The sequence below is a fragment of the Methylobacter sp. genome, assembly GCF_023227905.1.
Taxonomy (GTDB): Bacteria; Pseudomonadota; Gammaproteobacteria; order Methylococcales; family Methylomonadaceae; genus Methylobacter_A.
This window is the reverse complement of record NZ_JALOCF010000014.1, coordinates 1-57,671: the sequence shown is the minus strand read 5'-3', so window position 1 is coordinate 57,671 and position 57,671 is coordinate 1. Positions and strand designations below refer to the sequence as shown.

Sequence of the window (57,671 nt, the reverse complement as noted above, 5' to 3'; positions counted from 1 at the left end):
GAATGGTGCGGAAATATTGGAGCGTATCATGGGAATAATCCTCGCTACACTGTCAGTTGATTTAATTGTCGATGCGTTTGCCAGCATTGCTCAATGGACTATTCCGAAGCCATAACAGCAAGAAAATAAAACATATCAGCAAGAGGGACAATCCGAAAGAACCGTAGCCCTACCTTAACTTAAGCGGAGGATATGACGATGTCTATTAGTGAATTTTGCAATCGCGAAGTGGTGTTCGCGACCAGAGAAATGAGTCTACCGGAGGCGGCACAACTCATGCGCGAGTATCATGTGGGCGCTCTGGTGGTGGTCGACGAAGGTAAGGGAAAGCGGGTGCCGATCGGCATTGTTACAGACCGCGATATTGTCATAAAAGTTATTTCCCAATCCCTAGATCTCGATGATTTTAGTGTAGGCGACATCATGGGGCCGCAGCTGATCAGCGTGCAGGAAAAAGACGGCGTGTTTGAGACGATTCGACTGATGCGCACCAAGGGCATTCGTCGCATTCCGGTGATTAATCAGGAAGGGGGGCTGGTGGGCATCATCTCGGCGGACGACATACTGGATCTTCTGGCCGATGAGATGGCAGAGTTGGCCAAAGTCGCGCCTCGCGAACAGGAGCGAGAGGCTAAAACAAGGGTTTGTTAACATGACGAAAATGCAGGGCGGTTGCCATTCCTCCGCCGGTGCCGGATTAATGAAATTGTATGGCTTAAAAAAAACCTTCATCGCTGATAAACGATGAAGGTCAACCCCTAAACTAGCGATGCTTGGGCGTATCAACTGCCTATCAATGTTCAGCCTAAGCTTTTGAGTGAGCTTTAATTCCGTAAATTGAATAAACAACGATGATGATTAAATAGACGCAAAGAGCAGTTTTAAATTCACTGGGTTTTTCGGCTAAAGCTCGAGGAATCGCATGGCTGTTAACGATATGACTAGCCGATAGCGTGTCCGGTGAATTTGCCTGACTTAGCGATATCCTGTTCGAAGTAATAATCTTCGGCTCTTCCTGAACTTCAATAGCGGAAACATCGAATGACAAGGTTAATACTGCAAGGCAAGTTAATAAGCTTTTCATAATCATTGCTGCCCGCTCATGGAAAGAGAGTTTACTGAAAAAGATAGCGATACGAAACTATTATTGATTTATTTCACTATGAAGGCAACATTTTTATAGGGGACGGGTACGACTGCATCAACGGCTGATATTGTCCGCAACATTCAGCACCTCTTAAAGATTCTCCGTATTCAACAATATCACTTCAATTTCTTCGGTAATTTCTTCCTGGCGGTAAATCTGGGATTTTTTTTGCAGCCGTATGGTTTCGTCATCAAGATGATTGACTGCGCCTTCCAGATGTTGCTGGCGGCTATTGTTTTCGGCCAACAGCGAGATATAAAAAATCTCATGCAGTACCGCAAATAAATAATGGTCGATCAAGTCTGCAAAAAATTCGCCGGGTTCCAGGTTGAGCACAGGCGGGTGGCCGTAATGAAAGGTTATCTGATTGGGCTGGGCAAAAGGGGGGAACACCTGCCGCCGGCGGATTTGGCCAGATGAGTTATCGTGATAAGCAACAGTCAGTTGTAATGCAGGGGCGGATTTGCCGTGCAATGCGCTGATGGTGTCAATCAGGCGATTAATAACCGTAGGCACTTCTTCGGCGACATTGGCGCCTTCAAGTCTCGCGATGACCTCCTTATCTGCGCCTTCCAAGCGGTTGCAAAGCCGGCTGCCGATCGCAATAATGCCGGTATAAGCCTGGCTTGCGATAGCGTTGATCAGGCTTTCGTTAAAATCGCCGCAAAACCCGCGTTCCGAGCCCACCAAGATGCAAACATGCGCAACGTTGCCCTCTGCGGCGGCCAGGCCGGGATAAAAATCCAGAAAATCCAGTGCCGCGCGTTCGATATTAGCCACGGCCTGACCCTGCATGGTTTTAAAACGCTGCAACTTATGAGTTTCCATGAAAGCCAGGATCTTCATTGAATTTAAAATGCTGCGTATCTCCTTTAGCTGGGTAATATGCAGTTGCAGTTCGCGGCTCAGGCTCATGACGATTTAAGCCACTCACTAAGCGTTTGCCGCCACTGCTCAGGACTGCTTTCCATGGTCAGCGCTGTAGTTTTAATGCCCTGCTCGATGCGAACCAAAAGCCCGGCAATGTCTTCAGGAGCCGCCTGGTTAAACAGCCCGGCATTAAACGCGGTCAGCCAACCCAGCTGGAAAAGGTTGCTGTGCGGAACCTGCCGATCCTGTTTTAATAGCTCGCGCAGCAGTCGGCCCCGTTTGATCCGCGCTTCCATTGACGCTTCCAGACGCTGACCGAAACGGGTGAAGGCTTCCAGCTCCAGAAATTGCAGATAATCCAGCTTCATTTGTCCTGCTTGGTCGCGAATACTCATGTCCTGGGCCTTACCGCCTATCCGCGATACCGAGCGGGTAATATCAATGGCCGGGCGAAATCCTGACACAAACAGGTCATTGTCCAGATAGATTTGCCCGTCGGTAATGGAAATCAGGTTGGTCGGAATGTAGGCGGCAATTTCCCCCTGCTTGGTTTCGATAATCGGCAAGGCGGTCATACTGCCGCCGCCGTTTTCGGCATTCAGGCAGGTCGAGCGTTCCAATAAGCGGGAATGGACAAAGAAGATATCGCCCGGATAGGCTTCGCGCCCTGGCGGTCTGCGCAGCAATAAAGACAACTCCCTGTAAGTCCTGGCATGAGTAGATAAATCGTCATAGATAATCAGCGTATCCCGGCCTTGCGCCATCCAGTATTCGGCCAACGCGCAACCGGCGAACGGGGCGATATATTGCAAGCCGGGCAGGGCGCTGGCTTCGGCGACCACGCACACCGTATAGTCCAGCGCGCCATGGCTTTTTAAGGTTTCGAGGGTGCTGACCACCGCAGAGCGCTTCTGGCCGATCAGCACGTAGATGCACAGCACATTTTTATCTTTTTGATTAATAACGGTATCGATGGCGATTGACGTTCTGCCCAAGCCTTCATCGCCGACGATCAATTGCCGCTGGCCTTTGCCTATCGGAATCAGGGTGTCGATAATTTTAATGCCGGTGTACAGCGGTTTATGGACAAAATCGCGGGCGATAATCGCGGGCGAGGCTTTTTCCAGGTTTTCACGCCCTGTATGGGGCGGCGGAAGCAGTCCGTCCAACGGCGCACCTAGCGGATCGACAACCCGGCCGATAAATTCGTTGCCGACCGGTATGCTCAGCGAGTGCTTGGAAAGGCGAACCGTAGTGCCGGCGGTCAGCGCTTCGGTTTCATACAGCAAAATTGCGCCGATGCGGTCGCGGTTAAGGTCGAAGACCATGCCCCGGCTGCCATCGGCAAAAACCAGGATGTCTTCGATAGCCGCCGACGGCAGGCCTTTGATCCAGCTGATGCCGTCGCCGATTGAAACCACCGTGCCCTGTTCGATAATACGCAGCCCCGGCTGATAGTTAGCCAGCCACTCGGCTTGTTTATCCAGCAGACTGCCCTGTGACCCAGGCTCGACAGCGGTTGCAATCTCACCCTCGAACGCGGGGAATACAAGCGCAGTATCATTCGGGCTCATTGGCAATCTCGGCAAAACCGGTCAGTTCATGTTGCAGGTTGGCATTAAGCACCCAGGCCCCGATGTCCATGCGCAGGCCGGAGATCAGCGCTTGATCCTGACGGTATTGAAAATTGAGTTGACTGTTGATTAATGTTCCCAGCTTTTGTTCCAGTTGCCGGCGCATTTCAACAGGCAGCGGATAGGCGCTGGTTATCTTGATAGGCACCGATTTTTTGGTGCCCATCATGGTCAGGCACAGCTTGCAGGCTTCCGGCAAGGTGACCAGGTTGTCCATCAGCAGCGTAAATAAGCGGGCTTCCAGTTCGGGGCCAGCGGAGTGATGCAACAGCATTCCGGCAAATTTTGCGCCGTTGCGCAAGGCCTGTTTTTCGAGCTGCTGCTGTATCTCCCGCCGCTGTTTCGACAGCAACACACGGGCTTTTTGCCGCTCCTGCTCAAGATCGGCATTCAGCTTGTCCAGGTGCGCTTTTCTTTCGGCTTCCAGCTGCCGGTGCAGGGCGCTGATAGCCGTTTGTTTTTCCTGATCCCATAATTTTTGCCGGTTTTCATAAAGGCTGCATTGTTGTTCCGCCTGTATTTTCAGGTTTTTAGCTTCGCTAAGCGATTGGTCGATAAACTGCTTACGCTTGGCGATGACTTCCAGCACGGGCTTGTAAAAAATCCGCTGTAAAATCCAGATCAGGATCAGGAAATTGATGATTTCAAAAATTAAAGTGGATAGGTTGAATTCCATATGCTTTATTGCCGGTTTGGGTGTTCGGTAAAAAACTATTCACCACGAAGACACGAAGGGCACGAAGTCTTAGATAACAAAACGTTTAATGCCATTTTTCAAGAGTGTCTCATTAAAGTTAATTAGTAATCCTACGTTTAAGCCAGTCAATTTCATGTAGGTGAGTATCTGCGCCTCATGAATTTTTTGTAATTTTTCAACGCTTTTCAATTCAATAATCAGCTTATTTTCTACCACAAGATCAATCCTATACCCACAGTCCAGTTCAATGCCCTTATAGGTAACAGGCAATAGTTGTTGTACTGCATAAGAAAGTCCTGCAAGGTGAAGCTCATGCTCTAAACACTTTTCGTAAGTGGATTCCAACAATCCGGCTCCTAAAGTTTTATGGACTTCAATCGCACAGCCGATCACTTGTCTTGATAAATCGTCAAATTCCATATCTTCGTGTCCTTCGTGTCTTCGTGGTGAATTCTTTTTCAATCATTTAAGAACGTATTCAAGCAGCGGATTCCGAAACAGCACAATCAAAATAATAACCAGACAATAGATAGCCAACGATTCGATCATCGCCAAGCCGATAAACAAGGTGCGCATAATCGACCGCTCCGACTCCGGCTGCCGTGATAAGGCATCCAAGGCGCTGCTGATGGCTTTGCCCATAGCCAAGGCAGGGAGCATCACTCCCAGCGCGATACCGATAATAGCGGCGATGCTGGATCCAAGGACAATCGAGGCGATGTCTGACATAAATTACTCCGGTGAATCATGTTGTTGGGATTGTATGGCCCCGGCCACATAGACCAGTGCCAGCATACCGAAGATATAGGCCTGTACCAGCGCTTCAATGATATGCAGCATTAAAATAGGAATTGGCACGAGAAACCCTGCCACCAGCAGTACCAGCAAGGCCGCCATTTCCAGGCTCATGATATTGCCGAATAAACGGACAGCCAATGCCAAGGTACGGGTCAATTCGCTGATAATATGGAAAGGCAGCAAAATCGGGCTGGGGCTCAAGTAATGGCGCAGGTAGTTTTTCAGACCCTGGGTTTTTATGCCAAACCAGTGCACTGAGAAGAACACCAGTATTGCCAGTGCCGAGGTCACTGAAAGATCGCGGGTTGGCGAATGCAAGCCGGGTATCAAACCGATCAGGTTGGCAATGATCAGGAACAGCCAAAGGGTCGCAATAAAAGGCAGGATTAGCCGTCCGTGTTCGGGTGCGACAGCGACGATAGCCTTGTCGATAGCCACTACAATGCTTTCAACGGTAGTTTGTAATTTACCCGGCAGCATTTCCAAACGCCGCGTTGAAAGCCAGGCTAACGCGGTAATGACCAGCATGATGCCCCACGTGGTAATGACGGATGTGGCTATTACCACCGGGCCGAGAGCAAAAGCAAATTCGTTTTCCATGATTTAGCCTGATGTATCGTAAAAAAGCCCTCTCCAGAGGGAGAGGGTTGGGTGAGGGGAATAAAAAAGCTTATTTTATTAATCCCTTTCATCTCTACGTTTCAGAATTGTTAAACGGATACTTTCCATAACGCCTTCAGTATTTTTAAAGACATCATTATTCCAAAAACGACATACTTCAAATCCTCGTTCTTTAAGAAAATCAGTTCTTTCTTTATCATACGCAATTTGGTCAAAATGTTGAGAACCATCCAATTCAATAATTAACTTTAGCTCCAAGCAAACAAAATCAGCAATATAAGGTTCAATAGGGAATTGTCTACGAAATTTCATGTTTAACAATTGTCGGTTCCTTAGCTTTTGCCATAACAAGCGTTCCGCATCAGTTTGGTTTTTTCTTAAAGAACGTGCGTTGTCAGTTAAAGTCAATTAAATTCCCCTCACCCAACCCTCTCCCTCTGGAGAGGGCTTTTTAATCCTTAATCAGAAAGTACACGTTAAAAACTCCGATCACTATGCCTAAGAACAATAAACTGAGCGTCCAGTGCGTCGAGTAACCCTCCACCATGTCGTCCAGCCAGTGGCCTAAATAAACGCCGCCGATAATAGGCAATATCATGACCAGACCCAATGTGCCAAGCGAGGGCAGGTTCGGCCCCTGATCATGTTGTTCCGCTTTTTTGATGCGCTTGACCTGATTTTCAATTTTGTCTTTAAGTTGTTTTTGATTACTCATGGCTACCAACCGGGTTTACGTTTAAGCGACATCATGCGCTTTAGCATGGCCTGTTCCATTTGATGCAGGCTATCCTTGGTTACGCGCAGGTTTTCTTCTTCGGCGATCAATTGCTGCTCCAATAAGGCACTGATCCGCTCAAGATCGGTGTCGATCAGGAAATGCCGGGTGCTGATCGATAGTTCGTTATTGTTGAAATACACAACCGCGCCCGGCAGGGCCAGATATTGCCACTCTTCTGTCTCCAGACGAAAACGCGCCAGACCGAAAACCAAGGTAGTCATAAACCGCGCATGATTAGCTTGAATTCCAAAGCTGCCCGAAGCGTCCTCGCCGACAAACGAGGTAACGCCTTCGATGCGCTGTTCATGGCTTGCATCGAACAGGTTTAGTGCGAATTGGCTCATCCTGGAAAACCCTTTTGCCCACGAAAACCAAAAGTAGGCGCCTTAGGCGACACAAAAAGCACGAAAAATACCATAACGTAGGTTCTTATCTAAAGTCTGGATAATTGGAGCTGTGCCATTTTGTGTCTTTCGTGCTTTTCGTGGATAAACCGCTGTTTTTAGGTTCATAGACTTTCCTGCATCGATCCGCGCATATAACATTGATCTTCGGTTAGCTCGTCATAGCGCCCTGCCAAAAAGGCTTCGCAATCGGTCAGGGTTTGCTCCAGTGGCACCGAAACCCCGGTTTGCTTAGTAGGCTCGGCCAAAACCGCAAACGGCTGGGTCAGATAGCGTTGCAATTTACGGGCGCGCAGAACTATTTTCCGGTCGGCCTCGCCTAATTCTTCGATGCCCAGCATCGCGATAATATCCTCCAGTTCGTGATAGCGCGCCAGATGCTCGCGCACCCCCTTGGCAACTTCATAATGGCGATCTCCCAGGGTATGCCTGTCCATCAGTTTGCTGCTGGAGCGCAATGGATCGACGGCGGGATAAATGCCTTTGCTGGCCTGGTCCCGGGACAGGATAACCGTGGTATCCAAATGACTGAGGATGGCGCTGACCGCAGGATCGGTCATATCGTCGGCCGGAACATAGACCGCCTGCACCGAAGTGATGGCGCCCTGCCGTGTGGACAAGATGCGATCCTGCAACTCGGCGACTTCCGTGGTCAAGGTCGGCTGATAACCCACGGTAGCGGGCATGCGGCCCAGCAGGCTGGAGATTTCGCTGCCGGCCTGAACAAAACGGAAGACATTGTCGACCACAAACAGCACTTCCTTATGCAGCGTATCGCGGAAATATTCGGCATAGGTCAGGGCAGACAACGCGATGCGAAAGCGCACGCCGGGCGATTCATCCATTTGCCCGAACACCAGCAGAGTATCGTCCATGACCCCCGCCTGCTGCATTTCCCGCCATAACTCGTGGGCCTCACGGATGCGTTCGCCGACACCGGCAAAGACCGACACGCCCTTGTGGATCGCGGAAACGGCATGGATGAATTCCATAACCAGCACGGTCTTGCCGACCCCCGCGCCACCGAACAGGCCGGTTTTGCCGCCTTTAACAAAAGGACATAATAAATCGATGACTTTAATGCCGGTTTCCAGAATGCCGCTGATGCCGATGGCTTCGGATAACGGCAGCGGTTTTGCGTGAATATTGCGGAATTCGGTTTCAGGTAATGGCGACAGCCCATCCAGCGGTTCGCCAAAAATATTCAGCAACCGTCCCAAACATTGCTCGGATACAGGGACATGCAATGGCGCGCCGGTGTCGTATACGGTCATGCCTCGGCTTAATCCGGCCGTGCCGTGCAGGGTAATAGCCCGGATATGCCGCTCATCAAGATGCTGGTGAACTTCGAAAAGATAGGTGGAATGATCGAAACAGGTACACAAGGCTTGGCGCAAAGGCGGCAGCTGGATGCAGTCGATAATCACCACCGGGCCATGCACCTCATCAATAGTGCCTATGATTTGGCCGTGTTCCTGTTGTACCTGCAAACTGTCCAATAGCGCCTACTCCAAAGTTGACGAAACAAGTCTTGATAGGAATCTACTTAAAATACACGTGTATGGCAAGCAATTCGCATGGCTCAGCGATAGCGGCAGCACCAAAACAGGCGAGATGGGATTACCCATTCAACGCCTCGCGGAACGGTATGATAGATACTGGTTCGGCGCACGTTGCAGCGTTACAAGTATCCGCCGGACAAGGCGGCGGAAGCGATTGAGCTGGTTATGAAGCAGGCGGAATCGCTGGCGGACTCATGGACATCTTAAATACGGGGATATAAATTTTCCGCTAAGGTTCAAAGCCGGAGTGCAGGCTCTGCCTGCTTTGCAAGCACCAAAAGTAGGCGCTTTACGACTGCAAGGACAGCACCGTAGGGTACGCATCGCGTACCATTTTCAATATTTTTCGCTGGATTAAATTCCTGGATCAAATCCCAAAAAGGTACGCGATGCGTACCCTACTGGGCTAAGTACCTACATCCATGTAGGCAATGCAGGGGCAATTGCCGAGGCAGAGCTTGCACTCCAAGATACCGAAGAACTTTTGCCCGGTTACTTAAAAAGTCTCTTGTAAAGAAATGATGGCCGGATTCAGGGCGCATTGCAGCTCGTCAAAATTAACCGGTTTAACCAGATAATCGTTGAATCCGGCTGTTTTCGCCAGTTCACGATCCTCCGGTCGTCCGTAACCGCTCAGGGCGATCAGGATAGTCGTTTTAAGGTCGGGATGTTGTCTTAGCGCCCGCGCAACCGCGTAGCCGTCCATTCCGGGCAGGCCGATGTCGAGCAGTATGACCTGTGGCCGTTGGGCTTGCGCGACTTCCAAGGCTTCATAACCGTCATGGGCTAACCATACGGTATGACCTTTGCTGACCAGCAACAGGGAAAGGCTCTGGGCTGCATCATAGTTATCGTCGACCACGAGGATGCGGAGCGAACCTTCAACCGGTTTGGAGCTTGGTTGGCAAAGAGCCGGAACAGTCGATGGTAACGGCAGGCCGGGAAGGCGAATAACGAATTCGCTGCCTTTGCCGCGGCCCTCGCTTTGCGCCCATACCTCGCCGCCATGCATCGCCACCAGGCTTTTAACCAGCGCCAGACCAATGCCCAAACCGCCTTCCGCGCGGTCAATGGTGCGGTCCACCTGATAGAACAACTGAAACAGGCCGGACAGCGCCGAAGGAGCGAGGCCGCGGCCGTTGTCGCGGACCCGGAACAAGATATCATTGCCCGCCGGCTCAACGGTCAGCACGATGCTGCCGCCTTCGTCGGTATACTTGGCGGCGTTGTTGAGCAGGTTAGACACGGCCTGCGACAGCCGGACCGGATCGCCTTTGACGTATAACGGCTCAGGCGGCAGGTGTACGGAAAATTCATGGCGGTGAGCATCAATCAGCGGTTGGCTGGTTTCGACCGCCCGCCGCACGATAGCCGACACTTCGAGCGGCTCTTTCTTCAGTTCGATCTTGCCTCGGCTGATGCGCGAGACATCCAGCAGGTCGTCGACCAGCCGGACCATGTGTTCGACCTGGCGGCCAATGACATCGCGGCACCAGGTAAGTTGCGCCTCGTCCAGGCTGGGCAATTTCAGGATATTCACGGCGTTGCTGATCGGCGCCAGGGGATTGCGCAGTTCATGGGCGAGCATGGCAAGGAATTCATCCTTGCGCCGGTCCGCTTCGAGCAAGTCTTTTTCGGTTTGTTTGCGGTCAGTAATATCCTCTACGATGACGCCGAATCCGATGACCTCACCGTTATTATTATGCAAAGGATACCAACTTTCGTTCCAGTAACGTATTACGCCGGGTGCCGATGGGGTTTCTCCGCTGAGCTCATGATTATTTACCGGCGCTCCTGTCGATAGAATCTGATTGACAATCTCTTCGGCAGCAGGCGCCAACATCGGCACGATATCATGGATGCGTTTGCCGATATGTGCGACAGCAGGAAGGCCGTTAATTTCCGCGAGCCTGTCATTGATGAGGCGGTAGCGCAACTCGCGGTCGAGGTAGGCGAAGCCGACCGGCGCTTGGGCTAGCATTCCGTCGAGGATTGCATGAGCTTTGACCAGATCCTCCTCAGCCTTTTTACGCTCGCTGATGTCGAGTACATGCACCACAAATCCGCGCACCTGTCCCTTGGCGTCGAAGTCCGGGGAATACGTCGCGTGAACCCAGCGCGGGCCGCCCTTGAGATACGGTACCTGGAGCTCGAATTCGACCTGTGCACCGGCCAAGACTCGCTGGACGTGATCCTTGACGGTTTGCCAAGCCACCTCGCCGATGACGTCCCGCATGTGGCGGCCCAGTACCCGTTCACCGCTATGGCCGAACCACTGCTCGTAGTTTCGGTTGATGTGACGGTATCGGCAATCTTGGCCAATATAAGACATTAGCGCCGGCGCATTGTCCATGGTCACCCGCAGCAGATCGCGAGCCTGCTCGGCCTCTTGCCGCGCCATTTCCAGTTCGGCCGTGCGCTCGGCCACGCGCTGCTCCAGTGAGGCATTGGCTTCGCGTAGCGCTTTCTTGGCCCGATTCATTTCGGTGATGTCAATGCCGACTTCCATGATCATCGGCGAGCCGTCGGAGTCCGTGAACGGAAAGTCGTGAATCTCGTAATCGTGATCATCCGGACCGGTCCATTTCCAGTTCAGCGGTGCGTTGGTTTTCAGCACCTTGAAAGTTTCGCAGACCTCGCAGGACTCACTACGGCTAAACAGGTAATTATAGCAAGGCCGCCCTTGGGCTTTGCCGTAGCGCTGTTCAAAAAAACGGTTGGCAAAGGTCACGTGGTAATCCTGCGTCAGCAGAATGACATAAGCCGGCAGCGACTGTAGCACGTCATGCAGTCGCTGCCGTTCGGAGTGTACGGCGGTGTAGGCCTGAGCCAGCTCGGCCGTGCGCAGTGCAACCTGACGGCGCAGCTGCCAGGTCCACAGCCCCATCAGCGCCAACAAGCCGGTAGCAGCCAGCGCTGCCCAAATGACATATCTAAGCGGAAAAACCGACGACTCGTCGTAGGGGCCCAGCCGTTTTTTGTAAAGCCTGTCATACTCGCCGTTGGCCTTGACGATAGCCAGGCCCTGATCGAGTCGATCGCGCAACTCGGTGTTGCCTTTGCGTACGGCAAAACAGAATTCCCGCCGGTATTCCTTGAGCAGCGGACCGGGTACGACGATCTTATCCAATCCGAGGTTATATACCAATGCATTACCGGGGCGCATCGGCGCCAGCAATGCGTCATGCTGCCCTGAGGCCAGCAGGCGAAAGCCGTCAGCCAGGTCATCGACAATTACCAGTTGAGTGTTGAAGCCGCGGCTGGCAAGAGCTTCATGAGCGGCATCCGAGCGCAGCACAATGATGCTCATGGCGCGGGCCTGTTCGATGAAATAAAGGTCCGGGCTACCTTTGCGAACGAAGAAGCTATCATAGCCGATGGTGTGAGGCTGGGTAAATTCCGCCTGTTTTTCACGTTCCGGCGTGCGCGCCACTAGCGGCAGGGCGGCGATTTTACCCGTCTTCAGGTTTTGCCAGACGGTATCCCATTCACCGGGATGGAAGGTAACAGGAATATCCATTACTGCGGCAACCGCAGCCAACAGTTCGACGGAGAAACCGGTCGGTTGGCCCTGAGTATCGACATCGGCATAAGGCGGAAAGCCGATTTCAGAACCGACGCGCAAGGGCTGCTGCGCGCTCGCAAAGCCGGAAGAGGCCCAAATGGCTCCAACCAACAGCAGTGCAAATAATCCGCTACGCTTCATAGGGAACAACGCTCTCTGTCATGCCGGAGTGCTGACAGGGTGTACGGTGGGTTGGAAGGTGGATTTGCGGCTGCCTCTGCCGGAAGGCGGGATAATGTTTTCAAAGTCGGGGGTCTCATGGTCGGCTCAGAATTAACGGGCCGTAAGAAATATATCCAGGGTTACAGTAGCAGCTACATTGAACCAAAATCATGCTTGTGCCTGCTTGGTAAAGTGCTTGTTGGCGGCAATCCGCACCGCGCCAGTTTAACCGGGTTGTTCTTAACCTACTGTTTTAATCAAGATATTTAATTGCTTATTCATTAGCAAGCTATTTTTAAGTTTATAGGATATTTATCCGAGAGGAAAGGGGGCTGTAAGAGCTCAATTGGATGGTCGTCAGGCGAAAATGCAGCTTTCAGAGGATCAGAAAAGCTTTATCCTGATTTTGATACGGATCGCTACCTTTGGATGCTGCGACAGCTTACCCGGCTATTTTGTAAATACTCCTGATTTTAGAGGGTGGCGCTATTGCTATTAAAAATAGGCGCATGGTCTTTTCTATGACAATGTTTTGAGCCGTTTAAATCCAGTCCTTTTTCTTGAAAAACCTGAGCAACAATACCGACACGCCGATAAATACCGCCCACAATGCCGGGTAGCCCCATCTCCATTTCAGTTCCGGCATGTATTCGAAATTCATGCCGTAGACGCCGGCGATAAAGGTTAACGGGATAAAAATGGACGCAAACACGGTCAGTATTTTCATGGTTTCGTTCATTTTGTTGCTGACGCTGGACAAATAAATGTCCAGCATGCCGGCGATCAAGTCCCGGTACGATTCCATCGCTTCACTGACGCGTATGACGTGATCGTAAACATCGCCGAAGTAGCGCTTGGTTTTGTCATTGAGCAGCGGGGATTCGCTGCGTTGAATGGAGGCCAGCAGTTCCCGCAACGGCGATACGCTCCGGCGTAAAAAAATCAATTCACGCTTGATTTTTTGGATGGTGTTCAGGGTTTGCGCCGATGGGTTGCTCAGTAATTCGTCTTCGACGGTTTCAATCAGTTCGTCGAAGTTGTCTTGCAGGGCAAAATACTCGTCGACGATGGTATCCATGATGATATAGGTCAGGTAATCGGTGCCAAGGTTCCTGATTTGGCTTTTATCGTTGTTAAGCCGGCTGAACAGGGGATCAAATATCTCATCCGGCTTTTCCTTAAAGGTGAAAACAAACTTATTTAACAGCAATAAGCTGACCTGTTCGTATTCGACATTAAATTCATCCGCCAGCGACAGCGCTTTTAAAACAATATACAAATAATCATCAAATTCCTCGAATTTCGGGCGCTGATGCGTGTTAAGAATATCCTCAAGGATCAGCGCATGAATGCCAAAATGCCAGCCGATCGCGTCGATAACCGAGACGTCTCTAAGGCCGTCGATAATGACCCAAGTGACGGTATCGGTGCTTTGGTAGGGCAGCAGTTCGTCAATGTTCTTGATGGTGTGCCGGGTTAGCGTTGCTTTGTTGTAATCAATGACGGTAATTTTATGTTCGTGTTCATGCACTTCGCCAACATGAACCAATGAGCCGGGCGGTAAACCCGATTTGTCGGAAGCGGAACTCAGTGATTCGGGCATGGCTTATCCTTATTTAATAAATATTTTTATCCGCTTGCTGTATTCAAGCATAATGGCGCACATTTTACAGGTGTTCGGGCAGTTGTTGGGTCAAAGTATAACTTTAGGGTAAGGCTTTACACAGATGATACATAAACCAATGTTGGGCTGGCGCGAATGGGTGGCTCTGCCGGAACTGAATCTGCCGGAGATTAAGGCAAAAATCGATACCGGGGCCCGATCATCGGCGCTGCATGCGTTCGCTATCGAGCCTTATCGAAAAGGCGGGGAACATTGGGTGATGTTTGCCATCCATCCCATGCAAAAACGCTCCGATGTGGCGGTTGAATGCCATGCGCCGGTTAAAGATCGCAGGCTGGTCATGGATTCCGGCGGACATACGCAACGGCGCTATGTGATAGAAACCCAGATGATTTTGGGACAATCGCTCATAAAAGCCGAAGTGACGCTGACCAATCGCGACACCATGAGTTTTCGTATGTTGCTGGGGCGCACGGCGATGGATGCGCGTTTTACGGTTGATCCCGGCGCATCGTATTTACAGGGGCGGCCGGATGCGGCTGAATGTCAGCGATTGCTGACAGCAAAGGGTGTATAGTTCCCGGTAATTTAACCGCTGTTGATGATATTTTTTAGAGTGTTATGAGTAAGAAAATTAAAACCGCATTTGTCTGCGACCAGTGCGGAGCCGATTATCCTCGCTGGGGCGGTCAATGCACTAGCTGCGGCGAATGGAATACCATCAAGGAAGTCAGGCTGGGCGGGTCGGAACGTAATAAAAGCTCGGCCGGTTATGCCGGAAGCCGATCCGAGGTTAAATTATTATCGGATGTTAATCTTTCCCAGGCGGAAAGAATTTTTAGCGGAATTTCCGAATTCGACCGCGTTCTGGGCGGCGGGATTGTCTGCGGCAGCGTGGTGTTGATCGGCGGCGCGCCTGGGGCGGGCAAGAGTACGCTACTGTTGCAAACCATTGCCAATATTGCCGCGCGCGGCGTCAGCGTGCTGTATGTTTCCGGCGAAGAATCGCTGCAACAGATTGCCGAACGGGCGCACCGGCTCAAGCTGCCTGCGGACAAGATCATGATGCTGGCCGAAACTTCGGTGCAGCGTATCTGCGATGTGTTGGATGAAGTCAAGCCGCAAATCCTGGTCATCGACTCGATTCAGGTGATGCATACCCAAGATACCGAATCGGCGCCGGGGTCGGTTTCGCAAGTCAGGGAATCGGCCAGCTACTTGACCCAATACGCTAAAAAGCATGGCGTATCGATTTTTATGGTGGGGCACGTCACCAAAGATCAATCGCTAGCGGGGCCTATGACTTTGAGCCATATTGTCGATACCCAGGTGATGTTGGGATCAACCGATGATGCCCGGTTCCGGGTGTTAAGGGCAGACAAGAACCGATTCGGCAGCGTCGGCGAATTGGGTTTTTTCGCGATGGACAGCACCGGACTCAAAGAAGTTAAAAATCCCTCGGCGATGTTTTTAAACCGGCCCGACAAGCCGTCTTCCGGCAGCGTGGTGACCGTGCTGTGGGAGGGGACGCGGCCGCTGTTGGTGGAAATTCAGGCGCTGGTGACCGAATGCCAGTACGGCAATCCGCGGCGTTTGGCGGTGGGCTTTGATCAAAATCGTCTGGCAATGCTGCTGGCAGTGCTGTCGCGGCATGGCGGCATTTTTACCGCCAATGATGAAATTTATGCCAACGTGGTCGGCGGCATAAAAGTCACGGAAACCAGTTCCGATTTAGCCATCGTGGTCGGCGTTGTGTCCAGCCTGAAGGATAAAATCATTCCGCATGATGCGTTCTTTTTTGGGGAAATCGGCCTGAGCGGCGAAATCAGGCCGGTAGCCAATGGCCATGCGCGGCTTAACGATGCGGCAAAACACGGCTTCAAGAAAGCGGTTATTCCCAAGGCAAACGTGCCTAAAAAAACTATCGAGGGTTTAGAGATTCATGGCGTTTCCATGCTTTCCGAGGCGTTGGACGTTATTTCAGAGATGTAAGGCCCTGATCCGGCTGTTTCTTGTTGGACGAAAGCCGTATCCTCTTAAATGTGTTGCGTCTATGAATTCAAACCGTTAAAAGCCGGTAAGGTCTTCAATAATCAGTATCAGTGAAATTTAGTTCTTTCATAAGTTTCTGTTTTCAATTGAAGACAGCCCAAGTTATTTAATTAAGCTTTGCGAGTGCAAGGCGTGAGAAGTGAATATGCACAAAAAGAAATACCAGTTAAGGCCGGGTAATCCCTATCCTTCCGGTGCCAGAGCTAAAACGAAAGGCATTAATTTTTCCATTTTCAGCCGCTATGCGACGCATGTCGAACTGTTGCTTTTCGACACGTCAGACTGCGATGAACCCTTCCAAACCATCGTGTTGCAGGAAGATATCAACCGAACTTTTTTTTCCTGGCACGTTTATGTGACCGGGTTGCCGGTTGGCACATGGTATGCGTGGCGCATGGACGGGCCTAATCATATCCGTGAAGCGGGATTGCATTTTGATAAAAACAAGCAACTGATTGACCCTTGGGCGCGTGCGGTCAGTCATAAACGATGGAGCCGCAAGGCGGCGTGCCTGCCGGGCGACAATAAACTGACCGCGATGCGCTGCGTTGTCGTCAACGACCGTTATGATTGGGAAGGCGATGTGCCGCTGCGCATTCGTAGCGAAAGAGCCATCGTTTACGAACTGCATGTCGGCGGCTTTACGCGGCATCCTTCTTCAAAAGTCGCCAATCCAGGCACTTTTGCCGGGCTGATTGAAAAAATTCCTTATCTGCAAGAACTCGGCATTACCCACGTTGAGCTGTTGCCCATCATGGCTTTCGACGAGCAGGATGTGCCTGTCCATACCACCGATCTGGGCTTGAAAAATTACTGGGGTTACAGCACGCACAGTTTTTTCAGTCCGCATCCGGGTTATTGCGTGACTCCGGAACAGGGCACGCATGTGCAGGAATTTCGAGACCTGGTCAAGGCGCTGCACCGGGCCGGCATCGGCGTGATTATGGACGTGGTGTTCAACCATACCGCAGAAGCGGGCGCAGAAGGCCCCATTATTAATTTCAGGGGCATTGGCGATGATATTTTTTATCATCATGACAAGTTCGACAAGAGCATTCTTCATGACTATACCGGCTGCGGCAATACGGTAAACGCCAATCATCCTTTGGTATCCAACTTTATTATCAATTGCCTGGAATACTGGGTCAGGGAAATGCACGTTGACGGTTTTCGCTTTGATCTGGCCAGCGCGCTGGCGCGAGGGGAGAACGGTGAAGTGCTGCAAGATCCGCCATTGCTCTGGGGTATCGAGCTTTCAGAGCAACTGTCGAAGACCAAGTTGATTGCCGAGGCCTGGGATGCGGCCGGGCTGTATCAGGTCGGCAGTTTTCCCGGTTACCGCTGGGGCGAATGGAATGGTCGATACCGCGATGTTGTCCGGCGTTTTGTGCGCGGCGATACCGGGTTGGTCAACGAGCTGGCAACCCGCCTATGCGGCAGTAACGACCTGTACGAACACAAAGGCCGATTGCCGATCAACAGCATCAACTTTGTAACCTGTCACGACGGTTTTACGCTGTATGATCTGTTCAGTTATAACGAAAAGCATAATTACGCTAACGGCGAATATAACAAGGATGGCTGCAACAATAACTTAAGTTTCAATTGCGGCATCGAAGGAGAGACCGAAGATTTAAGTATTTTGGCATTGCGCCGGAAACAGGTGAAAAACGCTTTCGCCATCCTGTTGCTCAGTCATGGGGTTCCGATGCTGCTGGCAGGCGACGAGTTGCTGAACACTCAGCGCGGCAACAACAATTGCTACTGCCAGGATAGCGAGTTGTCCTGGATAGATTGGGATATGACCGAACAACATGCCGATATGCTGCGCTTTGTCCAGCTCATGATAACGCTGCGTACCCGGCATGCGTCCATCATGCGGCGGCGCTTTTTGGCCGGAAGACACAATGACAGGGGCATAGCCGAAATTCAGTGGCACGGCATTGAACTCAACAAGCCGCTATGGGGTAATCATGACGCGAAATTTTTGGCGTTTACCTTGGCCGGCGTTGAAGATGACGACCCCGATCTGCATGTTGTAATGAATATGTCCGAACAACAAGTTTACATTGAACTGCCGGTGATTCCCGGCCGTGCATGGTGTTTGGCTTTGGACACAGCGCTGAAGTCGCCTCAGGATATCGTGCCGAGACAAGACCAACAACCGGTTCACGAAAACCGTTATTCGGTCAATGCCCGGAGTGTTGTGGTTTTTGAGAATGTGGAATACTGAATTGTGTTTTTGCTGACCGGAACGGACTTGTTATCCGTTCCGGCTTTCATTGTTTAACAAGCACAACAAAACCGTTGGCAGGGATTCGCGCATTGATACGGCCTTGGTCGAACCAGAGGCTTGCCCCATAGTTTCCCTGATTTTGACCGTCGTACGTTGTTTTGCCCGATTTTTGATAGCATTGCGCAAAAGGCCGGAAATTATGCGTATAAAAAGTTGCCGCATTAAGCTGCAACCAAACTATAGGGATGTGCCGCCAGTAGAAAATGCCGGTGCGTTTCCAGTGTAATTAAATCCGTAGCTAGACCCTGTGGAATTTACTACGTATACTTGGGAAAAGTTGCTTTTTTAGGTCATCTTTAATCTAAGAAAAAAGATGGGTTAGGTGTAAGGAAGCATTTTAGATAGGGCAATCGTAACGGTTAAGATGGTGATGACGTTTTTGCATTCAGGATACAATTCCAAAATCAGCCTGTCGGCGAGTGAAGTACTTGAAATAAGCCAGGAAATCAGCCGTAATTTTACGCCATGCTTTTCAAGCGGGATGCCGGAGCTTGCTGAAAAAATCAGGCTTTCGCCAAAGGAACTGCTCGATATCGGAGATGAGATTAGCCGGAGCTTTGCACCCAAGGCGTCCCACAATATTCCCGAAGTCACCCTTTTGCCTGTCGATCCCGGACACCTTTATGCCTACTGGAACCTTGGAGAAAACCGGGAAAACGCCGCGCCTGACAACGAGGACAAAGGCCCTCTTACCTTAAGGATTTATTCGCAACCTGAGCAAGAACAGACCGCTACCGAAACGGTAGCATGGTTCGACATTGCCATTGACAGTCCCAGCCCTCGGCACCAAGTATCCCTGCCCAACCCGGTTAATGAAACGGCTTATTCAGCCGCCATTGGCATCTGTTGCGAAGAGGATGGTTTTATCGCTTTCGCGCACTCGAATATTATTCATGCCCCTCATGCAGGGGCAACGTGGCGCCAAGGTCATGAAAACGCCACTTATTGCCTGGGCAAAAACGCCTCAGGCCAGGGAATCAGCAAATCAACGTGATGACAAAAAGCTTGCCTCGTTCCGATTACGCTTCTTGTCAGCAAGGAATGCTGAGTATTATTCTTCACGCCCATCTTCCCTATGTGCGTCACCCTGAACATGACAGTTTCTTTGAGGAGAACTGGCTGTTCGAAGCCATAACCGAATGCTATCTGCCGCTGATCGGCGTACTTGAGCGGCTACACGCGGATAACGTCGATTACCGGCTGACGCTGTCATTGTCGCCGACGCTGATTGCCATGCTGCGCGACGAGCTGCTGCAAACGCGGTACCTGAAATATCTGCATAGCCGGCTGGAGTTGGCTGAAAAGGAAATTATCAGAACCCGCAAACAGCCGGAATATCAAAAACTGGCGCGGCTCTATCGCCGCTTTTTCCTGGATGAGCTAAACACTTACCAAGAGCTTTACCACGGCGATTTGCTGTCGGCTTTTAAAAAACACCAGGCCACCGGCAAGCTTGAGCTGATAACAACGGCCGCGACCCACGGCTTTTTGCCGCTACTGAATGTCAGCGAAACCGCAGTCCGCAACCAGGTCAATACCGGCATCGCAACGTTTAAAGCTAATTTAGGCTGCGCCCCGACCGGTTTTTGGCTGCCTGAATGCGGCTATTATCCGGGCCTTGAGACGGTGCTGGCCGATGCCGGTATCAAGTATTTTTTCGTCGATAGTCACGGCGTTATGGATGCCAGCCAGTCTCCCCGTAATGGCGTTTATGCGCCGCTGGATTGCGGTAACGACGTCGCGGCGTTTGCGCGCGATCCTGAGTCATCAAAGCAGGTCTGGAGCGCAAAGGAAGGCTATCCGGGCGATTTCGACTACCGGGAATACTACAGCGATATCGGTTTTGATCTGGATTTGGATTATGTCGCGCCCTATATTCTCGACGGTAAAACCCGCATCAATACCGGGATAAAGTATCACCGCGTGACCGGCGGGAACCTGCCCAAGCAGATTTATAACCCGAGGCAGGCCTTGGCAAAGGCGTATGAGCATGCGCTGGATTTTATCGGTAAACGGCAACATCAAATCGATCGGCTTGGCGCTGCGATGGACAGGCCACCCATTATAGTTGCGCCTTACGATGCCGAACTGTTCGGCCATTGGTGGTTCGAAGGTACGCACTGGCTGGAATGCGTGCTGAGGCTGGCAAGCGAAGATAGCAACGGCGTCCAGCTCGCCAGTTGTTCGGATTATTTAAAACAGCAGTCTCCGGCTCAGATCGCAACGCCAGCTGCGTCAACCTGGGGCGATCAAGGTTATTCCAGCTACTGGATCAATGAAACAAATGACTGGATTTACCCCTTGCTGCACAAGGCCGAACAGGAGATGGAACAATTGGCGCGGGATCTTCGAAGAGTGGCGGTTACTCCATTGCAGAAGCGAGCCTTGAATCAGGCGGCCCGGTCGATTTTGCTTGCCCAAGCTTCCGATTGGCCGTTTATCCTGAAATCGGGGACAACTATCGATTATGCGAACAAGCGTGTTACCGATCATCTGGCCAGGTTTAACTATTTGCACGACAGCATTCGCAAGAACAGGATCAATGAGCGTTACCTGACCGCCCTTGAGATTATGGACAATATTTTTCCTGACATTGATTTTCGGGATTACAATCCTTCAAAAGTAGGGGCGGATTATAAACTTTAATACACATCAACTTAAAGCAGAGCACCACGAAGCTAAAAGTAGGCGTCTCTAGGCGACACGAAGGACGCGAAGTTTTATCTTAGCTAAGCTTCGTGTCCTTCGTGTCCTTCGTGTCTTCGTGGTGAATCAATCTACTATCTTTCCTTCTGACCTGCATTTCAGGCCAGCAATCACCGGAGACAACGGATGAACAAGATCCAACTGCTGTATGTTGAAAATGTGATTAGCCGGAAAAAGGAAAGCGCTCAGCAGACGCTGAGCTTTTTTATGCAGGTGGAAAACGACAGTTACGACAAACGGGTTGACGTGGTTTGGTCGGGTGAAGACGGCATCTGGCAAACCCTGCCTGCAAGCTATCACAGCAACTCGGGACACGCTAAAGAGTACTGGCAGGCCCGGATACACTTTCATCCTGCTCCGGATAAGTCGCTGCCCGGTAATATCGAGTTCGGGTTGCGCTACCGGGCCTCTAATGCCGAGCACTGGGACAACAATCAAGGCTTGAATTATTCCAGCCAAGCCGACTCAGGCATCATGCTGGCTGGTGCAGTCCCGGTTTTGAACATCGATTTTGCAAGCAAGCTGGATGACGGACAAAAAAACATCCCGATCACGGTTGCTGTCGATGGCTTTGACCCTGCCGACAAAGTCACTGTGCACTGGACGACGGATAACTGGCAGCACACTCAAATCACCCTTTGCCATTTTAAAAGGAATTGCTGGGACAAAGCGGCGCTCAGCAATGCCAGAAATCCCAATCAGTACGGCGTTGCAATCTGGAAAACCTGGCTTAGAATCGGTCAAGCGTTTCGCTTGGAATACAGCATCTGTGTTGAGCGCAACGGCCAGCTTTTTTGGGACAATAACCACGGCCTTAACTACTCGCTCAGCCACGAGCCGCTAAAAGTTATGATCCTTAACCTGCACTGTTATCAGGAAGATAACCAGGATTATAAGTTTTCCCAAATAGCCAAGGCGATTGACGAACTGAATGTTGGCGTGGTTTGTTTTCAGGAAGTGGCTGAACTTTGGAATGACGGGGCAGGGGACTGGCAGACAAATTCCGCAAAAATAATCAATGATCGCCTCGCTACGCCCTACCATCTCCATACCGACTGGTCGCATCTGGGCTTTGGCAAGTACCGCGAAGGCGTTGCCATTTTAAGCAAGTATCCGCTCATCAAACAGGATGCCAAGTATGTGTCGGCCAGCGATGATATCCACAATATTCATTCCCGAAAAGTGGTCATGACTCAAATCAAGGTGCCTTATATCGGGCGGGTGAACGTCTTTTCGGTGCATTTAAGCTGGTGGGAAGACGGCTTTGCCGAGCAATTTCAATGCTTGTGCGAATGGGCCGAAGCCAAGCATTCGGCTCAGGTCAAAGCCACCTTGTTGTGCGGCGATTTTAATATTGCCGGCGGCTCGACCGGCTATCATCTGGTGGCCGATGGACACCAATATGATGACCAGTATTTAGCGGTCAATTCGCAGGGCGTGTTTGAAAAAATATTCAGGGTCAATGACGCTCACTGGCAAAATTATCCGAGCGATGATTATCGGATTGATTATATATTTTTAAATAAAGCCAGTGACCTGAAGGTTACTTCCGCGAAGATCCTGTTTACCGAGTCGGATTATGGGAGAGTTTCCGATCATTGCGGTTATTTTATGACGTTTGAGCCTAAGATTTAAAACAGGAGTGCAGGCTTCGCCTGCCAGGCAGGCGAAGCCTGCACTCCGCAATGTTCCACAGAGACCTTATGTATTAAAGATGGGAGCGCTAGTCTTAAGCAGCGCATGGACATGAGACAAAATTGCAAGCTACAAGTCTTTACCCTTATGGAGATAAACCTATGCAGATAGCTGAACACTACGCTTCGCCCATTCATGGCAACCTGGGCGGTTCTTTTCAAAGAGTGAACGATTTTAATGACAAATTCTACATCCGCTGGGGAAAAATAGATTTTGATGTGTTTTACGGCGTTCAGGCTAATGTCAAGGTTATCTTAAAAGTCTACCGCGATGCGGTATGCGAAACCTACATCGTCGATACCGATGCTTATGATATTCATTGGGACTGTCACAAACGCTCTACGCGGGACTTTTATATTCACCCGTTTTCAAACAACTTCGGCCAAATTAACTGCATTAAGTTCGCCTTTATTGTGCATCTGGATGAGCGCTCGATCGCCTCCCAGAACGAATATATCTTTATGGACTGGCACCAGATTCAGGGTGACCAAGCGCAGTATCGAAAAATTACCGGGGATTGGGCAACCCCCAGCAGTTACCGGACTCATGAGTTGAATGCCGGCGAATTACAGAGCGATGTGGATTGGTATAACCATCATTTTGAAGCCTTGCAACTGGTGCCCAAATTCACCAAGGGGCAGCAGCACCATCCTTATCACCCCAAGCGTTATATTCACGACCTTATCGACAAGGTAATCCGCTGCAAGCACGAGCATCCGGGGCGCTTATGCACGATAAAAGTCAGCGTGGATTGCATTGACGACCATGATTTTATTACCCATTTGCTAAGCGCCAGCGACCAGGGGGTATTGGTGCAGTGCATCGTTGATTGGCGCAAAATGACCCTGACCAACAGCCAAAACTATGCGCGATTGAAGCGTTCGCGGGTTGAATTGATCGGCGTTTTTTGCAGTCCCAAGCATCACCTGATCGAAGTGGAACCGGATATGCACACCAAATTCATCATTTTTAATGACGAAGACAGCATACTGGGTTCATTCAATATCACTTTCGATCGCTGGTGGGCTAATTGGGAATCGGGCATGACCTTCCACTCCAAAGGCATCTGCCGTCTGTTGGATAACATCTTTCAAAGCCAGCGCGGCGGCGTCATTCAAAAATACGGTATTGATCCATTAAGCCATTTCAACTTGCTTTATACCTTCGGTCGGCACGTCATGCTTAACGGCAAGCCCTATCGTCCTCATCATGCCATATTGGCGGAAATACACCGCGCCCGGCATTCGATCAAGGTGTCATTGTTTTTGATTGGCGATTTGTTGGGAGATCATCATGATAGCGTGGTCAATGCATTGATACATGCCAAGAACCGAGGCGTCTATGTGCATATTTTACTGAACGGCCATCTTGCCAGACAGGGCCGTGTCGGTATAGAACGGTCGATGCACGATGAACTGAATCGGCCATTGTTGCCAACAGTAGACCGGTTAAAGCATGCCGGTATTCCGGTAGGTTTGATTTACGGGCAAGACGACCATCCAGTGCCGTATTCCCCGGTCCATTCCAAATATTGCATTATTGACGACTATATCGTTATAGAAGGCAGTTTCAACTGGTACAACACCTCGGTTTTTTCCCATGATTTACTGGTCGTAGCCGCCAATCACGACGTGGCACAGCCTTATCTGTATGAGTTTGAGCAAATACAGCGGTCGTTCAGGGTGTATTATTGAATCGGTTTGCCGTTGGCTGTTGGGAGGTTTTTTGTGTTGTCCAGTAGACCGGTTAACAACATTTGTAACTATTCAGCCACAGATCAACACGGATTAAACAGATAAGGCGAAAGGCGAAAGGCGAAAAATTGAAAAAATTCTTAAACATCAATGCAAGCTATTTTTGCCCTTTGCCCTTTGCCCTTTGCCTTTCGCCTTTTACCTCTCTTTAGTGTGCATGTGTGGCTGAATAGTTACAAAATAAGACTTCCAGGATGATTGATTTGTCGTTTCACACTGGGATGATGAATATGCACCGATTTTCTATATTCGCGGCGCTTTACTTGGGAGATGCGGGTTAAACCTTCCAGGTTTTAAAAACCTGGAAGGTCTGCCGCCCGCTTACAGATCGCTTCACCGTCTCCTTTCGCGCGATTGCTACAAAAGGCCGGTATCCGCCTGCGCGTCGTCATCGAATTGGTGGTAACGACTGTAAATAACCGCAACGGCCGCAAGTACCATTAGCTGCCAGATGTAACTATCGAAATATGCGACGCAAACAGTTATCAGGCCCAGGAATAACCCGGCAAAAATACAGCGCCAGCCTCTTTTTATGCCATCCAGATAAGTCGTTAACGCCAGTATTAACAGCACGATCAAACCGGCTTCTTCGTGAAATATTCTTCCTGAATTGTGGTAGGCGTAAATCACAATGCCCGCGCACAAGCCGCCTGACCAATGCAGCAGCCGCTCGATAAGCGCTTTGAGGTTATCGCCATGCTGCTTGAATCGATAATAGCCGGGAGTGATGGCGATAGCGGTAAACAGGAACATCATCGCAAACCAATAATCGTGGCTGGTATGCCGATAGGTATAGCCGATGTAGGCACCGAGCACCGACAAAAGTAAACGTAGCGTAAAAAGATTATGAGTTGATAGCAGGTTCTGTTTGTTCATGGATGATTTCTCAAGAGAATGGATAACGAAAGGCGGTTACCGACGCCCAAGCTGGAGAGACTGTAAAAGTATTATCAAAATCATTTTAAAAACCTATTCACCACGAAGCCAACAGTAGGCGCCTTTAGGCGATACGAAGATCATGAAGGAAAAATAATTATTTAAACTCAATGTATTGAAAACTTCGTGTCCTTCATGCCTTCGTGGTGTAATGCTTTTGCTTTTGTTCTAAAACGAATACTTTCACAGTCTCTGGAGCTTGGGAATCAGCGAAAAAAATCGACGGAATAGATAGACTCTCGGCAGATAGACGAGGCTGAGCATCAGTAATGCCAACAAGGCCGGTTGCCAGCGAATATCGGTCTGTACAATTTTTTCAGTCGCCAGTTTAGGGTTTTGTAATGCCAGGCTCAGGTTTTGCAAGTCGGTTAAGCGGGCGTAAGCCAAACCGGATTCGGCACCCAGGTTTTCCAAATAGGTTTCATGTAAAGCGCTTAAATGCTCGTTGCCTGTGGCGGCTTCGTTGCCGAACGGGGCGTTGCGTGCGTTGTAGCCTTTGATTTGCGACGGGTCTAAATTGGATTGCCCGAACGAAGAGCGGTGCGGTACGTCGCCCTGGGCATAAAATCCGGTTTGTTTGCCCAGGCTGTCAAACTTGGGGATAGGCACAGCCTGCAAGCCGCCGACGCCGATAATCATGCCTTTTGCTTGTCCCTTTATCGTGGAAAAATCGGTTGGGTAATTGGGATTAACGGGCGGCGCTTCCTGGCCGTCGGTAATGAAGATCACCGAACTGTCGCTTTTTTTGAGCATTTCCAGCGTACTCAGCAGACCTTTGGCGATATTGCTGTCTGCCGCCCAGGCCATGCGCCAGTCGACTTTGCTGATGGCGGTGTCTATTTCCGTGTACGCCGAACAAACTTCCAGCGGCTCGAATAACAGGGTTGAGCGCCTTTCGGTAAACAGGCCCAGGCCGACTTTGGATTCGCAAGGCAGTTTTTGCAACAGTTCGCGCAAAGTTTGCTTAACAAAATGCAGGCGGCTGACGGCTTGGTTGTCTTGTTGGTAGTCGGTCGCATTCATGCTGCGGGTGATGTCGATAATAAAGGTGTAGTTGTAGGTTGGCGTTTTTTGTTGCTTGCTGGGGTATAGGAACAGCACCAGCATCGCTAAAACCGCCAGCAGCAGGCACCAGGTTCGATAATCTTTTAATGTTTTGCTCATTGTTTTTTCCTCGTTCCCACGCGCCGCGTGGGAATGCCGTGCCGGACGCGCTGCGTCCCGTATTTGTGCAATGCGTATTTCTATATGTTGACCGTGATTCGCGGCGCAGCGCGCCTTGACTGCGTTCCCACGCGGCGCGTGGGAACGAGATGGAAAAATATCTAAACTCAAGGCAACCCACGCGGAAACCCCGGCACTGTCGTCCACAACTGAGATTTCTGCTGTGTGGGTTCGTCGTCCGGCATGTCGCCCCTGTCCATTTCCGGCAGTAAACGCATGGCGACTTCAAGGTTGTATTTGGCATCCCAGTCTCTGCTGTTTAACGCCAAAGACTGCCGGTAGGCCTGTTTCGCCAATCCGGCCAAAGGCATTGCTTCGTTGATATTCATGGCTAAGGCCTGCTGTATGGCTTGCTCCAGATACAGGTTACCGAGGTTGTAGCGGACTTTGGCCTGGAAGTTCCGGTCGCCTTTGTTCATAATCAGACTCAGGGTCGACAAGGCCTCGTCGTAGCGGTGTTTTTGTTTAAAATAAAAAGCCCGCGCCAGTCTCAGTTCCGGCTCGCCGCCAATCACTTTATTAACGGCCACATCCTTGCCCGAAACCAATTGCCGGATTAAGTCATTGTTTTGATGGATGCCATACAACGCGCCGGCGCTGTAAACGAAAGCCGCTAAACTGAGCGCCAACGCGGCCCACAGCGTTATATGCCTGATCGTTCTTATCATCGTTTGACCTCAAAAAATTTAACGCCCAGCAGAACCAGCAGCAAGAAGGCCGCTACGTTGTAGCAGGCTGCCGACAAGTCCTGTTTGGGGATGCGTTCGAAATAGTGCATCGGCAGGTTTTCCAACTGGTTGATGTCGGCAATCGCCTGCTTTAACGCGTCCGGGCTTTCCGCTTCATAAGCCTGATAGGGGCTGCCGAGCCCCAGGAAAAACTTGTGCAGATACAGTTCGGGCATGGCTTGGGCATTATCGTCCCGGCTGTCTTCAGGCTGATCGAAAATGCCGGGGCTGCCTGCAGTGCGCAGGAAAATCCAGTACAGGCGGACTTGCTGTTGTTTAAACCATTCGCGCAATTTCTGTTCGCTGTCGTGATCGATTGCCGCCGCCCCGTCCGAAACCAGCAGCACGATACGTGAGCCGGTGACCGGTTGTTGTTCGAAAAATGAGATAGCCATGCCCAAGCCTTTGCTGACATGGGTAAAACCCAGCGCCGGTGTCGCGGTCGCGGCAATCGCCGCCTGTACCGCGTTTTTGTTTTCGGTCAGCGGCATTACAAACAAGGGTGAGGTGCTATATTCCGCGACCCCGATTAAATCGGTTTGCCGTTGTTTGACAAAATCGGTCAATAACCGCCGTGCGGCCGTGGCTTTGGATTCCTCAACACCGTTCGGTGCGCGTCCTGCAAAGGTGTTATCCATGCTGCTGCTGCGATCGAGCAATAACACGATATGCGCGCCGTGACCGATCCTTTCCCGGCTTTGTTCGGTGCGATGCAGGCCCGCCATGCCCAGCACCAGTCCAGCGATGGCCGCCATGGCGCATAGCCGTAAACAACAGACGATAAAAACCGACAGCGTGTCGCCGGGTATCAACGCCGTCCACGGCGCGGGGCTGGTACGCATGCCGCTATTGAACAGCGGCAACAGGGTGAGCAGCAGGCCTGTCAAAGCCCAAGGGGTATTAACCGCCAAATTCATCGGCTGCCCCGCTCGATTTTCCGGCATTGTTCGCAGAGGTCTTTTAGTTGTTGTAAATCCTGCGCGACAACAATCATGCCGTCGGAAAAAAAGTAACGATTGGAGTAGGTGAAAAACCAAAGCAATTGGGCGTTTATTTGCAGATACTGCGGATTGCGCCGGTAAAAATCGCTCAGGCGGTTAGCAAACAGCGGCTGTCCGTTGAGGCTGTTCAAGGCCTGATGAACAACGGTCAAGGCTTGTTCCATGTCGGCTTTGGACAGTCCCGCCAGTTTGCGTAATGCCCGTTTAAACACGGTGCGCCGCGGCATGCCGGGAAAGCATCCGTATAAATAGCCCAGATAGACTGCTATCAGTACGGCAACGCTCAGGCCGGCGGACAAGCCGTACAAGGCATGGGTATTTGTTAATAACGGCGGCTGGATGTCGGGGCGCATGTATTCGCCTTGTTCGCTTTGGCGCGCGATCAACTCCCTGAGCGGGGACAGCGTAAAAGTCCAGGCGGGGACGTTTTGGCTGATGCTTTTTTCGCCCTGGCTGAGCTGCACGGTAAAGCCGGGCAGGGTTAACGATTTAACCTCCAGCGGCGCGTAAAAAACCTGGTACAGCAAGTCGATTTGATAATGCTGCCCGCTTTGTTTGACCGTGACCTGATTCAGGTTAAGCCAACGGTTGATTTGGCCTTTGGCGGGTAAGCTGCCGGGTTGCAAACTGATGCCCGAGCGGGTTTCGATCACGATGCGTTGGGGGATTTCATCGCCGTTAACGTAACCGAAAGGGCGCGGCGTTTCGACGTTAAAATAGCTGGCCGGCTCGTCGATCGAGCCGGAACAGCCCAGCAGCGACAACACCAGGATGAACAGGATTCTCATGCGACCCTCTGCTGCAAATGACGATTAATGGTTTGGGTGTTGTAGCCTTCGGTAATAAACAACGGCTCATTGCCAAAGGCCCTGAAGATATGTTTCAGGTCGTGTTGGCGTTGCCGGTAGGTGGCGACTATTTTTTGCCGCAAGGCCGGACGCATGAACAGCGTGCGGGTCGCATGGTTTTCCATGTCCTGGAAAGAAATAAGGCCCCAATTGGGCAAGGCCGCGTATTCGTCCTGATTCCATAGCACCAGCGGGATCACATCGTGAGCCTGTAGCGAGCCTAATACGGCGTGCAACTGAGGCAGCGGAAAATGGCAGTCGGACAATAAAAATACCAGCGAGCGCTCGGCAGGCAGAAAGGCTACCGCATTTTGAAGTCCTTTTGCGTTGCCGCTAAAGCTAAGGCCTTCCAGTTGTTTTGCCAGTGCCGATACCCGTCCCCAGTGTTGACCGGCGGGAAGCAGCCAGCGATGCTCGATACGCCCGGTGCAGCCGATAAAGCCGAATTTGTCGCCGTAATCGAAAGCCGAATGGGCGGCGGTCAGTAAAAAACGGAGCAGGGTTTGTTGTTTATCGGCATAGCCCATCGATGCCGACATATCGGCAAGCAGATAGACGTTGACGCTGCTTTGCTGTTGGTAGACGCGCACCCGATACGACGAAAACGGGTCGAGCACACTGGCGCGCAAGTCTATTCGTCGGGGGTCGGGGCTGGCAATCAGCGGTTCGTGGCGTTTGAACAGCTGTCCGGCGCCGATCATTTGTCCGGGATGCGCGCCGGGATAGACGGAACTTGATTGCCAGGGGAGGCGATAATGTAGCGTTTCGGTCATGGGGTACGATATTTTTCTCGTTTTATGCCATTAGGCGAAATGGCCGTATATTCGATTAATTCACCACGAAGACACGAAGAGCACGAAGTTTTATATTTTTTTCTTCGTGTCCTTCGTGTCTTCGTGGTGAAGTTTTTTTATTAAGGCGCTGCCACCTGGTCCAAAATCCCCTCGATCAATTCGGGCAACAGCTGTTCTTTCCTGTAGCTATACATCGGGTTTAAAAACAGCCGATGGCTCATGCAGACCGGAAAAACTGCTTGCAAATCTTCCGGCAAGACATGATCCCTATGTTCCAGCCATGCGCGGGTTTTGGCGGCGCGGACCAAGTAACTCATGCCGCGCGGACTGGCGCCGGCCATTAACAATTGCGGCATTTCGACATCGCTTAATTGAATGCCGTATTGTTGCGGCCGATGCGTGGCTTTCCATAAACCCAGCGCGTAAGTATGGAGTTTGGGACTGGTCTGTATGCGTTGCTGCACGGTTTGTGCCAGCTCATTGAGCCGGTAGTAAATGCCGCTGTTAGCGACTCCTGCAACAAGCTGGTCGGTATCGTGAAAACGGGGATTGAACATCAGCTCGTCCAGTTCAGCATCCGCGCCGGGCATGTCGATATTGATTTCCATCATAAAGCGGTCTTTGGCGGCTGCGGGCAGCTCAAAGGTTTCTTCTTTCTCGACGCGGTTGCGGTCGGCAAAAACTTGGATGTGCGGAAAATGATAGTCGCGGTTAAAGGCGTTGATGCTGCGTTCGGCCATCGCCCTCAACAGCAAGGCATGGACTTGCGGGCGGGCGCGATTGATTTCGTTGAAGAAGAAGGTGGCGAGCGTGTCGCCGTGTTTCAGCAAAGGTCCCGGATCGACGCACGGACGGCCTTGGTCGTTTAAATAGGTGTAATAAATCAAGTCGGCGGGCATCAGGTCGATAGTGCCTTCAATGCGCTGATAATCGCCGCCCAAGCCTTGGGCAACCGCTCTTAGCAGCGTGGTTTTGCCTACGCCGACATTGCCTTCCAGCAATACATGGCCTCTGGCAAAAACGGCCAGGATAATATTCCTGGCCGCAGGTTGCAGGCCGATAACGGTTTGGTTGATTTGTTGTTCAAACTGTAACGCTTGCTCGCGCCAGTCGGTAAGCTGGGTGTCTGTGTTCATTAGCTTTATAAAAAACGCTGGTTTTCCCCTCGTTCCCACGCGCCGCGTGGGAACGAGAAACGATAAAAAAGAAAAAAGGGCATAAGATACAAACAGGCTCACAAGGGGAAGAAAGGCGCAATGCATCTATGCCCAAAACAATGGCTATTCGATGTCGTCTACGTCATAAACAAACTTGCCGGTCTTGGCTAAATGTTCCTGGCGTTTTTTATTGCGCTCTTCCATTTCTATAACCGATTGGGCTTGCTTATTCAGTTCATTGACATCATGTTTCGGGTCATACTTGCTGCCCGCCACTTTTTCCGGGTAGCCCGGTTTGGGCTCCCAGCAAACGCCTGGTTCCTTGCAATTTTGACCGTCGTAGGCGATGGCCGAATAGGACAACGCCACCAACACGACGCCTGCATTAATTAAAAGCATTTTTTTCATCTGTGTTTCCTCTCTATTTTAACCATTTGGCTTTTTTAGGATTACCTGTGTAGATGTCCCGTACCCAGGACATGATCATCAGCATTTCATCGGTCGATAGATTGACGTATTGCGGCCCCATCATGCCGCTGGCGCCGCCGAACAAGATTTCAAACAAGCCCTGATCGGTGGCGGCAGACGGATAGGTCCAGTAGTCGTCCGCCAGTCCGGGCCCTAGTTTGCCTTCGGCTTCGTGGCCGTGGCAGCCGGAACAGGCGGTCAAATAAAGGTCGTGCCCCTTTTGTATGGCTTCCTTATCGCCGTTGTAGGGGTTTTTGCCCGTTTCCTTGAATTGATTGAAAACGGCTTCGTTACCGCCCGATTTGGCGACGCTCATATCCAGCGGCGCGCCGGTAATGGCGTTACGAAAGGTTATTTCCGCCAAGGCTGCCGAGCTGGTCAACGCCAGACTGACAGTCGCAATGGCTAATAATTTTTTTCTGTTCATTTGTAGATCCTGATTTATTTAAGATTTTCTAAGGCGCATCGGGTTCATCGACTAAAGGGATGCCTTCCTCTTCCAATAGCTCGGTTATTTCATCCCGATTGTCTTCGATAACCTTGTTCAACTGAGCCAGTAAGAACGGATCGTTTTTCCGGACGCCCATCGATGTGCTGAAATGAAAGTCGACTTTTTGCCCGTCTGCGCGAACGTTGTCGTCGGGAATCATCGTCATCGCCAATGGCGTGGACGATGCTTTGACATAACGCGCGGTAGACGGGCCCCAAAGAGCGGCAATCTCGGCATGGCCTGATGAAATTTCGGAGACCAGTTTCGAGGCTTCGTATTTGATGTACTGGTTGCGCCTGGATTTAAATCCGACCAATTCCTGTGAATAATTGAACATATCGTTGTAACGTCCGATAGCCTTCATCATCACTTCGGGCGGCGTGCCGGGTATGAAAGCAATGCGTTGCGCCTTGCGTAATGCCTCGCTATCCCAGTTAAGCAGGTCCAGGTTGTCGGCTTCACGCGAGATGAAAACATAGCCGGATCGGTAGTAAGGCTGGGTGGTCAAGACGCGGGGATCGCCTTTGTCGACGCCTATTGCCAGATCGCACAAGCCTTTGTCCAGCGTGTCGCGTATGTAGTAACGCGGGTCGTTCCAGTAAACGTATTCGACTTTTCTGTCCAGGGCTTTGCCGACCAGTTCTGCCAGTTTATTTTCGAAGCCTTCGCCTGCCTTATTGGAATAAGGCATTTCGTTTTCCGCCGCGCAGACTTTTAGCGGTTTGGTGGCTTCAGCTTTGGCTTGGCTTATTGCCAAACTGCTTCCCAAGCACAAAGCCGTTATTAAAAATTTGTTTATCTGCATATTTACTCTCGTTAATGCCGGTTTAATGTAGCTACTTCGCTAGTTCCCAGACTGTAGCTCTCATCGTTATACATACCTTGACGTAGGCCGGAATAAGCCGGTCCGCGCGTTAAGCGACGGACTGGTGTTTCCGGCGCTCCGATTGCCGGAAATGCCCGCCCTTGCTGACGCCGGGCGGGCTTATTCCGGCCTACGTCCTATACTGGACGCAGCGCGTCCAGTACTGCATTCCCACGCAGCGCGTGGGAACGAGGGGGTGACGCGGTGTCCCGCAGACACTTGTGTATAAAGACGAGAGCTGGAACTTGGGAACTAGCACATCTGAATAATTGCGCTGTTATCAATAGCCCAACGCAAAGACCATCACGCCGCCGCCTTGTTGTGTGTAGTGGGCCAGTTCTTTAAACGCACCGACCGCACCCAATCCCGCGGTAGGGTCTTGCAAGTCGAACACTAAACCAACGCCGGGCCAGCCGCCGACACCGTAGTAAATCGCCACATACTGCTTGCCTTTATGTCCAAAGGTAATCGGGTGGCCGATAACGCCGGAAGGCAGTTTGAATTTCCACAATTCCTTGCCGTTTCGTGAATCCAGCGCTTTGATGTAACCGTCCAGGGTGCCGTAGAAAACCAGGTCGCCCGCTGTTGCGGTGGTGCCGCCCCAGACCGCGAATTTCTCCTTGACTTCCCATTCGAATTTGCCGGTTACGGAGTTCATCGCTTTAACTTGTCCCAAGGTGCCTTTAGGCCCCGGATACATGTTCAGCGTCGCGCCGACAAAGAACTGGCCTGCACGGTAAGGCAGCATGAACGGTTCCCAGTCCATGCAGATATGATTGGTGCCCATGAAGAACAGTTTCTTGTTCGGATCGTAAGATTCGATACCCTGGTTGTGATAACCCATCGCGGACGGGCAAATGCCTTTGGCTTCATGATCCATGTGGGTCGAAAACTCGGGATCGCGAACCGGCAGGCCGGTTTTTAAATCGACTTTTTTAACCCAGTTGACGGTATCGTCGATTTTAAAGGCGTTGACCAAATCGCCGTTTTCGCGGTTCAGGGTATAAACCAGGCCATTGCGGTCGGGGTGGGTCAGCAGTTTGGTCATTTTCCCGTCAACGAGCTGCTCCGATAAGCCCATGTAGTTGACGCCGGCGTAATCCCATTCGTCGTGCGGCGTTTTTTGATAGCCGAATTTCGCTTCGCCGGTGTTGATGTCGCGGCCCCAAATGGTCATCGTCCATTTGTTGTCGCCCGGACGCATGGTTTCATTCCACGGCGCGGGGTTGCCCGAACCGTAATAGAGCATGTCCAGGTCAGGATCGAACGCATACCAGCCCCAGTTGGTGCCGCCGCCGATTTTCCAGGCATCGCCTTCCCAGGTTTTAAGGCCCAGTCCGAACTGGCCGTAATGCGGGTTGGCGCTGTTAAAATCCTTTGAGAGTTTTATATCTTCATCAGGGCCGGTGGCGTAAACGCGCCAAGCCTGTTTGCCGTCTTTAATGTTATAGGCCGTGGCGTAACCTCTGACGCCCAATTCAGCGCCCGAGCTGCCGACGATGACTTTGTCCTTGGCCACAAAAGGCGCGACGGTCAGCGTGGAACCCATCGCAATGTCGGAATTTTCCATTTTCCACAGCAACTCGCCGGTCTTGGCGTTTAACGCGACGATATGGCCGTCCAGCTGGTTCTGGAAAATAGTCGCCGGATAACCGTCACCGGCGGGCGCGTAAGCCAAACCCCTGTTGACTACGTCGCAGCAGGCTACCGCGCGGGCGGCGGGATTTTGCTTGGGCTTGTATTCCCACAGGATTTTGTCCGGCTGATCCAGGTCGATCGCAAAAATGTTGTTAGGGAAGGGGGTATGCACATACATGATGCCGTCAATAACCAGCGGCCCGCCTTCATGCCCGTTCAGTACGCCCGTGGAAAACGACCAGACCGGCTGTAGATGCTGGACGTTGTGCGCGTTGATCTGGGTCATATCGCTAAAGTGGGTTGCGCCGTAGTCTTTGGTCTGCATGACCCAGTTGGTATCTTCTTTTGACAGTCTGTCCAGGGCTTTGTTAGCCTGTGCCGGTATCGAAACCGATAATAAGGCGCCGCTACAGACAGCGGATGCGACAGCGGTGCGGGTGAATTTGGAAATCCGCATAGTTCCTCCAGGGGTGATGGTTGTTGTACTTATATAAAGCCAAGCCCGTGCGTATCAATAAAGGTTGAGTAAGGTAACTAGCTTTCTTGATCAAAACGTTTGCAATGCTTCATTGAGCGGCAGGGCTGAGCAGGCGCCCATAGTACGAGAGCGCTTGCTTGTAGCGTTACGGAATAAGCCCGGAAATCGACAGGAAAAATCCCGAAATAAATCAAGAAAACTTCCTGTGCCGTTTGTCTGTGACGATTAAGGTGATTTCCATATGAATCCGCCAAAAGAATCGTCCACGAAAAACACGAAATCTCCGCAACAGGATTTTTTTTTGTGCTTTTCGTGGACAGTCGGTAACTCAGGCGCTGTGTTTGCCGATATAAAACGGGAAAAGCTCCTATCGATTTGCCTCGTATATACAGGCATGATGGCTGTTTTGATGCGTTAAGGAGCGATGTGGTGACGGGTAAAATTAGTGTGTTATTGGTGGATGATCATGCCGTGGTTCGGACGGGTTACAAAGCCTATCTTTCCTTATCCGATAAAATCGGGCAGATTTATGAGGCGGATCGGGGGGAGTCTGCTTGTCAAATGTACAATCAACATCACCCGGATATTGTGGTGACGGATTTATCGATGCCGGGCATTGGCGGTTTTGAGAGCATCAGGAGGCTGCTCAATCGCGATCCGCACTGTAAAATTCTGGTATTCAGCATTCACAATGAATTGGTCTATGTGACGCGTGCGCTTGCAGCCGGAGCCAAGGGCTATATCACTAAAAGCAGCGTGCCTGAAACGCTGGTCACCGCAGTGTATAAAATCGCCCAAGGCGGGACTTATGTCGATCCTGAGATTGCCCAGCAACTGGCGGTTTCGATGGCTGGCGAGCAGGACGAAGCGGAAAAAATCAAGCTGCTTTCGCCTCGGGAGTTTGATGTGTTTTGTTTGTTGGCGAATGGCTATACCGTTCGGAAAGCGGCGGAAAAATTGTGTTTGAGTTATAAAACGGTATGCAACCACGGTACCGTCATCAAGGAAAAAATGGGTGCGGAAACGTTGGCCGAGCTGACTTTGTTGGCCAGTCGGCAAGGGCTTATTGAAGCACGCGAGAATTAATCATGATAAAAGGCGAAGGGCGAAGGGGGGCAATTCAAACTGATGTGAAATCCTGATTTCGCCGGTTCCAAGCTGGAGCTTGTGAATCGGCATAAAGGCGAAAGGTGAAAAAACATCTTTCGTCATTTGCCTTTCGCCTTTTGCCTAAAATATCTTTATTTCTCCAGCTTTTGTTTTAGCCCTTCCAAACCATTCTTAAAAAACGCATTCATCGCTTTAACCGCTGCTGCGTCATTCAGGTTTTCCGGCGGGGTATTGCCGCTATCGCCGCGATAGAATCGGCTTTTTAGTGTGACTACGCTGGTGTTGGCGTCGCTACCGGCCGTTACCTGGAGGTTGGTGGTGTACGAACCGACTGGAAATGCCGTTACGTTTTCGACTTTAAGGCGGTAATTGTATTCATGATCTTTATCGCTATAAAAATCCAGGCTTTCCACCAGTTGCCCGTCATTTTGCAGGGTGATGGTCCTGGTGCCGTCGGAGGCGTTTTTGCCGTCTCCTGAACTGGCTTTGACATCGGGATGCCAGCTGGCAATGGCATCGAATTGCTTGATTACATTCCAGACCTCATCGACAGGGGCATTAATAGTGATGCTTTCTTTGGCTTTTTGCGGGGTGGGGCCGTGAGCAAGAGAGGCCACGGGGAATGATAAGAAACTCAATAATATTAAGGTTAAACGGTTCATGTCATTAATGCTATTAATTAAAATGACCTATTATTCATAAAACCGGTTAAAAGGTATCGGGTAACTTTCCTGATAATTGCTGGGAAATTTTCTTTTATTATTGATGTTAAGCACTGTCTATTACCGCCGAGAAAAAGCTAGACTACAGATTAAATCGATAGATATTGTCCCGGCTAGGAATGTCCGCCGGGCGTGTTAGCCCATCCGTCCCAGCCTTTCAAACCACCTTTTTGCGGTTTTCGCAGACGATGTGTTCATGTCATCCCTCTGCCGATTAGTTATTCATAAGCATCAATCTTTAAAAGCCGCTCTACACTGACAATTTTATAGCCGTTCTCCTTCGCAAAATTCAGCGTTTGTTTTAACGCTTCGATGGTTTTATCCGAAGAGTCATGAAACAGGATAATCGCGCCCGGTTTGATTTGGGATTGTACGCGCCGGGTTATGGCTTGTGCGGAATCGGCCGTAGTATCCAAAGAACGGACGCTCCAGCCGATGAGGTGGTAATTTAATGCGCTCGCGGCTTTGGCAAGATTAGGCGTAGTCACGCCAAAAGGCGGGCGGAACAGTTTCATGCGTTTGCCGATAACGTCAAAAACACGCTCGGCGGTCATGTTTAGCTCATTTTTAAAGCCTTGCAAGCTTTTAAAGTCCAGATAAAAAGAGTGCGTATAGCTGTGGTTGCCAATGCTGTGCCCCTGAGCATCTATTTGCTTCAAAATGCTTTCATTGCCCTGAATGTTCTTGCCGATGACAAAAAAAGTTGCCGGCGCATTGTATTGTGCCAAGGTTGACAGCACTTGGGGGGTGTATTCCCGGTTGGGGCCATCGTCAAACGACAAGGCAATTGCTTTTTCCAAAACATTCCCTTGGCAATAGCTATGGGCGTGAAAGTTGGACTGAATGACTGCCGAACCGTAAACGGTTAATGCCAGGTAAATGGTGCTTGGCAATGCCAGCCACCATAAGTTAACTCCGTAAAATAGGTGCGACAAGCCAATAATGCTGATGGCGACGATGAATCCGCTACGGGCTGATTTAAATGTCATTTGAGTGTTTACTAATTCTTGCCGGGTGGTTTATCGGGTTAACGAGCCTAACCCGATAAACCAAGGCCGGTTATGGCCTTGGTTTTTATGGATTTATGTCTGATGAAAGGGGATATTACAGTTGGTTATATAAAGCCACGTATTGTTGGGCGCTCTTGGTCCAAGAATAGTCTTTTTGCATGCCGTTGATTTGTAATTGTTTCCAGGTTTCAGGGAGGCTGTATAAGATAAGCGCGCGTTTAATGGCCTCCATCAATGCACCGGGGCTTGCTTCATCGAAAACAAACCCTGTTGCGGTGTTATCGTTCAGCGTTTCCGGGAGAGTATCGATGACGGTGTCGGCCAGTCCCCCTGTTTTTCTGACTACGGGCACGGTGCCGTAGCGTAGGCTGTAGATCTGATTTAAACCGCAGGGTTCAAAGCGGGATGGCATCAGAAAAATATCGACGCCCGCTTCAATCAGATGCGCCAGCGTTTCGTCATAACCGATAGTGATCGATATTTTATCGGGATGGCTTTCGGCAAACTCTTGCAGGCGTTGTTCAAACTCTTTGTTGCCGCTGCCAAGCAATACAAACTGCAGGGGGTGAGTGAGCATCTCGGGGAGACAGTCCATTACCAGATCAATGCCTTTTTGCTCAACCAAGCGGCTGATAAGCCCGAATATGGGAATGTTTTTGTCAATCGGCAGGGATAATCTTTGCTGTAGCTCTTCTTTATTAACAAGCTTGTTATTCAGCGTTAAGTGGTTGAATGTTTTTTTGATGTTGGCGTCGGTTTCCGGATTCCAATGATTGGTATCTATGCCGTTGATAATGCCGCTCAGAAAATCTTTTCGGTAACTTAGCAGGCCTTCCAGTCCATAGCCGAAGTCGGCCGTTTGGATTTCCTGGGCGTAAGTCGGACTTACCGTGGTGATGCGGTCGGAATAGACCAGGCCGCCTTTAAGAAAGGACAGCCTGTTATGAAACTCGATGCCGTTCATATTCCAAAGCTGACCGGGCAGGTTTAATGAAAGGTAAGTCGCGCTTGGAAAGATGCCCTGATAGGCCATGTTATGGATGGTAAAAACAGTAGCGGGGCGGTTGTGTTCCAGTGACAGCAACGCAGGCACAAGTCCGCTTTGCCAGTCGTTGCAGTGGACGATGTCGGGTTTCCAATCCAGCCAGCTCCGGTTCATCGCAACTTCAACTGTGACCCGGCAAAATAACGCAAAACGTTCGGCGCTGTTCTCCCAAAGCTCGCCTTGCTCATCAACATAGGGATTGCCTGGAAAATCAAAGAATTCCGGACAATCTACCAGCCACACGATGACGTTGGCTTCCGGCAGCCGGGTTTCCAGAATATTCACCGCATAATTGTTGACATGGACTGTGCTCAGGTAGCGAACTTCGTCGGTCATTTTGATAGCCTGATAATTGGGCATGATAATGCGCACATCTTCACCCAGATCCGACAAGGCCTTGGGCAGGCTGCCGGCAACATCCGCCAAGCCGCCGGTTTTAATTAAAGGGTGGGCTTCACTGGTGACAAAAAGTATTTTTTTCATTTACCTTGGTTGTTAGTTTTTATTAATGGTAATTGCTTAGCAGATGTTAGGTTTGTCATGGAATACCGGATGATATTTTCAAGGCTAAAGGCTAAAGGCTAAAGGCTAAAGGCTAAAAATTGGAATGCTTTTTAAATTTAGATGCAAACTTTTTCGCCCTTCGCCCTTCGCCCTTCGCCCTTCGTCTAAAACCTATAATTTCAAAATTACGGCTCCAAGAGGCGGTAAAGTAAGGCTGATAGAATGGGGCTGATTCATCCACGGCGTAGGTTCTGACAATGCCGCGTTATTTCCGATATTGGTGCCGTCGTAGTAACTGGAGTCGGAATTGAATATTTCCGTATAAGTGCCTGCAACGGGTACGCCAATCCGGTATTGCTCGCGAACTACCGGGGTAAAGTTGATCACAACAATCAATTCTTCAAATTCGGTTTTGCGTCGATAACTGATGATGGACTGTTGTACATCGTGGCAATCGATCCAGTCAAAACCCTGGTGGTCGAAATCATGCTGGAATAAAGCCGGCTGTTTCCTGTAAAGATGATTCAGGTCTTTTACCAGCGCTTGCACGCCTTTGTGATGCGGATAATCCAGAACATACCAGTCCAGGTCCTTGTTAAAATTCCATTCGGAGCCTTGCCCGAATTCGCAACCCATAAACAGCAGTTTTTTGCCAGGATAGGTGTACATCAAAGTATAAAGCAAGCGAAGATTGGCGAAACGCTGCCATTCATCTCCGGGCATTTTGTTGACTAATGAGCCTTTGCCATGCACCACTTCGTCATGGGAAAAGGGCAGACAGAAGTTTTCGGTGAAAGCATAGAGCATGCCGAAAGTCAGTTGGTCATGATGATATTTGCGGTGTATCGGCTCCTGGCTCATGTACGCCAGCGTGTCATGCATCCAGCCCATATTCCATTTCATCGAGAAGCCCAAGCCGCCGGTCCAGGTCGGGCGGGTCACCTGCGGCCAGGACGTGGATTCTTCGGCCATCATCACGGTACCGGGGTGTTGTTGATGGGTGACGGAATTGAGTTCTCTCAGAAAATCGATCGCTTCCAGATTTTCGTTGCCGCCGTACATGTTCGGAATCCAGTCGTTATCGTTGCGGGAATAATCCAGGTACAGCATCGAAGCGACGGCATCGACGCGCAATCCGTCAAGATGAAATTCCTCCAACCAGAAAATAGCGCTGGACAGTAGGAAGTTTTTAACCTCATTGCGGCCGTAGTTATAAATTAATGTGCCCCAATCACGGTGCTCGCCCTTGCGCGGGTCTTCATGTTCGTAAAGCGCGCTACCGTCAAAACGAGCCAGCGCAAAGCTGTCTTTGGGGAAATGCGCGGGCACCCAGTCCAGAATGACGCCGATACCGTTTTGATGGCAGGTATCGATAAAATAGCGAAAATCGTCCGGTGTGCCGTGGCGGCTGGTTGGAGCAAAATAGCCGGTAGTTTGATAACCCCAGGAGGCATCCAGCGGATGTTCGGTTACCGGTAATAATTCAACATGGGTAAAACCCATTTCTTTGACATAATCGACCAGCTGCACGGCCAGTTCGCGGTAATTCAAGAAGTTGCCCAGATGGTCGCGCCGCCATGAGCCCAGATGAACCTCGTAAATAGACATAGGCTCATGCAGCCAATTGTGGCGAACACGGTCAGTCATCCATTGTTGATCCTGCCAAGCATAGCTATCTTCATGGATCACGATTGACGAGGTATTAGGACGGAACTCAAACTGCTGGCCATAGGGGTCGGTTTTTAACAGAACTTCGTGAGTATGGCGATTTAGTATCTCAAACTTATAGTAACAGCCGACTTGCAGGCCCGGCACGAACAGTTCCCAGATGCCGCTGCCGCCCAAACTGCGCATTGGGTTGCAGCGTCCGTCCCAATGATTGAAATCGCCCACCACGCTAACCCGTCCGGCATTGGGTGCCCAGACCGTAAATAAGACCCCGTCAATACCATCGGCGTTATGCAGATGTCCGCCCAGTTTTTGGTAGATATGCCAGTGTCTGCCTTCGCCGAATAAATGCCGGTCGAATTCCGGCAATTGGATGCCGAAATCATACGGGTCATAGTTTTCATGGCTGTAACCGCTCTTGTCGATCCAGGACAATTGATAATGTTCTGGCAATTGTTCATGTTCGGCGTTATATTCAAAAAAGTCCGTATCGGGTACTCGGCTTAAAGCAGCGCCGTTGTGACTAAAGCATACTGTTTCTGCATAGGGCAGATACACTTTAACCTGAGTGTGATTGTTTTTGAAATGGCGACCTAGAATCGCAAAGGGATCATGATGTCTGGCTTCCATGATTTTTACAGCATCAGAATCAAGTGCGCTTTTAGATTGCTTTTTCACTATGAATAGCCTCGGCGTAGTGGAATAATAGTTGCGTGAATGTTACCAAACACATCAAGAGTTGTCAGTCTATTCCACATGGAGATGAAAAATGCCAGCGTCAACTAATCAAAAGTACGACCAAAATATCAGTCATTTAACCCGCAATACCATCGCATTAATATTGGCCGGTGGTCGCGGTTCACGATTAATGAATATGACCGATTGGCGTGCCAAGCCGGCTGTACCTTTTGGAGGCAAGTTCCGGATTATTGATTTTCCGCTGTCGAATTGCATGAATTCCGGCATCCGTAAGATAGGGGTTTTGACGCAATACAAGTCGGATTCGCTGATCAGGCATATTCAGCAGGGCTGGGGATTTTTGCGCGGTGAGTTTGGCGAATATGTCGATTTAATGCCTGCCCAGCAACGGCACGATGAAAACTCTTGGTATAAAGGCACGGCTGACGCCATTTTCCAGAATATCGATATTCTGCGCAGCCGCCATCCGGAACATATTTTAGTGTTGGCCGGCGACCATATTTATAAAATGGATTACGGCGCGATGCTTGCCGATCATGTCGAAAAAAATGCCGATTTAACGATAGGTTGCATAGAAGTATCGCTGGAAGATGCAACGGCTTTCGGCGTTATGGATGTGGATGAGAACCGGCGCGTCAAGGCTTTTGTGGAAAAACCGGAGCACCCTCCTGTAATGCCGGGCAGAACGGATACCGCATTGGCATCGATGGGGATTTATATTTTTAATGCCGGTTTCCTGTTTGAGCAGCTGCTTAAGGATGCCGACACTAAAAGCTCAAGCCGGGATTTCGGCCACGATATTATTCCTGCTGTTATCGATAAATATATAGCGAATGCTTATCCTTTCCTGGATCTGCAAAGTGGAGCGCAAAGTTACTGGCGAGACGTGGGTACCATTGATGCCTATTGGAACGCCAACATGGAATTGATTGGCGTAAAACCGGATTTAAATTTATATGATAATACTTGGCCTATATGGACTTATCAGGAGCAAACGCCTCCGGCCAAGTTTGTTTTTGACAACGATAAAAGACGGGGAATGGCAGTTGATTCCATGGTTTCAGGAGGCTGCGTGATTTCCGGGGCAAAAGTCAGGCATTCGTTATTGTTCTCCAATGTCCGCGTTAATTCGTACACGACGCTGCAAGACACTATCGTTTTGCCGCAAGTTAATATTGGCCGCCATTGCCGCATCAGCAAGGCGATTATAGAAAAAGGTTGTGAAATTCCGGAAAGCACCGTGATTGGGGAAAACAGAGAGGAAGACGAAAAAAGATTTCATGTCAGTCCCGGCGGAGTTGTTTTGGTTACGCCGGATATGCTGGGTCAAAAAAGGCATTATGTCAGATAAAAGTAAACTGAAAGTAGTCTTGTGCTGGCACATGCACCAGCCGGAATATAGGGACTTGCAATCAGGAGAATTCAAGCTGCCGTGGACCTATCTGCATGTCATTAAAGACTATGTAGATATGGCTGCGCATCTGGAAGCCGTGCCGCAGGCCAAGGCGGTAGTAAACTTTGCACCGATACTCCTGGAGCAAATTGAGGAATACGCCAGGCAGGTCAACGGCTATTTGCATGACCGTATTTCAATTACCGACCCTTTGCTAGCCGCACTGGTTGATCCCAGTATTCCTGCTGATCCTGAAGAGCGCATGAGATTGGTTAAGGATTGCATGCGGGCGAACAGGGAGCGGCAAATAAACCGTTACCCGGCGTTCAAAAGACTGATCGAGATGGCCGATTGGCTTGAACATCATTATGATTCGTTAAATTACGTCAATTCCCAATTTATCAGCGATGTCCTGGCTTGGTACCATCTGACTTGGATGGGAGAGACAATAAAGTTAACCGATACTCGAATAAAGCGCCTGATAGAAAAGGGATCCGGTTATACGCTGCACGACAGGATCGAAATTATAGAGGTCATTGCCGAGCAGCTGACCAGTATTATCTGTAGATATAAGGCATTAGCCAGAAAAGGGCAGGTTGAACTTTCCGTGACGCCTTACGCCCATCCTATCATGCCGCTTTTGCTGGATTTAAATTCTACCCGTGAAGCTATGCCCGACGCTCCTTTGCCGGAACTGGATGTCTATCCGGGCGGAGAAGAGCGCGTAAGGTGGCACATTGAAAAGGGCGTGCATACCTTTAAGCGATTATTCGGCTTTAAGCCTAAAGGTTGCTGGCCTTCGGAAGGCAGCATTAGTGATCAAACGTTAAGAATACTCAGTGGTTTTGGCTTTGACTGGACTGCAAGCGGCGGTTCTGTGCTGCAAAATAGCTTGAATCTTGCTGAAAACGACAATGCATCAGGAATTCATCATCCCTTTAAGCTTCACGAAACCGATATCGTCTGCTTTTTTCGTGATGACGGCCTATCTGACCTGATCGGTTTCGAATATTCAAAATGGCATGCTGATGATGCCGTCGGCGATTTGATTCAGCATCTTGAAAATATTGCAGAACATGAGCCTGATGACAAGGTGGTTTCAATAATCATGGACGGCGAGAATGCATGGGAATATTTTCCTGCTAATGGCTATCACTTTCTCAGCGCCTTGTATCAACGACTGAGCGGTCATCCAAGGATCGAGTTAACTACTTTTTCGGAATGCCTGGAAAATAAGGCTGAGATTAAGCCGCTGGCGAAAATAGTTGCGGGCAGTTGGGTCTACGGTACGTTCTCGACCTGGATAGGCGATGCGGACAAGAATCGCGGCTGGGATATGCTGGGCGATGTTAAGTGTGTATTTGACAAGGTCATTTCAACCGGCCGATTAAAGGACGAGCAAGTGCAGCAGGCTGAGTTTCAGCTAGCCATCTGTGAAGGTTCCGACTGGTTTTGGTGGTTTGGCGATTACAATCCAGGCGAGGCAGTCAGTAATTTTGAAAAACAATTCCGGCTTAATTTGGCTAATCTATATAAATTGCTGGGTGAAGAGCCGCCTGCGTATCTGGCATTGTCATTTACGCAGGGTTCCGGCGCTCCGGCCATGGGAGGGGCAATGCGTCCGGGAATCGAATTATATAATTGATGGTTATTAGTATTTGTCCTTCGCATGTAATAAGACTAACAACCCAAACATAAACGAGAGATCACTAAGTGTGAATGACATCCTGAACAAGCGTCGAGCTGGCATCCTGTTACATATTACATCGCTACCGGGCACAGGTTCCCAAGGCGATTTGGGGGAGGAAGCCTATAATTTTGTAAGATTTCTGCGTGATACCGGGGTGAGTATATGGCAAGTTTTGCCTTTAGGCATGCCTCATGCGGATGGTTCACCTTATCAGTGTTTATCGGCCCACGCCGGTAATCCCGCGCTAATCAATAGTGAATGGTTGATCAAGCAAGGTTGGCTGCAACCCTCCGGTAAAGATGAAGAGACCGCCGGAAGCTGCGCCACAAGAGGTGAACTGACAAAAGCTTATAATGGATTTTTGGAACGAGCGGAACAAAAGGATAAGGATGATTTTGAACGCTTTTGCCAGGAAAAAGCGTTCTGGCTTGATGATTTTGCCTTGTTTCTGGCCCTTAGAAATGAATTTAACGAACAATGTTGGAATCAATGGCCTGAGCATTTTAAGACAAGGGATCCAAAGGCAATAAACGAAGCCAGTCTCCGGTTTAATACAAAAATCGAATGCATTAAATTCGAGCAATATATATTTTTCCGGCAATGGCTGGAATTAAAAGCTTATGCTAACCAACAAGGGGTATTCTTATTTGGCGATATCCCTATTTTTGTGTCTTATGACAGCGCTGACGTCTGGGCTCACCGTAATGTTTTTAAGTTGAATGAATCAGGCGATATGTCCGTCGTGGCGGGAGTGCCGCCGGACTACTTTTCTGAAACAGGACAACGTTGGGGCAATCCGCACTATGACTGGGATCATCTGAAGGCAACCGGGTTTCATTGGTGGGTTGAAAGGATGAGAACTCAGCTTGAGATGTTTGATATTATCCGGATCGATCATTTCCGTGGCCTTGAATCGGCTTGGGAGATACCGGCACAGGAAGATACCGCTATCCACGGGGAATGGATTGAGGCGCCGGGTCATGACTTATTAAATGCAATAAAAGCCGAGCATGGATCGATGCCGTTGGTCGCGGAAGATTTGGGTATTATCACTCCCGGAGTTGAGGCGTTAAGGGATGAATTCGAATTGCCCGGCATGAAGATTTTACAGTTTGCGTTTGGTGGCGGTCCTGATAACCCTTATTTGCCTGACAATTATGATAAGAACTGCGTTGTTTATACCGGTACTCATGACAATGATACGACTTTAGGCTGGTTGCAGGGCATTAGTGATGATGAGAAAAATCACATTTACAATTATCTCGGCAATCCGACAATGCCGCTGCATTGCGCATTGCTGCACGCTGCATTGGCATCGGTTGCAAATATTGCGGTAATACCCATGCAGGATATTTTGGAGTTGGGCGCTGAGCACCGAATGAATACTCCAGGCACAACGGAGGGCAATTGGAAGTGGCGTTTTCAGTGGGACCAGTTGTCACATGAACGCGCCAATAGATTTGGGTATCTGATTGGCTTGTTTAATCGTAAATAACGCTTTAATAGAGAAGGGGCTGCCTCTTTGCAGGCCGCCCCCAGCTTAATCTAGTTAAGGCTAATCTTTATCTTCATGAGCAGTTTGCTTGTCCAGCGGGAGCAAAGGGATATGATAACTGGCGATGATGGACCGGATATTGTCCGCTTTAGCCGCAATTAGCTTGTTAAGAGCTTCCTTCCTTGCTTGGTCGCCCCGGCGGACGCCCATTGCCATAGCAAAATCAAATTGCACGTCAGGAGTTGATTTCATTGGGATCATTGAGTAACTTTTAGGGTTTTGGGCGGCGATATAGCTCGCCATAGGACCCCATAAAATAACCATGTCAATTTTCTTTGCTTTAAGATCCTTTTCTATTTGCATTGCCACATTGTTGTCACCATCGCCTGTCATTGATTGATAAGGTATGCCCTGGTCGAGTAGATCATTTTTTTGCATCCAGACCGTTCCAGGGCCGCGATCAAACATGGCGATTTTTAATGATTCCTGTCTTTGTAAAGGTAAATTAACCAGTTGAACGGGATCGGTAATGTCGTCCCAGCCGCGGCCTTTGGCGATTAACAGCACATAAGTCGATTTATAGTAGGGCGAAGTTGTTAAGGTGAGGTCGTAGCCTGCAGGAACGCCCATAATGACATCGCATTTATATTCGTTACTTTCCACATCGCTGTCTTTTAGCGGTGCATTTAAAGAATTTCGAATAAAGCCAATACGTTGGGGAAGCCAATAATACTCAACAGTCTGCCCAAGTTCTTTAGCAAACAGTTCAGCAATTTTGTTTTCAAAGCCGTCTTTGTTCTTTGTGGAATAAGGCGGATTCAACGGGTCGGCACAGACCTTGAATTTTTCCTCGGCTGAAGCAATGAAACTGCATGCAGCTAAAATCAGGATAGCGAGGTATGTTATGTGTTGAGGTAAAGTCCTCATTAAAATCTCCTTGGTGTAACGATAAAAGCTACTACATAGATGCAGAAGCCAGGGAGTAGCTGCCGGGCAATAGTTTACTGCATAAAGTGGCAAAAAAAAGCCCCGGTTGATAAATCAACCGGGGCTTTTTACTCAATCTAAAAAAATCAGATCGACTTAGTTGCTGGGTAAAGTGAATACAGTTAATGTACCGCCCAGTTTAGTGAAAGAGCTTAAGCTTCTGTAAGCACCCACCGCGCCCAAACCTTCAGAGTTTGAACCTTCTTCGCCGCTGTCAAGACCGGCAGCGATACCGATACCTGCCCAGCCACCGATACCTGAAAGAACGCCAATATATTGCTTGCCTTCATATTCCCAAGTATTAACGTTGCCGATGATGCCGGAAGGCGTTTTGAACTTGTACAGTTCTTTACCTGATTTAGCATCAACCGCTTTCAAATAGCCTTCCAGAGTGCCGTAGAATACTACGCCGCCCGCAGTTGCAACAGAACCTGACCAAACAGAGAATTGTTCTTTGTTAGACCAAGCGATTTTGCCTGTTTTGGCGTCAAAAGCTGTGAACTGACCCAGGTTGGTTGTGTTGTCAGGTTTGCCTGTCATAACGTCTGCACCGGCAGGCATCATGGTTAAGGTAGCACCAACATAAGGTTGACCTGCTGTGTAAGATACTTCGAATGGTTCGTAGTCCATGCACAGGTGGTTACCAGAGATGTAGAACAAGCCGGTTTGTGGAGAGTAAGAAACCGGTTGTTGGTTTTTACTGCCTAACGCAGCAGGGCAAACGCCTTGTGTGTTAACGTCTTCGCCGTTTTGTTCAGTAGAGTATTTAGAGACAACTTGTGGGCGACCGGTGTTCATGTCGACATGAGTTGCCCAGTTAACCGATTTGTCGAATTTTTCAGCAACAAGCAGTTCGCCGGTTTCACGATCTAAAGTGTAACCAAAACCGTTACGGTCGAAATGCACGATAGTTTTATGCATTTTGCCTTTAACTTCTTGGTCAACCAGAACGGTTTCATTGATACCGTCAAAGTCCCACTCATCGTGTGGAGTCATTTGGTAAACCCATTTAACCGCACCGGTGTCGGCGTCACGAGCCCATAATGACATGGACCATTTGTTGTCGCCAGGGCGTTGTGTAGGGTTCCATGTAGATGGGTTGCCTGATCCGTAATAGATCAGGTTCAATTTAGGGTCATAGCTAGTCCAGCCCCAAGTAGTACCACCACCGATTTTCCATTGGTCGCCTTGCCAAGTGCTTAAGCTTGAGTTTTCGCCAACTGGAGTAACTTTACCGTCTTTCCAGGTAGTTGTTTTCTTGGCATCGATCAGGGTGTCTTTGTCTGGACCCATGCTGTAGCCTTTCCAAGACAGCTCGCCAGTGTTGATGTCATAAGCCGCTAAGAAACCGCGAACACCAAATTCGCCACCAGAAATACCAGTCAAAACTTTATCTTTAACAACTAATGGAGCGGCTGTGTTGGTCATACCCAGTTTAGGGTCGCCGTTTTGTACGCTCCATACGCGTTTACCGGTTTTAGCATCTAACGCAGTTAAAACGGTATCAGACTGTTGCAGGAAGATTTTGCCGTCACCGTAAGCCAAGCCGCGGTTGACAGTGTCGCAGCACATAACTGGAATAGTTACATCAGCATCTTGTGTTGGTGTGAATTCCCAGATTACAGATTGAGTTTTTTGGTCAATTGCGTAAACAGTGTTAGGGAAAGGTGTGTGGATAAAAAGAACACCATTAACAACTAATGGGCCGCCTTCGTGTCCACGCAAAACACCTGTAGAAAAAGACCAGGCTGGTTGCAGATTTTTTACATTGCTAGTATTGATTTCGCTTAGCTTGCTGTAACGAGTACCTGCGTAATCACCACCCCAAGTTGCCCAGTTGGCTGGGTTTTGGGTCAGTTTCTCAACTTCGGTGTTAGCAGTTGAAACTGCTGGTGCAGCTAATATAGCAGCCACACTGGAAGCAAGCAGCCAACTTTTTAAAGGCTTCTTCATATTAAATTTCTCCTGGTATTCTGTTAATTTGACAGAATAGTGATTATGTTTTTATGACTAATATTAGTTTTAGGGTGGTTTTCATGTTCCATGGAGACAGGAAATTTTCACTCTAGGGGCCTAAATTTAATGATTTTGCCCCAAAAGTCAACTTTTATAGGCTTTGAGGCAAAAGGATTCCCCATAACGTTTTGATAAAACTCAGGGTGTTCAGTAATTGCTTCGGCACTTGTCTTGGCAGCGTAAGAGCTGTTGCCAAGAAGCAATATATCCGCTCATGCAGGCGGATAAAATTGCTTTTTGCCACGCCGTTTAAGCTGGAAAATCGAGTATGACTTGGCGGTTATTGAAGCCATAAAACAAATATACAGCCTAAAGGGCTTCGATTTGATAACCAGCGCTGCTCCAGCATAATACTTCGGCTGTATGTTTACTCCATGCGGCAAGTACAAAACGCTGGGCAGTTTGGTCGTCTATTTTAAAGTTATGTATGGCGGGACGGTGAGTATGCCCATGGATCAAGCGTAAGCAGTGTCGTTCACGCATAATGTTAAGTACCGTGTCCTGGTTAACATCCATAATGTCCTGGGACTTTTTGCGCTTGTGGAAATAGCTGCGGAGACGATACCAGCGTGCGGCCAGCAAGCGCAAAAATAAGGGCTTGGATAACACGGCTTGCTGCCATTCCAGAGTGTGTGATTTAGCGCGAAATGCCTGGTAGGGCAGGTCGTCGGTACACAGTAAATCGCCGTGTGTAAGCAACGTTTGTGTGCCGTGCAAATCGATGACAGCGTACTCATCGAGTAGCGTAACTCCGGTATCCTCAGAAAATCGCTTGCCCAGCAGGAAATCGCGGTTGCCTTGCTGCAAATAAACCTGTGTGCCTGAGCTGGTCAGCTGTTTAAGCTGTTTTCGGATTGAATTGTTAGGCGGGGTAGGATCGTCGTCACCTATCCAGGCATCGAAAAGATCGCCCAGTATATAAACAGCGGCGGCTTTTGGCGCTCTATTGCTCAGGAATGAAAGAAACCGGCGGGTGATTTCAGGCTTTTCCAGGGAAATATGCAGGTCTGAGATGAACAGGATTTCTTGATTCAAAGGCGAGTGAGAGGCTAAGGGCTAAAAGGGCTAAAAGAGCTAAGAGCTAAGGGCTAAGGGCTAAGGGCTAAGGGCTAAGGGCTAAGGGCTAAGGGCTAAGGGCTAAGAGCTAAGGGCTAAGAGCTAAGAGCTAAGGGCTAAGAGCTAAGAGCTAAGAGCTAAGAGCTAAGGGCGCGATCGATTTTTTCGCCCTTAGCCTTGCGCCTTTCGTCTATTGTATAACTTCAGATTTTTCTATAACGATATTGGTTTTAGGCACATCCTGGTGGCCGCCACGGTTACCTGTTGGTTGCTTGGCCATTTCATCGACAATATCCATGCCTTCAATGACTTCGCCGAATACCGCGTAGCCCCAGCCGCTAGTTGTCGGGCTGCTATAGTTCAGAAAGGAGTTATCTTTATAGTTAATGAAAAACTGGGCTGTTGCCGAATCAGGAACGTTGGTGCGCGCCATGGCGATGGTGCCGCGCTTGTTTGGCAAGCCGTTATCGGCTTCATTTTTGATCGGGTCATGAACCGCTTTCTGGTTGAAGTCGGTGTCAAAACCACCGCCTTGCGCCATAAACCCAGGGATGATGCGATGGAAAATGGTGCCGTTGTAAAAGCCTTCATTAACATAAGTCAGAAAGTTTGCCGATGAAATAGGCGCTTTTTCAGGATTCAGCTGAATAACGATTTCACCCAGAGAGGTTGTTAATTTAACTTTTGATGGAGTATCAGACATTTTGTTTTCCGTTGCGAATGAGAGTGTTGTGGTTAAAAGCAGCATCATGGAGAAAATGAAAGTGCGCATGGTTTTCCTTATAGAGTGATGCAAAAATAAATTCTAAGTGTTTTTGTCTTGAAAGAGAAGCATACGCTTGGTAGATTGTACGGATTTGTTTAACCTGCCCCGATTTATCGGCAATGGAAACTCGCCTAATTGAATAATTTAATGACATGTTGAAAATATATAATACTTTGACCCGAAAAAAAGAACCGTTCCAGCCGCGCGTAGCGGGCAAGGTCGGCATGTACGTCTGCGGCATGACGGTTTACGACTATTGTCATATCGGGCATGCGCGGGTCATGGTGGTTTTCGATACGGTTGCGCGTTATTTTCGCTACCAGGGATATGAATTAACTTATGTGCGCAACATTACCGATATCGACGACAAAATCATTCAGCGGGCACTCGAAAACGGCGAAGAATACAGCCAGTTGACTGCGCGTTTTATTGATGCAATGCACGAGGATGAGCGAGCACTGGCCGTTTTGCCGCCCGATCTGGAACCCAGGGCAACGCAGTCCATCGACGACATTATCGCGATGATTAAAACCCTGGTGGACAAAGGCTTGGCTTATGTAGGCACTAACGGCGACGTATTTTATGCGGTCTCCAAGTTTAAGGATTACGGCCGGTTATCAGGCAAAAATCTGGACGATCTACAGGCTGGAGAGCGGGTTGATGTCGATCTGGCCAAGCGCAATCCGATGGATTTTGTATTATGGAAGATGGCCAAGGCTAACGAGCCTGCCTGGGATTCGCCTTGGGGCCTGGGGCGTCCCGGTTGGCATATCGAATGCTCTGCGATGTCTACCTGTTGTTTGGGTAATCATTTCGACATCCATGGCGGCGGCATGGACTTGCAGTTTCCGCATCATGAAAATGAGATTGCCCAGTCGGAAGGCGCGACCGGCGAGAAGTTTGTCAACCTGTGGATGCACAACGGCTTTGTCCGCGTTGATAATGAAAAAATGTCCAAGTCTCTGGGTAATTTCTTTACTGTGCGCGAGGTGTTGAACCAGTACAAGCCTGAGATCATTCGCTTTTTCATACTTTCCAGCCATTACCGCAGTCCGCTGAATTATTCCGATGAGCAGCTCAATGACGCAAAAGCGGCTTTAATCCGGCTCTATACCGCTCTGAGGGGAGTGGAAGCCGTAGAGGATGCGGCTATCGAGAACACTTATAAAACCCGTTTTGAACAGGCGATGGATGATGATTTTAATACGCCGGTCGCATTGTCAGTGTTGTTCGATCTGACGAGAGAGCTTAATACCGCAAAAAAAGAAAATAAGATTGAAAAGATTGGGGAATTAGCGTCGAGTCTCAAGCTTTTAGGCGGCTTATTAGGAATATTGCAGGATGATCCTGATACGTTTCTTAAAGCCGGCGGAGATGCGGTGCTTGGAGAAGGTGAAATCGAGCAACAAATCCAGGCGCGTCTGGATGCCAAAAAAGCCAAAGACTGGGCTTTGGCCGATAAAATCCGTAACGACCTGAAAGAACAGGGTGTGATTCTGGAAGATTCTCCCGACGGCACAACCAGCTGGCGGCGTGAATAACCAGGTGAGTGTCGGCATTTCACAAGATCATGAAAGCAATGCAACCAATTAATGGAATGCACGCACATAACCCAAGGTTTTAATGGCCGACCAAAATAAATCGGCAACCAACAATTTGGTAAAAACAGTGTTAAATTTAATCAGAAGCCTTCTCTCCAAAAAAATTCGCACTTTTATTTACAGTGCCAGAGAATCGATTGGCGAGCATAAGCGCGATATTGTCGTTGTTCATGTCGAGCAGGCTTGCGTGGGGTTACGAGAAACCAAAAATGAGTTTGAAGATGCGCTGGAGCGGTTTAAGAGCCTGGTTTGCGTCAATGAAACGGTGCTTGACCATAAATATAACCTGCTCAACAGGCAGTACCAGTTTTGCTGTGCTAAATCCGACTCGGTAAGCAACAGAATCAGGGCGATTGAACAGGTTAGCGAGGCGTTGTTTAAAGAATGGGAAAGCGAACTCAATGAATACACTAACCGTAACTTGCGTGCGCATAGCAAGCAGCAGTTAAAGATAGCCCGGCAAAATTACGCCCGGCTTATCAAGTCCATGCATCGGGCTGAAGCTAAAATCCAGCCGGTGTTGGCGGCGTTCAAAGATCAGGTGTTGTATTTGAAGCATAACCTTAACGCCCAGGCGATTGCGGCATTAAGGCATGAATTTATTGAGATAGGGATTGATATTTCGCAGCTTATCAATGCGATGGAGCAGACCATCGCTGAGGCAAGTCAATTTGTTGCGGCATTAACCGATCAAAAAGCCCTGCCCAGCCGGTAAAATTAGAGCTTGTACATGATGTCGTTGGCTTTGTCTTTGTCTTTGGGATCTTCTTTTTGACCTTTGCGGTTATCTTGATCAATTCTTTCCTTGCCGAATTTGGCGATCATATCCTCCCAGCTGGTGTACTTTTCATAGCCTGCAAAGCCGCTATTTTTTCGTTGCTGATAAAGTTCTTTGCCCATGGCAATGATCTCCTCAGGTTTTTTACCGTCAACCGTGTTAAGAAACTCTTTTTCATCTTTAATAGAGTCGCGAAGCATCCAGAAAGAGACTTCAAACTCAATGCGAGCATCGGGAGACAAGCGGTTTTTTAACGCTTTTACTGACCTGAAAGCGGTACGGGTGGTATGACCATTGATTTGTTGCCCCTTGCTGCAGGCAATTAACGATGTGCAGCAGAGAATGAGCAGAAGAATAGGGAGTTTCTTCATAAAGATAACCTCAAGTTTAAGTGGGGACGCATGTCATGATATTTACATGGTTTGCAAGAGTTATTATATAACGCAGGATTGTCAAACGAAGTAAAATAGTCAGTCATTATAATCCTGAGCTAGCTTTTTATGCTGGAATTTATCCAATTATTAAAACAACGTTACCAAGCCGTTTTGGCGCAACTGGGCAATGAGTCTGTCAAAATTAGCTATCAACAACGGATCGATCAGCTGATTTTGGCGGAAGCTTTTATCCGCAAGGGCCAGCTGATCGAAGCGTCGCAGCAACCGGTGTTGCATATGGCGGTGGTGGGGCCGACTCAGGCCGGAAAAAGCTCGCTGGTCAACGTGTTATTAAACAGCAATGCTGCCGGAGTCAGCCCGTTGGCGGGTTACACGATTCACCCGCAGGGGTTTTGCAACGGCATCAGTGCCCAGGACTGTACCGGCCTGCAACGCTATTTCGGGCGCTTCCAGCAATTGCAGCGATCCCAGCTCAGCAAAGACCGGCACGATTGCTACTCGTTAACCGAAAACACTACGGTTTCAGAACTCTTGCCCGACGGCGTCTTATGGGATACGCCTGATTTCGATTCGATAGACTCCGCGACATACCGGGAAGGCGTGATCAGGGCGGTTGCCCTGGCGGATATGGTTATTCTGGTGGTCAGCAAGGAAAAATATGCCGACCAGTCGGTCTGGGACATCATGGCCGCTATTGAAGAACTGCATCAGCCGACCATTATCTGCCTGAATAAACTGGTTGAAGGTTCCGAATCGGTCATTATCCAATCATTACAGGAAAAATGGCGGCAAGCCAGAACCGATGAATTTCCCGAGGTCGTTTCTCTGTATTATCAAAAGCCGGGAGGACTGCCGGTATGGCCCGAGTCCAGACAGCAGTTGCTTAAGCAATTAGCGAGCAAAGTCCGTTTGGAAAAACACGCGCGATTTGAACAGGAGTTATTGAAAAGTCACTGGCAAACCTGGCTGGAACCGGTTTATGCCGAACATAAGTCATTAAATGACTGGCATGAATTGATCGACTTGATGATCAAACAGGCGATGGAAAGTTACCAGCGCGATTACCTGAATCACCCGCACCATTACGAAACCTTTCAGCTTGCGATGACGGAATTGCTGAATTTAATGGAAATACCCGGATTGGCTCGCCTTCTGGCCGGGACTCGCCAGGTCTTGACCTGGCCGATCAGGCAGATCATGAAACTGAGACGTAAAAGCCTGCATATTGCAGACAGCAGTTATGAAATAGCCCTGTTAAATCAAATAGCCGAACATACGCTGATTCAACTGGCCGACAGACTGCTGGATAGAGCCGATCAAAGCCAACAGAGCCAGTGGTGGCGGCAACTAAACAGCCTGTTACGCAGCCAGCGGCAGGACACGTTACAGGATTTTTCCGAAGCTGCGAAAAAATATCATCTGTCTTTTCAGCAGGATGTGGAAAGCGCGGCGTATCGGTTGTATTACAAACTGCAAGAACAGCCGGTCGTGTTAAACAGCTTGCGGGCAACCCGGGCCACTGCCGATGCTACCGTTATTGCGATGACTTTTTATATGGGCGGCATAGGCCTGCATGATTTGGTTATTGCTCCGGCGATGCTAACCGTTACTTCGTTGCTGGCTGAAAGCGCCGTCGGGGGCTACATGCATAAAGTGGAAGCCGAGTTAAAACACAACCAATTCAATACCGTAAAACAGGCGTTATTTATCGACAGCCTACGCCTTAAGCTTTTGCAATTGCCAGAGCAACTATCGATGACGACTTATTTTAATATATCTCCTGACCAGCTGCGTGCGGCAGAGCTTCAACTAACAGAAAAGCGCCATGGCTTACGATTACTCTAGTTTGGTACAAACAACAAAGCGCTGGGCTGAGCAGGCCCTGGCAGCAGGCTGGATTAATACTGATGTTGCACAGCAATTAAGCGACGTCGATACCAGAACTCCCGATACCTTGTTTAACCATAGCGGTTCCAGGCCGCTAATTGTCGCATTTATGGGCGGAACCGGCGTCGGCAAGAGCTCCTTACTCAACCGCTTGGCAGGCAAGGCCATCGCCAGAGCCGGAATTGTGCGACCTACGTCGCGGGAAGTCACGCTCTACCATCATCACAGCGTTGCCATCAAGCATTTGCCCGAACAATTGCCGCTGGCGCAGATCAAGACCTCCGAGCATGATAATGAGTCCAGGAAAAACGTCATCTGGATCGATATGCCCGACTTCGACAGCACCGAACAAAGTAATAAACGTCAGGTGCTGGAATGGTTGCCGCATATCGATGTGCTGATCTATGTGGTCAGCCCGGAACGCTATCGGGATGAAAAAGCCTGGCGCTTGCTGCTTGCAGAAGGCGGCAGACATGCCTGGTTATTTGTCCTGAACCAGTGGGACAGAGGACAAACCGAACAGTATGAAGATTTCAAGCAACAGCTGCATAAAGCCGGTTTTACCGATCCGGTCATATTCAAAACCATATGCGGCGAAAGCTTGCAAGCCGATGAGTTTGTCCAATTGGAATCGACGATTAGCTCCTTAGCAACCGAGCATATTGTTGCGCAACTGGAGCAAAGAAGCTCCCAGATTAAAAAAGACGAGTTAAGGCAAAATCTGCAAGGCACCCGGCGGTTACTGGGTTCGGTATCGGCTTTCCAACAACTACCGACGCTTTGGCAAGAGCAATGGCAACGTTCAGCCCACGTGCTGCAACAGGGCTTTGCGTGGCCTATCCAACAATTGGCGAAACACTATGCCGATCACGCGGCCGATTTATTAAACAATCCTGCAACAGCCAAATATACAACCAGCGGCGCTAAACTCAACTTGTGGGATGACTGGTCGGAAGCCCGCTTTGACGATGCGTTGGATGAATTCGTCATTAATGCCGACCAGTTGGGCGTTCCGGTGAGCCCGCTTAAAAAACAGCTGTCCGCGCTACGTGAAAAAGCGCCCAAAATAGTCCAGGCACAAAGCGAGCTGTCTGCCAGGCAAGCCTTGGCGAACCCCGGCAATGCTTTGCATCGCGGATTTTTAAAGTTTATGCGCCTATGCGAAATCGTCCTGCCGCTCGCCGCCATTTGCTGGGTCGGCTATCAGGTTTTTATCGGCTACTACACCAGCAACATGACTGATGTGGAATATTTGGGCGTAGATTTTGCGATACATAGCAGTCTATTAATCGCCATTACTTGGCTGACTCCGTTTTTTATCCTGAAAAAGTTAAAGCCGTCGTTGGAAAAAAGCGCCCTAAGAGGATTAAACAAAGGACTGAACAATGCCAGCAACATCATAGATAGTGAAATACAGCAGGTGATAGAAAACTTCGGCAATCAGCATTCTGAACAACTCAAACAGCTAGACGGGATTATTGAGCTTTGCGCTGCCTCCGACCGACAATCACCAATAGACAGCGACAGCCCGCTGGTCCGAATGTTGATTGATTAGCGCAGACACCTTATTTATCGCCATCCCGGTAATTCCTGCCGGAATGGCGACAATACAATTTACGCACTTTTATAGTGTACTTCTCATAGAAAAAAGCTTCAGTAAGCCCAAGTCCTTGTAAATAGAGGTATAGAAAATAATTGTACAATTTTTGGTCAATTCGTATAATATACGCATCACGGGGGGCGACATGGCTTCGACGTGGGTAGCGAAACCTTAAGCGCATGCCGAGGACAGTACACCTCGTAAAATCTACTGAAACTAAAGTATTCGCAAATGACGAAAACTACTCAATGGCTTTA

53 protein-coding genes and 1 other RNA gene (1 of these 54 running past the window's edge) are annotated in these 57,671 nt (G+C 49.6%); 19 read left to right on the top strand and 35 right to left on the bottom strand.

All coding sequences use genetic code 11. The annotated features are described in order from the left end of the window. Window positions 1-115 carry the final stretch of a MarC family protein gene (locus M0R47_RS07930; RefSeq protein WP_292552800.1) on the top strand. 506 nt of this gene lie to the left of the window's left edge, so 115 of the gene's 621 nt are visible here — the last part of the coding sequence; its start codon lies off the left edge, out of view; its stop codon occupies window positions 113-115. An 83-nt stretch (window positions 116-198) separates the two neighbouring features. Then, window positions 199-651 (top strand): CBS domain-containing protein, encoded by a 453-nt coding sequence (locus M0R47_RS07925; RefSeq protein WP_292552796.1) that lies wholly within the window; start codon window positions 199-201, stop codon window positions 649-651. A gap of 154 nt (window positions 652-805) precedes the next feature. On the opposite strand, the gene M0R47_RS07920 is transcribed toward M0R47_RS07925, so the two are convergent. The 12 genes from M0R47_RS07920 to atpD all read right to left on the bottom strand — a co-directional run bounded on the left by M0R47_RS07920 (window position 806) and on the right by atpD (window position 8,448). Continuing rightward, the gene (locus tag M0R47_RS07920; protein WP_292552794.1) at window positions 806-1,084 is read right to left on the bottom strand and encodes a hypothetical protein; all 279 of its coding nucleotides are present in this window, start codon (window positions 1,082-1,084) and stop codon (window positions 806-808) included. A 153-nt stretch (window positions 1,085-1,237) separates the two neighbouring features. Beyond that, window positions 1,238-2,062, bottom strand: coding sequence for a FoF1 ATP synthase subunit gamma (locus M0R47_RS07915; protein WP_292552791.1), 825 nt, complete (start codon window positions 2,060-2,062; stop codon window positions 1,238-1,240). Continuing rightward, entirely contained in the window at window positions 2,059-3,591 is a 1,533-nt protein-coding gene (locus tag M0R47_RS07910; RefSeq protein ID WP_292552789.1) for a F0F1 ATP synthase subunit alpha, read from the bottom strand. Before M0R47_RS07910 ends, M0R47_RS07915 begins: the two co-directional genes overlap by 4 nt. After that, the gene (locus M0R47_RS07905) at window positions 3,578-4,327 is read right to left on the bottom strand and encodes a F0F1 ATP synthase subunit delta (protein ID WP_292552786.1); all 750 of its coding nucleotides are present in this window, start codon (window positions 4,325-4,327) and stop codon (window positions 3,578-3,580) included. The genes M0R47_RS07910 and M0R47_RS07905 overlap by 14 nt, the downstream gene beginning before the upstream one ends. Window positions 4,328-4,396: 69 nt before the next feature. Beyond that, the gene (locus M0R47_RS07900) at window positions 4,397-4,768 is read right to left on the bottom strand and encodes a GxxExxY protein (RefSeq protein WP_292552784.1); all 372 of its coding nucleotides are present in this window, start codon (window positions 4,766-4,768) and stop codon (window positions 4,397-4,399) included. A 42-nt stretch (window positions 4,769-4,810) separates the two neighbouring features. Then, a complete protein-coding gene (locus tag M0R47_RS07895) occupies window positions 4,811-5,077 on the bottom strand; it encodes an ATP F0F1 synthase subunit C (RefSeq protein ID WP_292552782.1) in 267 nt (88 codons plus the stop codon). A 3-nt stretch (window positions 5,078-5,080) separates the two neighbouring features. Continuing rightward, window positions 5,081-5,746: a F0F1 ATP synthase subunit A gene (locus M0R47_RS07890; protein ID WP_292552781.1), complete on the bottom strand. Its 666-nt coding sequence runs from the start codon at window positions 5,744-5,746 to the stop codon at window positions 5,081-5,083. Between the two features lie 78 nt (window positions 5,747-5,824). Beyond that, on the bottom strand, window positions 5,825-6,175 hold the full coding sequence (locus tag M0R47_RS07885; RefSeq protein WP_292552779.1) for an endonuclease domain-containing protein: 351 nt from the start codon (window positions 6,173-6,175) through the stop codon (window positions 5,825-5,827). Window positions 6,176-6,218: 43 nt separating this feature from the next. Then, a complete protein-coding gene (locus M0R47_RS07880) occupies window positions 6,219-6,482 on the bottom strand; it encodes an AtpZ/AtpI family protein (protein WP_292552777.1) in 264 nt (87 codons plus the stop codon). Between the two features lie 2 nt (window positions 6,483-6,484). Continuing rightward, window positions 6,485-6,889, bottom strand: coding sequence for a F0F1 ATP synthase subunit epsilon (locus M0R47_RS07875; RefSeq protein WP_292552775.1), 405 nt, complete (start codon window positions 6,887-6,889; stop codon window positions 6,485-6,487). Between the two features lie 42 nt (window positions 6,890-6,931). Further along, window positions 6,932-7,057, bottom strand: coding sequence for a hypothetical protein (locus M0R47_RS07870; protein ID WP_292552773.1), 126 nt, complete (start codon window positions 7,055-7,057; stop codon window positions 6,932-6,934). Then, the gene (gene atpD, locus M0R47_RS07865; protein ID WP_292552771.1) at window positions 7,054-8,448 is read right to left on the bottom strand and encodes a F0F1 ATP synthase subunit beta; all 1,395 of its coding nucleotides are present in this window, start codon (window positions 8,446-8,448) and stop codon (window positions 7,054-7,056) included. Before atpD ends, M0R47_RS07870 begins: the two co-directional genes overlap by 4 nt. Before the next feature lie 156 nt (window positions 8,449-8,604). Here atpD and M0R47_RS21910 point away from each other — a divergent pair, with 156 nt between their 5' ends. Further along, window positions 8,605-8,718, top strand: coding sequence for a type I restriction enzyme endonuclease domain-containing protein (locus M0R47_RS21910; protein WP_366513179.1), 114 nt, complete (start codon window positions 8,605-8,607; stop codon window positions 8,716-8,718). Window positions 8,719-9,007: 289 nt separating this feature from the next. On the opposite strand, the gene M0R47_RS07860 is transcribed toward M0R47_RS21910, so the two are convergent. Together M0R47_RS07860 and corA are read right to left on the bottom strand one after the other, a co-directional pair. Then, window positions 9,008-12,217, bottom strand: coding sequence for a PAS domain-containing protein (locus M0R47_RS07860; RefSeq protein ID WP_292552769.1), 3,210 nt, complete (start codon window positions 12,215-12,217; stop codon window positions 9,008-9,010). A gap of 562 nt (window positions 12,218-12,779) precedes the next feature. After that, on the bottom strand, window positions 12,780-13,841 hold the full coding sequence (gene corA, locus M0R47_RS07855) for a magnesium/cobalt transporter CorA (protein ID WP_292552766.1): 1,062 nt from the start codon (window positions 13,839-13,841) through the stop codon (window positions 12,780-12,782). A gap of 124 nt (window positions 13,842-13,965) precedes the next feature. Between corA and M0R47_RS07850 the strand changes: the two genes are divergently transcribed. The 7 genes from M0R47_RS07850 to M0R47_RS07820 all read left to right on the top strand — a co-directional run bounded on the left by M0R47_RS07850 (window position 13,966) and on the right by M0R47_RS07820 (window position 24,305). Then, window positions 13,966-14,439 carry an ATP-dependent zinc protease gene (locus M0R47_RS07850; RefSeq protein WP_292552763.1) on the top strand — a complete coding sequence of 158 codons (474 nt, stop codon included), beginning with the start codon at window positions 13,966-13,968 and terminating at the stop codon, window positions 14,437-14,439. 44 nt (window positions 14,440-14,483) lie between these two features. Further along, window positions 14,484-15,854, top strand: a complete 1,371-nt coding sequence (gene radA / locus M0R47_RS07845; RefSeq protein WP_292552760.1) for a DNA repair protein RadA — start codon at window positions 14,484-14,486, stop codon at window positions 15,852-15,854. 205 nt (window positions 15,855-16,059) lie between these two features. Continuing rightward, window positions 16,060-18,147, top strand: a complete 2,088-nt coding sequence (gene glgX, locus M0R47_RS07840) for a glycogen debranching protein GlgX (RefSeq protein ID WP_292552884.1) — start codon at window positions 16,060-16,062, stop codon at window positions 18,145-18,147. A gap of 433 nt (window positions 18,148-18,580) precedes the next feature. Continuing rightward, entirely contained in the window at window positions 18,581-19,204 is a 624-nt protein-coding gene (locus tag M0R47_RS07835) for a DUF4912 domain-containing protein (RefSeq protein WP_292552757.1), read from the top strand. Then, complete coding sequence (locus tag M0R47_RS07830) at window positions 19,204-20,856, top strand: 1,4-alpha-glucan branching protein domain-containing protein (RefSeq protein WP_292552881.1); 1,653 nt, start codon at window positions 19,204-19,206, stop codon at window positions 20,854-20,856. Before M0R47_RS07835 ends, M0R47_RS07830 begins: the two co-directional genes overlap by 1 nt. 186 nt (window positions 20,857-21,042) lie before the next feature. Beyond that, a complete protein-coding gene (locus M0R47_RS07825; RefSeq protein ID WP_292552754.1) occupies window positions 21,043-22,551 on the top strand; it encodes an endonuclease/exonuclease/phosphatase family protein in 1,509 nt (502 codons plus the stop codon). A gap of 161 nt (window positions 22,552-22,712) precedes the next feature. Next, complete coding sequence (locus M0R47_RS07820; protein WP_292552752.1) at window positions 22,713-24,305, top strand: phospholipase D-like domain-containing protein; 1,593 nt, start codon at window positions 22,713-22,715, stop codon at window positions 24,303-24,305. 417 nt (window positions 24,306-24,722) lie between these two features. On the opposite strand, the gene M0R47_RS07815 is transcribed toward M0R47_RS07820, so the two are convergent. From M0R47_RS07815 to M0R47_RS07765, 11 genes are all read right to left on the bottom strand, one after another. Beyond that, window positions 24,723-25,241 (bottom strand): hypothetical protein, encoded by a 519-nt coding sequence (locus M0R47_RS07815; RefSeq protein ID WP_292552749.1) that lies wholly within the window; start codon window positions 25,239-25,241, stop codon window positions 24,723-24,725. Window positions 25,242-25,484: 243 nt separating this feature from the next. After that, entirely contained in the window at window positions 25,485-26,465 is a 981-nt protein-coding gene (locus tag M0R47_RS07810; RefSeq protein WP_292552746.1) for a vWA domain-containing protein, read from the bottom strand. Between the two features lie 167 nt (window positions 26,466-26,632). Beyond that, a complete protein-coding gene (locus tag M0R47_RS07805; protein WP_292552743.1) occupies window positions 26,633-27,193 on the bottom strand; it encodes an MxaK protein in 561 nt (186 codons plus the stop codon). Further along, entirely contained in the window at window positions 27,190-28,170 is a 981-nt protein-coding gene (locus M0R47_RS07800; protein ID WP_292552879.1) for a vWA domain-containing protein, read from the bottom strand. Before M0R47_RS07800 ends, M0R47_RS07805 begins: the two co-directional genes overlap by 4 nt. After that, window positions 28,167-29,042: a nonribosomal peptide synthetase MxaA gene (locus M0R47_RS07795; RefSeq protein ID WP_292552742.1), complete on the bottom strand. Its 876-nt coding sequence runs from the start codon at window positions 29,040-29,042 to the stop codon at window positions 28,167-28,169. The genes M0R47_RS07800 and M0R47_RS07795 overlap by 4 nt, the downstream gene beginning before the upstream one ends. Next, window positions 29,039-29,875, bottom strand: coding sequence for an MxaS protein (locus M0R47_RS07790; RefSeq protein WP_292552740.1), 837 nt, complete (start codon window positions 29,873-29,875; stop codon window positions 29,039-29,041). Before M0R47_RS07790 ends, M0R47_RS07795 begins: the two co-directional genes overlap by 4 nt. A gap of 140 nt (window positions 29,876-30,015) precedes the next feature. After that, window positions 30,016-31,032 (bottom strand): MoxR family ATPase, encoded by a 1,017-nt coding sequence (locus tag M0R47_RS07785; RefSeq protein WP_292552738.1) that lies wholly within the window; start codon window positions 31,030-31,032, stop codon window positions 30,016-30,018. A gap of 144 nt (window positions 31,033-31,176) precedes the next feature. Continuing rightward, window positions 31,177-31,461: a methanol dehydrogenase [cytochrome c] subunit gene (locus tag M0R47_RS07780; RefSeq protein WP_292552735.1), complete on the bottom strand. Its 285-nt coding sequence runs from the start codon at window positions 31,459-31,461 to the stop codon at window positions 31,177-31,179. Window positions 31,462-31,474: 13 nt separating this feature from the next. Beyond that, a complete protein-coding gene (gene moxG / locus M0R47_RS07775) occupies window positions 31,475-31,948 on the bottom strand; it encodes a cytochrome c(L), periplasmic (protein ID WP_292552732.1) in 474 nt (157 codons plus the stop codon). Between the two features lie 28 nt (window positions 31,949-31,976). Beyond that, window positions 31,977-32,816, bottom strand: coding sequence for a methanol oxidation system protein MoxJ (gene moxJ / locus M0R47_RS07770; RefSeq protein WP_292552729.1), 840 nt, complete (start codon window positions 32,814-32,816; stop codon window positions 31,977-31,979). A 340-nt stretch (window positions 32,817-33,156) separates the two neighbouring features. Continuing rightward, window positions 33,157-34,971, bottom strand: coding sequence for a methanol/ethanol family PQQ-dependent dehydrogenase (locus M0R47_RS07765; protein ID WP_292552727.1), 1,815 nt, complete (start codon window positions 34,969-34,971; stop codon window positions 33,157-33,159). 450 nt (window positions 34,972-35,421) lie between these two features. Here M0R47_RS07765 and M0R47_RS07760 point away from each other — a divergent pair, with 450 nt between their 5' ends. After that, window positions 35,422-36,078 carry a response regulator transcription factor gene (locus M0R47_RS07760; protein ID WP_292552725.1) on the top strand — a complete coding sequence of 219 codons (657 nt, stop codon included), beginning with the start codon at window positions 35,422-35,424 and terminating at the stop codon, window positions 36,076-36,078. Here the strand turns inward: M0R47_RS07760 and M0R47_RS07755 are convergent, their stop codons facing one another. The 5 genes from M0R47_RS07755 to glgB form a co-directional block, all read right to left on the bottom strand. After that, window positions 36,079-36,204: a hypothetical protein gene (locus tag M0R47_RS07755; protein ID WP_292552723.1), complete on the bottom strand. Its 126-nt coding sequence runs from the start codon at window positions 36,202-36,204 to the stop codon at window positions 36,079-36,081. Window positions 36,205-36,233: 29 nt separating this feature from the next. Further along, window positions 36,234-36,764 (bottom strand): SRPBCC family protein, encoded by a 531-nt coding sequence (locus M0R47_RS07750; protein ID WP_292552720.1) that lies wholly within the window; start codon window positions 36,762-36,764, stop codon window positions 36,234-36,236. Window positions 36,765-37,042: 278 nt separating this feature from the next. Further along, window positions 37,043-37,813 (bottom strand): polysaccharide deacetylase family protein, encoded by a 771-nt coding sequence (locus tag M0R47_RS07745; RefSeq protein ID WP_292552717.1) that lies wholly within the window; start codon window positions 37,811-37,813, stop codon window positions 37,043-37,045. Between the two features lie 115 nt (window positions 37,814-37,928). Continuing rightward, window positions 37,929-39,362 (bottom strand): glycogen synthase GlgA, encoded by a 1,434-nt coding sequence (glgA, locus tag M0R47_RS07740; RefSeq protein ID WP_292552713.1) that lies wholly within the window; start codon window positions 39,360-39,362, stop codon window positions 37,929-37,931. Between the two features lie 192 nt (window positions 39,363-39,554). Further along, window positions 39,555-41,729: a 1,4-alpha-glucan branching protein GlgB gene (glgB, locus tag M0R47_RS07735; protein ID WP_292552710.1), complete on the bottom strand. Its 2,175-nt coding sequence runs from the start codon at window positions 41,727-41,729 to the stop codon at window positions 39,555-39,557. Between the two features lie 91 nt (window positions 41,730-41,820). Between glgB and glgC the strand changes: the two genes are divergently transcribed. From glgC to malQ, 3 genes are all read left to right on the top strand, one after another. Further along, window positions 41,821-43,101, top strand: a complete 1,281-nt coding sequence (gene glgC, locus M0R47_RS07730) for a glucose-1-phosphate adenylyltransferase (protein WP_292552707.1) — start codon at window positions 41,821-41,823, stop codon at window positions 43,099-43,101. Next, complete coding sequence (locus tag M0R47_RS07725) at window positions 43,091-44,788, top strand: glycoside hydrolase family 57 protein (RefSeq protein ID WP_292552703.1); 1,698 nt, start codon at window positions 43,091-43,093, stop codon at window positions 44,786-44,788. Before glgC ends, M0R47_RS07725 begins: the two co-directional genes overlap by 11 nt. A 70-nt stretch (window positions 44,789-44,858) precedes the next feature. Further along, window positions 44,859-46,328 (top strand): 4-alpha-glucanotransferase, encoded by a 1,470-nt coding sequence (gene malQ, locus M0R47_RS07720; protein WP_292552701.1) that lies wholly within the window; start codon window positions 44,859-44,861, stop codon window positions 46,326-46,328. A gap of 60 nt (window positions 46,329-46,388) precedes the next feature. Here malQ and M0R47_RS07715 read toward each other — a convergent pair whose 3' ends face one another. The 4 genes from M0R47_RS07715 to M0R47_RS07700 form a co-directional block, all read right to left on the bottom strand. Continuing rightward, window positions 46,389-47,255 (bottom strand): quinoprotein dehydrogenase-associated putative ABC transporter substrate-binding protein, encoded by an 867-nt coding sequence (locus M0R47_RS07715; RefSeq protein WP_292552698.1) that lies wholly within the window; start codon window positions 47,253-47,255, stop codon window positions 46,389-46,391. A 156-nt stretch (window positions 47,256-47,411) separates the two neighbouring features. Continuing rightward, window positions 47,412-49,268, bottom strand: coding sequence for a methanol/ethanol family PQQ-dependent dehydrogenase (locus tag M0R47_RS07710; protein WP_292552695.1), 1,857 nt, complete (start codon window positions 49,266-49,268; stop codon window positions 47,412-47,414). A gap of 372 nt (window positions 49,269-49,640) precedes the next feature. After that, window positions 49,641-50,366: a UDP-2,3-diacylglucosamine diphosphatase gene (locus M0R47_RS07705; RefSeq protein WP_292552692.1), complete on the bottom strand. Its 726-nt coding sequence runs from the start codon at window positions 50,364-50,366 to the stop codon at window positions 49,641-49,643. A 211-nt stretch (window positions 50,367-50,577) separates the two neighbouring features. Beyond that, window positions 50,578-51,090: a peptidylprolyl isomerase gene (locus tag M0R47_RS07700; protein WP_292552690.1), complete on the bottom strand. Its 513-nt coding sequence runs from the start codon at window positions 51,088-51,090 to the stop codon at window positions 50,578-50,580. Window positions 51,091-51,305: 215 nt separating this feature from the next. Between M0R47_RS07700 and cysS the strand changes: the two genes are divergently transcribed. Beyond that, window positions 51,306-52,694 (top strand): cysteine--tRNA ligase, encoded by a 1,389-nt coding sequence (gene cysS / locus M0R47_RS07695; protein ID WP_292552688.1) that lies wholly within the window; start codon window positions 51,306-51,308, stop codon window positions 52,692-52,694. 82 nt (window positions 52,695-52,776) lie between these two features. Continuing rightward, window positions 52,777-53,469, top strand: a complete 693-nt coding sequence (locus M0R47_RS07690) for a DUF2959 domain-containing protein (RefSeq protein WP_292552686.1) — start codon at window positions 52,777-52,779, stop codon at window positions 53,467-53,469. A 2-nt stretch (window positions 53,470-53,471) separates the two neighbouring features. Here M0R47_RS07690 and M0R47_RS07685 read toward each other — a convergent pair whose 3' ends face one another. After that, window positions 53,472-53,903, bottom strand: coding sequence for a hypothetical protein (locus tag M0R47_RS07685; RefSeq protein WP_292552684.1), 432 nt, complete (start codon window positions 53,901-53,903; stop codon window positions 53,472-53,474). Between the two features lie 129 nt (window positions 53,904-54,032). Here M0R47_RS07685 and M0R47_RS07680 point away from each other — a divergent pair, with 129 nt between their 5' ends. From M0R47_RS07680 to ssrA, 3 genes are all read left to right on the top strand, one after another. Then, window positions 54,033-55,772 (top strand): GTPase, encoded by a 1,740-nt coding sequence (locus M0R47_RS07680; RefSeq protein WP_292552681.1) that lies wholly within the window; start codon window positions 54,033-54,035, stop codon window positions 55,770-55,772. Further along, window positions 55,753-57,369 carry a GTPase gene (locus tag M0R47_RS07675; protein ID WP_292552678.1) on the top strand — a complete coding sequence of 539 codons (1,617 nt, stop codon included), beginning with the start codon at window positions 55,753-55,755 and terminating at the stop codon, window positions 57,367-57,369. The genes M0R47_RS07680 and M0R47_RS07675 overlap by 20 nt, the downstream gene beginning before the upstream one ends. A 181-nt stretch (window positions 57,370-57,550) precedes the next feature. Then, window positions 57,551-57,671: a transfer-messenger RNA gene (gene ssrA / locus M0R47_RS07670) on the top strand; the annotation flags it as partial.

Excerpts from the sequence above, each read along its gene's own strand:
- M0R47_RS07925 (WP_292552796.1), top strand. The coding sequence starts at position 199 with ATGTCTATTAGTGAATTTTGCAATCGCGAAGTGGTGTTCGCGACCAGA.
- M0R47_RS07920 (WP_292552794.1), bottom strand. The coding sequence starts at position 1,084 with ATGAAAAGCTTATTAACTTGCCTTGCAGTATTAACCTTGTCATTCGAT.
- M0R47_RS07915 (WP_292552791.1), bottom strand. The coding sequence starts at position 2,062 with ATGAGCCTGAGCCGCGAACTGCAACTGCATATTACCCAGCTAAAGGAG.
- M0R47_RS07910 (WP_292552789.1), bottom strand. The coding sequence starts at position 3,591 with ATGAGCCCGAATGATACTGCGCTTGTATTCCCCGCGTTCGAGGGTGAG.
- M0R47_RS07905 (WP_292552786.1), bottom strand. The coding sequence starts at position 4,327 with ATGGAATTCAACCTATCCACTTTAATTTTTGAAATCATCAATTTCCTG.
- M0R47_RS07900 (WP_292552784.1), bottom strand. The coding sequence starts at position 4,768 with ATGGAATTTGACGATTTATCAAGACAAGTGATCGGCTGTGCGATTGAA.
- M0R47_RS07895 (WP_292552782.1), bottom strand. The coding sequence starts at position 5,077 with ATGTCAGACATCGCCTCGATTGTCCTTGGATCCAGCATCGCCGCTATT.
- M0R47_RS07890 (WP_292552781.1), bottom strand. The coding sequence starts at position 5,746 with ATGGAAAACGAATTTGCTTTTGCTCTCGGCCCGGTGGTAATAGCCACA.
- M0R47_RS07880 (WP_292552777.1), bottom strand. The coding sequence starts at position 6,482 with ATGAGTAATCAAAAACAACTTAAAGACAAAATTGAAAATCAGGTCAAG.
- M0R47_RS07875 (WP_292552775.1), bottom strand. The coding sequence starts at position 6,889 with ATGAGCCAATTCGCACTAAACCTGTTCGATGCAAGCCATGAACAGCGC.
- M0R47_RS07870 (WP_292552773.1), bottom strand. The coding sequence starts at position 7,057 with ATGAACCTAAAAACAGCGGTTTATCCACGAAAAGCACGAAAGACACAA.
- M0R47_RS07860 (WP_292552769.1), bottom strand. The coding sequence starts at position 12,217 with ATGAAGCGTAGCGGATTATTTGCACTGCTGTTGGTTGGAGCCATTTGG.
- corA (WP_292552766.1), bottom strand. The coding sequence starts at position 13,841 with ATGCCCGAATCACTGAGTTCCGCTTCCGACAAATCGGGTTTACCGCCC.
- M0R47_RS07850 (WP_292552763.1), top strand. The coding sequence starts at position 13,966 with ATGATACATAAACCAATGTTGGGCTGGCGCGAATGGGTGGCTCTGCCG.
- radA (WP_292552760.1), top strand. The coding sequence starts at position 14,484 with ATGAGTAAGAAAATTAAAACCGCATTTGTCTGCGACCAGTGCGGAGCC.
- glgX (WP_292552884.1), top strand. The coding sequence starts at position 16,060 with ATGCACAAAAAGAAATACCAGTTAAGGCCGGGTAATCCCTATCCTTCC.
- M0R47_RS07835 (WP_292552757.1), top strand. The coding sequence starts at position 18,581 with ATGACGTTTTTGCATTCAGGATACAATTCCAAAATCAGCCTGTCGGCG.
- M0R47_RS07830 (WP_292552881.1), top strand. The coding sequence starts at position 19,204 with ATGACAAAAAGCTTGCCTCGTTCCGATTACGCTTCTTGTCAGCAAGGA.
- M0R47_RS07825 (WP_292552754.1), top strand. The coding sequence starts at position 21,043 with ATGAACAAGATCCAACTGCTGTATGTTGAAAATGTGATTAGCCGGAAA.
- M0R47_RS07820 (WP_292552752.1), top strand. The coding sequence starts at position 22,713 with ATGCAGATAGCTGAACACTACGCTTCGCCCATTCATGGCAACCTGGGC.
- M0R47_RS07815 (WP_292552749.1), bottom strand. The coding sequence starts at position 25,241 with ATGAACAAACAGAACCTGCTATCAACTCATAATCTTTTTACGCTACGT.
- M0R47_RS07810 (WP_292552746.1), bottom strand. The coding sequence starts at position 26,465 with ATGAGCAAAACATTAAAAGATTATCGAACCTGGTGCCTGCTGCTGGCG.
- M0R47_RS07805 (WP_292552743.1), bottom strand. The coding sequence starts at position 27,193 with ATGATAAGAACGATCAGGCATATAACGCTGTGGGCCGCGTTGGCGCTC.
- M0R47_RS07800 (WP_292552879.1), bottom strand. The coding sequence starts at position 28,170 with ATGAATTTGGCGGTTAATACCCCTTGGGCTTTGACAGGCCTGCTGCTC.
- M0R47_RS07795 (WP_292552742.1), bottom strand. The coding sequence starts at position 29,042 with ATGAGAATCCTGTTCATCCTGGTGTTGTCGCTGCTGGGCTGTTCCGGC.
- M0R47_RS07790 (WP_292552740.1), bottom strand. The coding sequence starts at position 29,875 with ATGACCGAAACGCTACATTATCGCCTCCCCTGGCAATCAAGTTCCGTC.
- M0R47_RS07785 (WP_292552738.1), bottom strand. The coding sequence starts at position 31,032 with ATGAACACAGACACCCAGCTTACCGACTGGCGCGAGCAAGCGTTACAG.
- M0R47_RS07780 (WP_292552735.1), bottom strand. The coding sequence starts at position 31,461 with ATGAAAAAAATGCTTTTAATTAATGCAGGCGTCGTGTTGGTGGCGTTG.
- moxG (WP_292552732.1), bottom strand. The coding sequence starts at position 31,948 with ATGAACAGAAAAAAATTATTAGCCATTGCGACTGTCAGTCTGGCGTTG.
- moxJ (WP_292552729.1), bottom strand. The coding sequence starts at position 32,816 with ATGCAGATAAACAAATTTTTAATAACGGCTTTGTGCTTGGGAAGCAGT.
- M0R47_RS07765 (WP_292552727.1), bottom strand. The coding sequence starts at position 34,971 with ATGCGGATTTCCAAATTCACCCGCACCGCTGTCGCATCCGCTGTCTGT.
- M0R47_RS07755 (WP_292552723.1), bottom strand. The coding sequence starts at position 36,204 with ATGACGAAAGATGTTTTTTCACCTTTCGCCTTTATGCCGATTCACAAG.
- M0R47_RS07750 (WP_292552720.1), bottom strand. The coding sequence starts at position 36,764 with ATGAACCGTTTAACCTTAATATTATTGAGTTTCTTATCATTCCCCGTG.
- M0R47_RS07745 (WP_292552717.1), bottom strand. The coding sequence starts at position 37,813 with ATGACATTTAAATCAGCCCGTAGCGGATTCATCGTCGCCATCAGCATT.
- glgA (WP_292552713.1), bottom strand. The coding sequence starts at position 39,362 with ATGAAAAAAATACTTTTTGTCACCAGTGAAGCCCACCCTTTAATTAAA.
- glgC (WP_292552707.1), top strand. The coding sequence starts at position 41,821 with ATGCCAGCGTCAACTAATCAAAAGTACGACCAAAATATCAGTCATTTA.
- M0R47_RS07725 (WP_292552703.1), top strand. The coding sequence starts at position 43,091 with ATGTCAGATAAAAGTAAACTGAAAGTAGTCTTGTGCTGGCACATGCAC.
- M0R47_RS07715 (WP_292552698.1), bottom strand. The coding sequence starts at position 47,255 with ATGAGGACTTTACCTCAACACATAACATACCTCGCTATCCTGATTTTA.
- M0R47_RS07710 (WP_292552695.1), bottom strand. The coding sequence starts at position 49,268 with ATGAAGAAGCCTTTAAAAAGTTGGCTGCTTGCTTCCAGTGTGGCTGCT.
- M0R47_RS07700 (WP_292552690.1), bottom strand. The coding sequence starts at position 51,090 with ATGTCTGATACTCCATCAAAAGTTAAATTAACAACCTCTCTGGGTGAA.
- cysS (WP_292552688.1), top strand. The coding sequence starts at position 51,306 with ATGTTGAAAATATATAATACTTTGACCCGAAAAAAAGAACCGTTCCAG.
- M0R47_RS07690 (WP_292552686.1), top strand. The coding sequence starts at position 52,777 with ATGGCCGACCAAAATAAATCGGCAACCAACAATTTGGTAAAAACAGTG.
- M0R47_RS07685 (WP_292552684.1), bottom strand. The coding sequence starts at position 53,903 with ATGAAGAAACTCCCTATTCTTCTGCTCATTCTCTGCTGCACATCGTTA.
- M0R47_RS07680 (WP_292552681.1), top strand. The coding sequence starts at position 54,033 with ATGCTGGAATTTATCCAATTATTAAAACAACGTTACCAAGCCGTTTTG.
- M0R47_RS07675 (WP_292552678.1), top strand. The coding sequence starts at position 55,753 with ATGGCTTACGATTACTCTAGTTTGGTACAAACAACAAAGCGCTGGGCT.